Source organism: uncultured Pseudoteredinibacter sp. (assembly GCF_947502065.1).
Lineage (GTDB): Bacteria > Pseudomonadota > Gammaproteobacteria > Pseudomonadales > Cellvibrionaceae > Pseudoteredinibacter.
Genome location: NZ_CANMYE010000004.1, coordinates 57,672 through 115,342 on the forward strand (window position 1 = coordinate 57,672; position 57,671 = coordinate 115,342).

Sequence of the window (57,671 nt, forward strand, 5' to 3'; positions counted from 1 at the left end):
CATATTGATACTGATACGGTGCGCGTGCGCCATATGCAGGCCTGTAGTGAAATTATGTCACTAGCCGAATCCGCTTAAGCATGCTTGGCTACGCGCCCCTAGCAATAATAATCAGGCCCGCTAACACTGCCCTAAGCCATGAATAAAGCCGAACGCCTGCTAAAACTACTGACCATACTACAAAGCCGAAGACGCGCCATTACGGCCGCCTCTTTGGCTGACAAGCTGAATGTGTCAGAGCGCACGATTTATCGCGATATACAGGCGCTCGAACTCTCAGGCGTGCCCATTAGCGGTGAAGCCGGAGTTGGCTATATGTTACAGGCGGGCAGTACATTGGCACCGCTTATGTTTAATGAATCAGAGCTAGAAGCCCTAATACTGGGTGTGCGCATGGTGCAGGCCTGGGGTGATAAAGGGCTGGCAGAATCGGCCGACCAAGCACTGGATAAAATCAAGGCCATTTTGCCCGATCGCCAGCACTACTTGCACAGCATAGCTGAAGAAACCCTGATCGTACCGGACTTTGAGCACGGTAATAGCACCCAATACAGCCAAGAACTGCGCCAAGCCATCAAGCAACGCGAGAAGCTGACGATTCATTATCAAGATGAAAAACAAGCCGCCAGTAAACGCATTATTTGGCCCTTGGGCTTAGTGTATTGGGGTAAGGTATGGACGCTAGTAAGCTGGTGCGAGCTACGCGACGATTACCGCAGCTTTCGTATCGACAGAATACAAAAACTGGCCGGCGCCAATGCGCATTTTGAAGCGTCTGATGAAATCAGTTTAAAGAATTATTTATCACGCTTTAAGGAGCATTAGACTCAAAACTATACGGTACTTTCGGAATTGTTACGGTAACGCTTGTACCACCATTTGCAAGAATCTCGCAGCTAACTTCACCTTTTAAGACATTGCTTACTCGGTTTAGCAATATATGTAGGCCCAAGCCCAAATTGGAAGGGTTTATAGATGTAAATGGATCAAATACTGTTTTAATAAACTCACGGCTCATCCCTTGACCATCATCTATAACCTTTAAAATCAGAACTCCTTCCCCTTCGCCACCCTCTGGCAAAAGCTCGATACTAACTTTTATAACACCACAAGAGCCGATTTCATAAGCATGCATAATCGAATTATTAAGCAACTCTAAAACCACCTCTATTAATAATTCAGGGAAACTACTAACAACTAAGTTTTTATCGACTTCAACAGATATATCAATATCTTTTCCAACATGGTTTTTGATTACTAAGCCACAAGCGTCATTTAACACCGAATACACGTTGAACTCACGACGCTTCCACTCATCATCAGCGTGCGATATTTTCTTGAAGCTGCCTACGAGTGCAGCCAAGCGATCCAAATTTCCGAAGACCATATCTCCGCTTGAATTAAATCTCTTTAGCCTTGAGCTAACTTCCACATCCTCTATTTTTTCCATTCCGAAGGCTTTGAACAGCTCCATAGCTGCATCTCGGCTTGTCGAAAAAGCCATTTTTATAACGCCCAATGGAGTATTAATCTCATGCGCAACCCCACTAACCAGGCGGCCAAGAGCGGCCTGCTTTTCAACCAGAACCAATTTGCTTTGAGTTGAGCGCAAATCCTCCATTGATTTAGCAAGATCTTCTGTTCTCTCACCGACAAGAAACTCCAACTCTGCTTTTTTATTACGGTAGTAACTCAATCGCCACAGGTAAAATGAGTAAAAACACAGTAAAACAGCAATAATGGCAAAAACCCTAAACTGCCATGTTTGATACCATTCCGGCAGAACCGTTATTGCTAAAGCCAACTCATTATCTGACCATATACCGTAGCGATTAGTCGATTGAAGGCGAAAGCTATAATCACCTGGCGATAAACTCGTGTAGCTGGCGTATCGGCGAGTAGAATCCACTTCAGTCCAATTTGATGAATATCCATCAAGCAGATAGCGATAACGTATTTTGTCCGCTGTTATCAGATCCAGTGCCGCAAAATCAATTGTAAAATCATGCTCACCGGATTCGAGAACCAAATTTTTATGGATACGATCACTGGCTTTACCATTAATGCTTCCGCCTTGTATTCTTAAAGGCGGAGGCTCCAAATCCCACATTTCGAACTCGGAGAATTTAAAGAGTGTAAGACCTCGAGCATAGGCGGATATAGCCAAGCCCTGCTGTGAATAAATAACGTTTTTAAAATCACCAGCTTCAGGGATGTGCCCATCGGCCTCCATAAGTGGGTAAATAGCTTTCTCTCCGGCCATCCTATATCCGCCACCGCCCCAAGTGTTACCCATATCATCTTCATAAAGAATAGCTGGGTTCTGAGCCCCTTCGTAAACCTTCTGAAGATACAATGTGTCATCTTCAAACCGTTCCATCTCATACAGCTCGTCGCCGGTATAGAAAAAAACACTTCCGGCTTCAGTTGAATAAACCACCTCAAATTCTGGCGAGTAATTCTCTTTATCTCCACTCACCACAACATCGATTTTGTGAGCCTTATACTCGTCTTTCGACAAACTATAAACATCACCAAAATCCACTAATACAGATAAGTTGTCAGTTAGTCTTGTCCCACTTAAGATTAAACGGTCTGTATCAGTGTGAACTTCCTTGAGTTGGCAGTTTCCGTCTGCGATTAAATGAAAACGAAAAACACCCTCCATAGAAAATAGCAGGACATCACCATCCACTACCTCTTGGATAATTGGCAGGCCGAAGTTCATCGACTCTCCAGATGTTAAGCACTCAGTCTTGCCCCAAGCTGCTTTACCATCCGCATTCGCCAATACTGACTTCACATCTTTTCTGAATACCCAGACACCAGATTTTTTTGTGACCATCCATATAGATCCGTCTTTACTTTTATAGATCGATTCGATGGCGCTACTGGGTAAACTGGGCTCTGACGATGTCGATAAGTTTCCTATATACCCATTGTTATGATCATAGACATCGATTCCAAGGCTTCGACTTGCAACCCAGAGCTCACCATCGTCTGTTTCCAAAACAGAGCTGATATCAGTTTTTGCAATAGGTATGGATTTCGCAGGGCTATATAATATTGAGCGGGAGTATTTTCTTGAGGGCGAGACAACCCAAAGGGACGATTGCCAACCCGCTATCCATACAAGCCCCATATCATCTACATATATTTCAGAAAAATCGTCGCCACCAAGTGCCTTTGGCCTATACAGGTCGGCACGGTACTCTCGTTTATAATCGCCACTGGCAAAATCCAGAACAACCACTCCGCGAGCACCAGAGGCCAGCCACACTTCATCATCAACAAATTTCAGATCCTGAACCCATCCGTAGTCTCCAAGATGCTTGGCAGAGCCATCAGTATTAAGCAGATAAGCTCCCGCACTCATTGTGGGAATCCATACTCGCCCCTGTTGATCCACTTCAAGATCTGGGATATACAATTTGCTAAGATCTACCTGATTGCTTGTTTTTATTCTAGTAGCTTTATGGGTTTTAATATTAAAGCTTAGAAGCCCGCCAGATGTGCCTAAGATAAGATTACCCTGCTGATCGAACTTAACAGCAAGTACGGCGGTATTGATAAAATCTTTCGAGATTGGAAACTGTCTAAATTGATCAGTTTTAAAGTCTAGATAAATTAATCCTTCATTATTGGCGATCCAAAGCCCTGCATCACCATCAAGAAGCATGCCCCAGACGCGGCCATCCGGCATGCTAGATTGGTTTTTAGGGTCGTGACTATACTGTTTAAAAACCCTATTTTCTTCGTCAATTCTAAATATACCCTGAGATAAAGTACCCACCCAGAGGATATTATCCTCGCCTTTGACTATAGAAATAGCATTGTAATTTTTAAATTCGTTTCCCTGGCTGTCTTTGAAATCCAGTGGTTTATAGTCGTAGCCATCGTAGTAATAAATACCAATCGACGTGGTAAACCATATACGACCACTATCCGACTTCACCATTTGCAGAATGGATACTTCTTTATCGCCCGTATCGATTTTTATAAAGCTAGGTTCAGCCAAGTCAAACAGACTCCCAGTGGTTTCTGAGGACAAGGCTGAATAAGATATTGAGATTGCGACTAGAAAGAACGCCAACTTGTACAAGCTAAAGCTTATTACACTATGCTTCTCAACCATCGACTTTGAACTTCCAGTTTCAAATGTATTTTAATTTAAAAGTTGTACTTCAAGCTAAGCCCATAAGTTCTAGGATCATCAATGCTGGCAACAGGGGCATTAATAGTATTAATGCCTAAACCACCTATGTTCGTCACCCGTTTATTATCGCTAAGGTTTCGCCCCCAAATCGAAATCTCTAATACTCTTGAATCGTCAAACCAGCTTAGCTGCGCATTGAGGCTCTCTCTGTCTTCACCATAAGCGGGCACAGCGGAGAACTCTTCCAAGAAATCAGGTGTTCCCCTTAGTGTATCGGCATTAAAGGTATAATCCAAATGTACCCTAACATCCCCTATACCGCTATTAGGATACCAATCAAGTTGAACCGTATAATTATCAGCAAATGAGAAGTTTTGTTTCACTTCCTGAGACTCTATAAGCTCTGCTAAAGCATTATAATAATCATCAAACTGACTGCTGTTGCGGGCATAAAAGGTCGATAGGCCAAACTTAAGGTTTTGTGTAATTAACCAATCTAGTTGAAGCTCTATACCTTTATTATGGGTATCTCCATTGATGATGTAGTATATGACACCTGCATCTTGTGGCCGTTGCCCAAGAATAGTTCGCTGACTACCATCAACCTGCAAATCATAAAAGCTCAGTTGAACCCTAAGATTACCGTCAAAGTAATCACCCTTTACCCCCAACTCTAAATTCTTAACATCTTCCGGAGCGATAGGCAGCTGCGCGGTAGCAACTTCTAGAGAATCATAGCCACCCGATTTATAACCCGTTGAGTAGCTGCCATATACTATAGACTCTTCTGTTATTCTGTAGTTTGCTAGAATCCTACCGGTTAGTTTTGACCACTTCTTAGAAGCCTGCGTAAGATCAACTTGCCCGAAGAACAAGTTGTACAATTGTAAATCTGGATTGTCTTGCGCATAATCACTTAAAGGGATATACCAGCTGAAGCTTTTCTTGTCTTCGCTATATCGTAAACCAAAAGCCACATTAAGCTTTTCACTAAGTTGATAATCAATGTCGGCGTACACGCCGTAATTTTTAAAATCACCTTTATTAAATATGCTTTCGGTGTACAGATCTCCTGAAGTGGCTGGCGCAAAGAAGTGTGGCGGAATGTTGGGATCTATGGCGTTTCTTAAAACATCAATGACAAAGCTGTAGCTTTCTTGAGATTGATCTAACGGCGTCCCGCCTGTGAATTCCGAAGAAAACGCCGACCAAAATTCGGGGTCCCATAGATCTTCACCGCCCAAATTAAGAATGGCTGGGCCAGCCTGAAAACTCATAAATGCATCTGTGCTTAGAGTGACTGGGATTATCTGCTGGATATCCTCTTGGCTATAATTAAGCCCTGCAACCAAGGTAAATTGGTCGGCATTATAATTAAGCTGAATCTCACTGTAGAAAATATCTGAATCTTCGATATTATCGGTATCAATATAGCGTGATATATCTGCCGTTCCATCATCATCAAGCCTATTTGCCGTCTCAAACTCTCGGTAGCTACTTAAAAACTTAAGAGCGGCGGCTTCACTAATGGCGTATTCATACTTGATGCCAAATGCCTGCATATCCCGCTTTTCACCACCATTTCGCACATCATTATTAACTGGGCCTACAAACGGGTTAGTATTATTTGCAAAGGGGCCAATCCCTATACTTTGAGGGGCCGATTGATCGATTTTATCCCAGTCATAACTCATACTCAGGCGATGTCCATCGGCCACTTCCCATAGCAAAGCAGCCCTTGCAGCAGAATTATCTTGCCCACCTGGATCCCCACCTTCTCCGATATTATTTAGAACCCCATCGCGCTGATTGCTGAGCGCATTGACACGTAGGTATACCCCATCGCTTAGCGTGACATTCGCCATTGCTTCTAAGCGGCGAAGATTGAGATTCCCTAAACGTGCCGTAACAAAACCATAGTTTCCGGCATCTGGAGCATTGGGAATTATGTTCACAACACCAGCTGCAGCGTTACGACCAAATAAAGTACCTTGGGGCCCCTTAAGAACCTCTATACGCTCAATATCCGAGAAGGAGATCGTAGTAGCAGCCCTTGGAATATAAGAACCGTCAAAAAAGGTAGCGACAGAAGGATCCCCTCCTGTACTAATATTGGTTCCTTTGATGCCTCTTATAGAAACCTCGGTCTGAGTTAGCTCCTTCTCGCTTACCTCTAAACCTGGGATGTAGCGGTGTATATCGACAATAGATCTTGCACCCACATTGGCAATATCATCCGCTGAAAACGTATTAATAGTGATTGGCACATCCAAACTATTTTGAGGCCGTTTTTGTGCGGTGACGACGACCTCTTCTAGCACCAATCCATCCTTGCCCTGAGCAAGCAGCAAACCGCTTCGTAAGCTAGCGGCCAAGATAAACAATAAGCCAATTTTGATAAGCAGTGAATTTGTAATATATCTAGCGCTGTCTGCAGCCATACTCTATATCACCTGTTTTAATTGTCTGATCCATATTATTTTCTGATTTCTCTATTTTCAGCTTAGACAATAGAAAAAAAACTGCCGGAAGATTTTTAATATATGAATGCTGAGGCAATCTCGCTGGATGAATAGATGAAGCTTAGAAGCCCAAAAGACGGTAAAAAGATCAAATAGCAGAAGGCGTGGAGCCCGGAAGGACGTTTGTGGGTAGGTTTATAAGCTGTGATCTGGCATCTCAACCGCCAATCACATGAGCTATGAGAAGTCACACACAAGCACAGCTAATACGCTGGCAGTTAGCTTGCACAGCCTTTGGTTAAGCATTTAAACATAGAGTTTACCCACTATGCCTGCGACGCCCCAACAATAAAGCAAAGGCTATCAAAGCCGCCCCCAAGCCCAAGCGGCTTAGCTCTTCTAGCGTGCCGCCTTTTGCTTCGGCAAAAATAAACAGCGAAGCAAACATAGCCAGCGGCACTACGGCATTGTTAAAGGCCGCCAATATGCCGGTAGTGGTTAAAGTAGCGCCCTTATTCCACATAAAAAAGCCAAGGCCCGAAGCCACCAAGCCTAAATAGAGCAATACCGCCCATTGCTGTGCATTCGCCTCAAGAGGAATTGGCCCTTTGCCAGAGATAAGTGCAGCGGCTAAGGCGGTGAATAAAGCCCCACCCAAATACAACCAAGCAAAGACGGCACTATGGGCTAGCTCTGGGCGAGCCTGCTTCCAATCGCGATAAGCCACCTGCCCAAAAGCAAAAGCCAAATTAGCTATTTGTATTAGCGCAAAGCCCAACCAAATATCGGCACCTTCGGTATTTTTCGCTTTAATCACCGCGGCACCCGCCACCGATAAAGCTGCCGCCAATACATAATCAATAGAAAAATAACGCTTACGCAAGCTATCGATAATCACAATATACAGCGGGGTTAATACCGTAAACAGCGCTACCAAATGAGAAGGTAAATAACGAAACGAAGACAGCAAGCAGGTATACATCACGCCGTACTGAATAGCGCCAATGGCAATAAGCTGCCACTTTTCTTGTTTATTAGTTTGCTGCCACCTTAAAAAGGGTAAGAACACCAACAGCGCCAACAATAAGCGCACATCCGCTACCTGCAATGGGTCAATACCTTTTAGGGCATTGCCAATTAAGCCGAAGGAAAAAGCCCAAATCAGAGAGGTGATAGCAAGATAGTGCATAGAGAGTTTTCTAAAATCTATTATTGAGAGTTAAAGTACTTTCGCAGCCATGGACTGAGCCATAGACAAAGGCTTAAAAAAGAAAAAGAATCAAAAAAAGCAAAAACGTGAGCTAAAAACAAAAGCTTTGCCTTTAGCTCACACTGTCATCAGCTATATAAACTTACCAGCGATAAGTCACACCTAGCGAATACTGATCGCCACGGCCCGGTGTACCCGGCACTTCTTCGAAGGATTCATCCCATAGATTATCCACGGCAAATTTCACCTCTAAGCCTTCTAGCTGCTCGGGGAAGTAGCTAGCGGTTAGATGGGTGAAGAAAGCATCGTCATCGCCATTGCGCAGGGCGTTTTCCTGCTGCTGGCGCCACTCGTTATCGATACGCAGCTCGATGCCATCCATTGGGCGCCAAATGGCCGCTAGGGTAAAGCGGTGATCTGGGTAGTTTAAGGCGTAGAAGCTGGCATCCACATCAGCACTGCCATAATCTTCCGATTTATTTAGATGGGTATAGCTGGCCACAATATCGGCCGTATCAAAACGTTTGGTCGCGATAAGCTCTAAGCCTAAGGTTTCGATATCCACTGGATTGGCCGAGCGTGCCGATGTGCGATCGAAGTTAAAAGTCCAATCGGTCAGCTCATTATCCCAACGATAAAACAGTGCCGCATCTAGGCTCCAGCTAAGGCGATCTAGCACCATACCCAGCTCTAGATTTTTGGTTCTTTCACGGCCAAGATCATGGTTGCTGCGGAACAAGCCACCGGTTTCGCTACCACCAATAGCGGTGTAGCCAACCACTTGGCTAGCTTCAGCATAGGATAAATAAAAGGTCTCAGAGCTGGCATCGCTGTGATTAATTAACCAGTGAATATCCGCAATGGCCGAAACCTGGGATTCATCACGATTGGTTTTATCAAAAGCTGCCCCCAAACGCAGTTTTAATTGCTGATCATCTTGCAGTGCAATTTGATATTCAGGCAATACACTTAACTTCATATAACGGCGCGAGGTGAAGTTTTGCTCAAGCGTGGTGGAATCAATAGAATCGGCCGTAAACTGCGCCGAATAATTTAAGGCTAAGGCTTCATCCAAACCATGACGACCCGATACGGCCAAAGCTTTTACTGCGGTTTTATGAAAAGCTTGGAAAGCCGTTGGGCGCTCGCGTGAGAAAATATAATGATCGCTATTGCGGCGATAATAAGCCGAAACTTCAAAGCTATTCTGTTGGCCCTTAGCTGTACTGCCATAGCTTTGCTGATGGTTAAACATCAACAATTTGGTTTCCAAATCTTCGGTTTCGTTTACGCCAAACGGGGTGTACATATTAGGCCAACCAAAGAATTTACTCTGATAACCAAAAAATAAATCGGTTTGAGAATCGTCACCCAATAACTGAACACGTCCCGATGCGCGATCATAATCGTGATCGCCGTGCTCGATACTGCCATCGCTTTCTGAGCGGGAATATTCCGCTTCTAGCCCCAAGGTCCAATCTTCTGCAGATTCCAGCTCGGTCGTCATGGCGCTGTGTACGCGCTGTACATTTAAGGCATTGTTTCCTGCTGCAGCCGATACGCTGCCACCAGCACGCACCGGCAACCAGGCGTAAGAGATGCTGCCCACTGAGCTGTTTACGCCATACAGGGCGTTATCGGCACCGGTTAAGACATCGGGCTTGCTCAACATTTCTGGGGCGATGGGGATCTCAGCAAAATAGTGACCAGTTTGCGGGTCGATCAAGGTGGCACTACCGATGCGAAAGCCGGTGCTTTCAAAGATACCGCCACGAATGGTGACATCGGCCTGGGCCTCGGCCATATTGCGCGATTGCAAATCAATGCGCGGATCGTATTCTAAATTGGATATCGGTGAGCTATAGGTGCCCACTGGCTGATTGTTGGCGGTCATTACGCCCTGAACAATCACTTGCTCTAGTTTTGAGTTATCTTGCTTGTTGGCTGCGCTATTGGCTTTTTCAGCGATATTCTGAGCGGCCAAGCTTAGGCTGCTGCTTAGTGCGGCAACACTTAATACGCTGCCGTAAAGGGCAGCGTTACGTACAAAGGCTGTCATCCTGCTCTCTTCCTACTTCTCTTTACTTGCGGTTAACCAGTGACCATTACTGGGTTAACGGCGCAGGATTGTACATGATTGGCTATGGATGAAGTAGGAAATTTGATAATAATTCGCAAATAGCCTGGTATTGGTGGTGTTTATAATGGTCGAAATTTGAGCGCTTGTTTAAGAGGGAGAACAGAAATGTTGTGTTTTGGAGTATTGAGGGAATCTGACCGCTTTCAGCTTTGACGATTGCTAGCCTGGAACACGCTTAAACCATCCAAGGGCGCTCGACTTCGCAGCATCCATGCTGCTCTACGGTTCCTGGCCAGCAACCGTCAAAGCTAAAAGCTACATTGGGGCTTTTACAAGGAGAGACCTTGCGCCCTTGACTTAGACATTCAACTCTTCAGTTACATTCTCAGGTGAATCACTAGCTTCAAACTGCGTGACATTTCTAACTTCTGAGAATATCGTCGGAATTGATGGTTCTTCTTCCTGCTTTTTCTCTTTTATCTTAGGAGCCTGGGCAACCCACTTGGTCAGAAGCTGGCCTGCATCATGATAAAATTTCGGGAATTGAGTAGAAACATCTTCTACGAATGTCTTGGCCCCTTTAAACCTTGCTCCTAGATCCACTACCCGAACAACTTCTAAGTATGTAGGTAGCTCTCGTACATTTGGTGGTATAAGAACAGATGGGTCTTCTAGTACTGCATCCAGTGATGCCATTGTTTCCGGTATTCTTTTCGGCCAATAAGCCCTAATAGATAAGTTTTCGTAGTTAGTGCCTTTCAACTGACGGGTCAGCCAATTAATTGATGCAGTTGCCCTACTTTTGTCTTTAGGAGCTTCTAATTTCATCGAAACATTGATGACCTTCCTAAGTACATCCGCTGACAACACAAGTCTAGATGCCGCATTAGGTATGTTAAACTCAGCCTTTAAACTGGACTCCTTTGCTAAATAAGCACAATCTTCTGAAAAATTCAGATCAGCATCTTTCTCCCTCTGCCGCGTGAGGTTTATATCAACAGGTTGACCGATAGCCATACTTAAATTCAGTGTCAGATGCCTCAGCAGTTGATGCCAACCAGATACAGACTCAGTTAAAAACTCTGCTTTTCTATTGAGAGCAACACCGTTTTGAACAGCAGTGCAAAGGTCTTTCCATAAAGCAGGCATTTTATTGAGTGCTGTAATACCTGAAGAGTCATGATCAAGGTAACGAACTAGCTCACTAAGAATATATGCTTGTTCTGGGTCATCAATCCCCTTGGCCCCAGTTAATAGAACAGCTTTTGACTTCAATGAAAGCCAAGAAAAATGGTAGAGCTCAACAGATTTTGTCTTCGACTTAGCTATTGTCAAAGGGTGATGAGTAGGAGTTGTCGCAAACTGATTCGAAATTGTTATTACCGCATTTATCTTATACTGCTTTGCTAAAGACAGGTATTCTTCGACTTGATCGTTTGTAAGTTCTGCATTTCCTATTTTCGATTCAATTAATGCAGTCCAAGTCTTCGATCCATTAGCAACGACTACCAGACCATCTGGCCGCGGCCCCTTCCCTTTGTCTGCCGACTTAAATACCACCTCAGTGTAACAAGTAATTTTGGATCGCTTACCAATTGAAGCACCAGCATCTGAAAGGACACTTGTAGCAAAACTTGGAACCACCATAAACGAGGCCAGCAAGGTTGATGTAGCTCGTTCCTCCTTTTTGGAATCAGCCACTGTCGGAATCAATCTAGCTAACTGACCCGACGCCAATATTGATGTTATTTCTGAAGACATTATAAACTCCTTTTCTTTCCATTATTCATTGGGCAGCCAAACCTTCTGACACAAGCTCTCCCTCATTAGACCTGTCTTTTCTTTTAGGCAATACAATCTTTCCATCAACAGATATTAGTCTAAAAATAGTGTCAAAGTAACTTGTTAATAACTTAGCTATGGCTTTGTTATTGTCAAAAACTTGCTTCTTCCATTTAGCCTTCAATTCCTTGTATTTACAATTTAAAGCCAGCTCGAATGAATCATCAACTTCACTTACTAATCTCAACGAGGACAACCAATTTAGATCAAAGTCAGAATATCTTTCGCTATGTACATGTAAGTTTCGTGTATTATTGATTCCTTCAAGGCTATCCTTTATTCTTGAATAAAGATCGTCAAAATCTGCCTTAATATCGAGCGACGGATCAGCCTTAGAGTACATTCTTGATATTTTCGTTGCGTACGAATTTAGACGTTCTTTTAGAATGTAAATTTCACTTATATAGCTCGCGATGATATGTTTGAAATATAAGTCAATACTTATTCGTTTACTTCTGGGAGGATTTAACCCAACCAATACCAATAGCAGCTCTATTGTCTCAATAGTTTCACAAATATCTGTAAAGCCTTTGAAAATCTTATAAAAGTCATCATACCCATCAGGTTCAAACTCCTCTCCTCTGTCTGAGGCCTCTTTCATAGGGACAATAAAAGTCTTAGCAAACTCAGCCATTTCCCCTTGATACGATTCTAAATCATCAATCATTACACACTACCGACTACCTAAACTTGTTAGAGGTTTTCTAGCTGGTGACAATTTCATAAGCCATCACTATTTTTTCTATTTGAATTGACGCACTTCTTCGATCCTCAGCTACGGCAGTAATAAATTTAGTATTTTCATTGTCAGGTGCTTCGTCAGAAGTAAGAAGGGCCACGTCCATCCACTTTCCATCATCGGAAATTGCTGAAATATTACCAATTGCGATCGTGTGTCCACTAGTTGTTACCAATCCAAAATACCACTGATCCCCCATCATTCGCTCAGTATACCAAGCGGGCAAAATTTCAGTTGCTTTTCCCGCGTCACTTAGCATTCCAATCTTTGACTTGATCTTTTTCCATTGCTCGTTTGACAACCACAGACTACTCAGCCCGGTTCCAACGGCAATTACTGAAAGTACTATTTCTAACATAAATATCCTTTAATTCTGGTTAACTCGGAGTTCCAACGTTTCAAGCAGAAGCGCCAGCTTGGCTGGCATCCTACTGCCTTGATTTGTCAGGGGCTAAATCTACCTCGATAGCCTTAGGCCCCCTGGAAGATTCTTGCACTTTATATTGAACCCTTTGCTTGCCTTTAAGTGGTAGTTCATCCTTAGGGATAACATCCGATTGATGTACAAAAAAGTCATTTCCATCATCTCCTCGAATAAATCCGAACCCTTGCTCTTCCCCAAACCATTTTACATGACCAAACTTAATGGGTTCATCAATTACAGGAGGGAGTAATGAGTCATTATGGATATAACCACTGATAAAATTCTTATCAAAGAACTGGGACACATACCAGTAAGGGCCATCACCATCGAAGCCATAAATACAGTGATCGCAATCGAGACTTCTTAAGCCGGCCGGTGTCACAGACAACACAGTAGAATTACAATCAGCTTTCTCGTATACGTTAACCTCATCCCTTTCTAGCTCAATATGATACCTTTGATAGTCAGCGGTTTTTACAGTGTTCTTAACACTATGAATTGAAAAAATTATATTTATTGTAGTGTCGTAAATATATTGAATCTTACTCGCCAATATCTCCAGATCCAACTTGTCAAAATCTCTTTTCACAAACCAGTTTTTATCACTATCCCTATACACGTTTGGCGTAAGTCGCCAAACATTCCAGTACGAAGTGCTATCTACTCTTAAAGTTGATAGTTCTTGGTGCAGGTGCGCTTGATCATAAACTATATAGTCGGTGGGTGATTTAACATTCTTTTTAATATAGTCGGCATTTCTAGCAAAATATGGAGCATAGCTAGACGGCCTAAATGCGGCTAAAAGACCTTTTAGTGGTGGGGCTCCTTCCCTGAACCCAGAAATGTCGTACTTGTTCTCTATTTCAAGATAGAGAGATTTCCTACAAAATATCGCGCATTCATCCAACTCTCCTGCTTCAAGCTTATCTCTAGCTTGAAGCAAAATGTCTTTTGTTTCTCCATCATTTAGAAGATCAATAGTACTGAGAGTTGCAAAGCTCTCATTCATAATTGACGCACAGGACTCAGAAAAGAATTCCCCAACACTCACTTCTAACCTTTCTACTTCCTGTCGCGATGGTTGAATCCCATAGTGTTTCGAATCAACCCTAATTCGATTTAATCGTAATAACTGGGTTTTAAATGGAAGCTCTTTAGGGGCTATTTTCTCATTTATTAAAACAAAGTATCTATCGAATGTTGTTCGCTGATCGACTTGCGCCTCAACAAAATCAGAAAGCGCCAAAAGAAATGATTCAACTGCATCTTGCAACAAGTTTACTGTAGAGAATAGGTACAGATCATTTGTAGAATTTAGGTGATCTTTAGATAACCCATATAGGTGTCGAGCCAAACAGACTCTTCTGACGACTTCGATATCCATATTTATCCTAGGCTCCTAACAGTGTGTTAAACAGCCCCCTAAATAAGGGGTAGGATGCCTTTAATAGTTTAGGGGTAAAAAATATTGAGGAAGGAGTCCATTTAAATACCACCCGCATTCCCTTGCCCAAGTGCATAAACCACTGTTTTACCACACTTTTCATGCGTATTAATAAATTAGTACCAGATTGATGAAATTTGGCATCTAAAGCATCTTTTATTCGTGATAGTTTTGCTGCTTTTAGTCTTACGATTAAAAAGTGCTCAGCATGTTTGACTGGGGCAGTTGGTGTTGCCCCTTTAGCCGTATCACCATAAACAAGGGAGTTGTTGCTGGGGTGAGTGATGGGTGCTTGGGGGTTGCTGGATTAATTGAAGTTGGGTTTCAAACCACTTCCTTGTGGTTTAGCTCTGCTTGCATTTAGTGTGTTACTTCTACTAACTGGCCTTCCTTTACTATCATTTCGGCTGTGAAGACGTTTTCTATGTCTTGTAGTGGGTTGTTTGCTAGGACGATAAAATCGGCTTGCAAGCCAGGCGCTATGGCCCCTACTTTATTGCTTAGTTTATAGGCTTTGGCATTGCCTGCTGTGGCGGCTTGTAGGATTCTTTGATTGCTTATGCCGGCCTTTTTCCATTCGCGCATTTCTCCTAGCAGCGAGTAGGCGTGTAGTGTCCCTGGGTTTCCGGCGTCGGTGCCAAAGGCTATGTTTACGCCCGAATCGATAATGCGTTTGAGGTTATCGCTTTGGATTTCTACGGCTGATTTTGCGAAGTTTGGTTTTAGTTGCTCCACGATCGATCGCTCTTGTTCGTTGAGGTTTTTCAGTGCCTCTTCTGGTGCATCGACATAGGGGGTGTATTTCAGTAGCAGCTGGCTCATTGAGTCTGTTTTAGGAATATTGGCCATAAGCTCTGCAAAGCTATTTAAAATGATTGGGTCGCCGTGTTTTTGCTCTAAGCGATTAAAACTCACCGCCCCTTTAAACATCTCGGAGTAATGCGCAGTCACCGATAAGGTGGGCATATAGCTGGCATTGCGAGCCTTCATCAATTGGATAAGCTCTTCATCAATAGGCTCGGATATCACTCCGTGTACTAAGATATCGCCACCCGCTTCAATCGATCTTTTGGCATTGGCCAAATCCTCTACGTGTACGGCCACTTGTTTATTATGTTTATGGGCGGCATCGATCACTGGCTTATATAAATTATAAAGCTCGTCTGTCGTCATTCCTGTTTCCTGGCTCCATACGATTTTTATAATATCGGCCTGCATGGCTATTTGCTGCTTAAGGGTATTTAGCGCTTCTTCCTCTGTGGCGACCTTACTAAAGGTTTTTCCATTAAGGCTTAGCTTTGGCATATCCATTGGCGATAGCAGTGTGCCTGCCATCAATAGATTAGGTGATGGCTTATAGCTTGCTAGCTGACGATGGTGAGCCATATATTCCGAAGGGCCACCTAAATCTACAATCGTTGTTACCCCCATATTCAAATAGCTTTCAAATATCGAGCGGGAATTATCAAGCAGCCACTGCTGATCTTGTTGGTAAGGTGATATTTTTGTTGCATCCAGGGTATCTGGCCGCGTAAAAGCACTTCCCGATTGGGCTAGGTGAATATGGCCATCGATCAAGCCCGGCATAATCCATTTATCTTTAATGTTTAGGACTTTAAACCCTGCAGGAACTTGTTCTTTGCTAGAAAGAACTTTTAAGATTTTTCCGCCTTCTAGCAAAATCGTTGCATTGTGAAGAACCGAACCACTTTCGGGGTTGATTATATGCCCGCCCACAAAAGCCGTTTTTTGGCCGTTCTTGATGCTGTTATTTGTATCGTTTGTATTTACATCGCTTTCAGCTTTAGCCTCTGCTGCTGCAGGCATTAACATAAGCAGTGAAGCAAACATGGTGATTAGTGCGAGTATCTTTCTGTATATTATCAACTTGTGTGATCCTCAGTAGTGATCTGTAAAACTCTGCTCTTCAAACTTAATCAGAATGAGAAGAGCTTATTAATGTGTTTTATAGGTAGTGTTTTGGGGCCTACTACAAGCTATCGATATGCCCTTCTTGGCAAACATCGTATTGCTTGGCACAGGTGGGGCTTTTATAGCGACCAATAATTGATTTAACTTCCTTGCTAGACAGTAACCTTGGGCTTCGCCCATCAATATATGTTTCGATATCCAGCTCTAGCTCGTTTACTTTCCCAATAAAAGTCTTCATATCTTTGAACGGTCTGGCCGTACCATTCTCATAGATGGTTCCGAAATGATCATGTGAATAGAGCATCTTTTGCTTAGGTAAATAGAGAACTAGGTTTTCGGCCGCATGCGCTGTTGTAAGCTTTAAAATACGAACATCGCCAAGTGCTACCTCCTTATCCACAAGCAACAGCTCTTCTTTGCCGATATCCCTACCCAGGGTTTTATTAATAAGCGCAAGAGCGTTAGAACTTGTGACAATGCTGGCATTTAGAGCAAGAGCAGGTTTAATTAGCTGAAGATGCTCGGTATGGTGATGGGGCAACACGACATATTTGAGGGGTTTATTCGAACCGGTTTTGGCTAATAAGCTTTGGTAGTTTTTATCAAGCTTTCGTCCGCCACCTGATGCAATGAAGTAATCATCAGCTTCTACAAATATAGATTGTGATCGTCCATTACCCACTAGATACACCCCGTGCCCTAGCAGACGTAGGCCCTTAGCACTCGGAGCTGCCGGCTTACCCCAAGCAGAAAAGCCCGCCGGCTCCTGAAACGCACTTTGGGTATCTGGGTTGAGATCTAGGTTTCTATATATCGATACCTTTCTGGCTTTGCCACCCACAAAATAACTTAGATCACGGGCATAACTGATACCCGCTTTGGATTTGTGGTTTGAGAACACATAAACTAATTCGCCAACACGGGCGTGTTTTGCTGTAACTTTTGCTATCACCCCTGTACGGGAGTCAATCAAGATTTGATGTGGGCTATTGCCAAATAGGGGCAGCGATACTTGATAGTGCTCTACACCTCGAAACTGCGCTAGCCCATCGAAACTGAGTTGATCTGCATTTTCTAATAACTGCTTTGCGATTAAAGTATCGCTACTTCTTTCTATGGAGCGCCCGGTATTTTTATAGTTGTACCAACTGTCATCAAAATACTTCTGATAGACGAGATCATAAACTCTTCCACCTTCTTTTGATGAAATATACTGCTCAAAATCGGTAACCGTGCGTACCTCCCTCCATGAAAGTAGGCTTTTTCTTTGTTTAACAAAGTCTATTAAAAGCGTTTCTTTTAACTTCCAGAAATCGGGTAAGTCAGGACTTTCATCTTGACCAGGCCAGAGGCTCTTATTGTAATCATAGATTTTTATACTGTTTAAGCTCTTCAATTTGTCTGCATTATAAGCTTTGGACAGTAACTGAATGACTGGCTCAGCCTTGTCGCCTGCCATTGCTGGAAGGTGTGCAAACAGCAGCACCATAGCAAATACTGTATTTAGTTTTTTTGTCATCATGGTTTGTAGAGTTATTGATTAGTGTTCATTTTCTGTTGATGCGAGTATTTCTTTATGGCTACCACAGCTCTTCGACTAAGGATATTTTCCCATCGCTAAAGCCAAATACGGCTAACCGAGGCTCTTCAGGATGCCAAACACCGTCCTCCTTCACTACGCCATGTGAATACTCAACCGCTATGTGAGATTTCCCATAGATTGCCCGCAAAACTCGGGCGTGATGAGCATTGGTTTTGTTATAGAAATTCCTATTGAGATTTCTGATAAAGGCTTTTCGCCACTTGTCTTTATCAAAGTCAGCGCCGTACTCAAAATGGATATATTTAACATCCTCATGCATCGCCTCCAGCAAAGAATCAATATCCTCAATACTTGACCCTTGGCGCGAAACTTTGGCCAAGGCAGTGAAATAGGCTTCAACTTGATTTAATTTGCATTCCTTGCTGCAATCAGCTGCCCCTGCTGAAGACCAGAAAGCTGACAGCAGTACCATTAGGGATAACCTTGTTTTGCAGATCACAGCCATCTCACTTCGCCTTACCGTTGATTAAGCCTTTAAGATCCGCCATCTTTTCATGATCTGGATAAAGGTCTTTAAACTTTTCAAAGTTCTGCTTTGCTTTGGCTTTCATGCCCTGTTCAACTTCCGCTGAAATAAGCTTGGCTAGGTATACTGGGTGTTCAAAATTACGCCCAATGGCCTGCATGATATCGAGCTCCACAAGCTTGCTGGCTTTATCTTCGGCTAGGCCGTAAGCATAAAAACCGTATAGAGCCATATAATTCATGTCGTACATTTCAGGCTTAGATTTAATGGCCAGATCGATTAGATAAGAGCCGCTGCTTCTGGCTTTAGAGATCAGTGTCAGTGTGGCTTCATCTTTGAATAGTTTTCGGTCTTTAATATCTACCCCTGCTTTCGTTAGCAAAACCTCTGCAGCTTGGGCGACGGCACCAGGGTTTTGAGCGGTAATTAAGTTTCCATCCACAGAGATATAAGGCAGCATCGGGGCATTATTTACGAAGGTAGCACCATGTTCTTTTAGCTTATCTTCAAGCAGAAATGGCAAATCATCGATCACATCACTACCGAAGGCTCGCTCTTCTGCATTGGTAAATCCATTTACCTTTTTATTCGCCACAAAATAGCTGCCATCTTTTCTCTTTACATTAACTAGGGCTGCAGGGCCGTGACATACGGCGGCGATTGGCTTGCTGCTATTAACATGCTTTTCAAGAAAGGCTTGGGTAGCTTGATCAACTGGCAAATCAAACATGGCGCCACTACCACCAATAACCAGCACGGCATCGTAGGGTTTGTTAATGGCCTCTTTACTCGATAGGGTATTGGCAAGCTGCTTTAGGGCGGGAGTTTCGTTTTTAAAACGCTGAATAAAAGGCAGTTGGTCTTTGTTGTTTTTGACCAATACAGCACCGCCTTTAGGGCTTAGCAGGTCAATACTCACCCCATTATCATGCAGGACGAGGTAGGCCTGTGCTAGCTCTTCTAAATCGTAGCTAAGATGTTCCCGCCCCTTTTCTCCATAGCTGGAAATAAGGATGCCAACGTTTTTGGAAGTCTCACTTGCATTCGCAAAGGGAACAAGTAAGACAATTAGAAAGCTTAATATCGCGTTGAATGGTCGCATAATATTCTCTACTGGCTTAAATTAACTAAGCGTTAGAATATCAAGGCGTTTGTCGTGATTTCGTGAAATGTCGTCTTATTAACTCTGGGGAGAGGTATTAATGATTATTCTGAACTGACCACTACTTACTTCAACATCCACCTCCCAATTTAGAGCCAAACACACCCTTTCTACTAAGAACAAGCCCAAGCCAAGCCCCTGGCTGCTCTCCCTCTTCACCTTAGGAGAGATTGGGTTATCCTTATGGATATAATCTGTCTCGTTTTCAAAGATGATAACTGCACCCTCGTCTGAATAGATCTTTAAACGATGATCAGAGGAGTAATGGATGGCATTGGAGATTAGATTATTAATCAGTAATTGAAGAAGATTTTTATTGCCAGATACCTGTAAGGATTCAGACACATCCATCTGGAGAGTAAAATCCTCATGCTTTGACAACTCAAAATGAGACACCACCACATCTTCTAACACATCAATAAACCTTATAGGTTCTAGCAATGTTGCCTCATTACGGGCCAGCGCCAGCAAGGTGTTTATGATTTGCTCGATGCGAAGTGTATTATCCTCAAGGTAATTTAGCTGCTTTGCAGATAAGGTATCGTTTTGCTTCAGCTCGGCAATAACATTTTTTATCACCGTAGTTGGTGTACGAAGCTCATGGCTAACATCACGCGTGAAATTCTCTTCCCTGCTGAGTAGCTCTTGGGTCTTTTTGAAGCTCAGCTCGATAGTCTCTGCGAGCATTCCAATTTCGTTTTTGGGAAACTCATCAGAAAATCCATCATCTATGCTGGGGTTTGAAGCTATCTTATTAGTCAAGCGCTCCAGAGGCTTGAGTGTTTTTTTCGCCAAGTAATAGGCCATATAAGATGCCAAAGCAGCAACAACGGCCAATAGGGCCAGCAAGGCCATTGATACGACCGGAAGATAATCTCGGCCCACTTCATATTTCGTAATATCCGCTACCAGTACCGCATTTTCACCTTCAATTTCTAGGGGGTGAACATATAGACTAATGCGATCGCCGCTTTTAAATTCAACCTGATTAACATCTTTCAAATGCTGCAAATAAATATCGACAGGCAGCTCATCCCAGCCCGGGTATAGGGTTAAAAAAGGAGCCCTAGGGTCTACCAGCTTCCTCTCTTCCTTGTAGATCTTCTCAATATAGTTCGCTTCCTCGGTGACTATTCTATTAAAAATATTGTCTTCCACTATCCAGGAATAGCCCAACAGCAAGATACTATAGATGAGCGATACTAGGAGTATGATGCCAACAAATAGATGAATAATGCCTTTATGAATGCTTTTATCTTTATAGTTCATTCTTCTGTGAGCCTAAAACCCGCGCCATGAATGGTTTTTATCATTGGGTACTCAAATGGCTTATCAATTGCTTTTCTTAATGTGTATATATGAGAGCGAAGTACATCGCTATCGGGAAAGTCTTCACCCCAAATTTTTCGAGTCAGCTCATTCCTGCTAACCGCCGAAGGAAAAGCCTTGGCCAGCTCAAGTAAAATAGCAAAGTCGGTAACGCTTAGATTTATTGACTGACCATCTCTGCTGACTAGTTTTTTCTTACTATCAACCAGCAGACCACCGATAGCAATGGATTCGCTTTGATTCGCAGAGCGCCTTTTCGCCAGAGCCTTACAGCGCATAGCGACTTCTTCAAGCTCAAAAGGCTTAGTCAAATAATCATCCGTCCCCGAATCAAAGCCTCGAATCTTGTCATCCAAGCTATCTCTAGCCGTCAGCATTAAAATGGGGACGTTAGCATCAACTTCTGCTCTTACTGTTTCACAGATATCCAAGCCATCCATATCGGGTAACATCAAGTCGAGTATGATCACATCGAATTGATTCTCTCGTAATAATTGCAGCCCTACTCGGCCATTGTGTGCGTAATCGACAATAAAACCTTTTCCCGTCAAGAAATCGATCAACTGCCCCGCAATAGCTTGATTATCTTCAATGACTAATAGATGAATGTTCATTTTTTATTAGCTCTAATGTTTTTCCCGCTTCAATGCCTTCATTATCCAGCAGTATAACGCCCGACGGTATAGGCTTCCCCCTCCTGTCGAGCTAAACGCCTTGTCATAGCTTTTTTATCTACCTGGTGTTTTAACTCAGATGCTTTGCCAAAGTACGTTGTGGATTTTCTAATTCTGGGGAAATTTCTAGATGCTACCGGAGCACCCATATAGATAGACAAGCAGCAATAAAGCACTGAAAACTCTAGCTTTCATTCAAACATAGCCACTCATAGCACTGGCAGCATATTAATCAAGCAAGTGTGAAGACTTCGTCATGTCATGCTTTGGGCGGTTTTAGAGGCTACCGACATTCAAAGGGCGCTTGCCTAAGGGTGATACGTCTTAGCTATCCTTTGTACCAACAATTGACTTGCCATAAGCTCTATACCACTATTAGGTACATATTGGTATAAAGGTATTTAACATGCCCAAGAATACAAGCATTACTCTGGGAGAGCATTTCGATAGCTTTATTGCTCAGCAAATTGATAAGGGGCGGTATGCCTCGGCCAGCGAGGTGGTGCGCGCGGGTTTGCGCTTACTGGAAGACAATGAGCAGAAGATTGCCACGCTGCGCCAGTTACTCAAGGAAGGGGAAGATAGCGGCAGTGCTGAATATAGCTACGAAGAGCTGATGCAAGAAATGGATGATGAGCTTAGCTAATGGCGGCATTTAGCTTAAGCCATAAGGCCAAGGCCGATTTGAAATCGATTTTGTCTTACACCCAGAAAAAATGGGGACGAGAGCAGCGGCTTATTTACGCCAAGCAATTCGATCTAAGCTTCCATAGGCTGGCCGAAACACCAGAAGCTGGTCACAACTGTGACCATATTAAAACCGGCTATCGAAAATTCCCCTGCGCCAGCCATATTATCTTCTATCGCTATATACCTCAGGCTGGAATCCAAATCGTTCGAGTGTTACACAAGCGTATGGATGTGCACCTCCAACTCGACGCATAAACGATGGGCAGCGCTGTAAAGCCCATGTTTTAGCATAGCCACCTGATTACATACCTTCCGCCACAGATAGATTACCCATCCTCACCCTCCAAAAACCAAAGCCCCCATTTACCCTCTGATGCCAGGGCACTTGCCATTTGCCCAAAGTCAGATTACTGTATAAACATACAGTATATTTTGATTGGAAAAATTAGCCCGATACAGCCTATACGCAAAAGCCCCGTGAGCAAGAGCACCATGAACAAGAGCACCGCAAACCCAAAGGCCAAGCCTGCCGATAAGCCGCTGAATGCGGCGCTGCTGCAGGAATTGCAGCAGCGCCAGCAGATCTGGCGGGCTAGTGAGCCCTTACCTATTGCGAAGGGTGTTACCGCTGAGTTAGAGCCTAGTCGCTACCCTGAGCTGGATAATGCCTTAAACGGTGGGCTGCCTAAGCAGGGGCTGATGTTGATTAATAGCCTATTTGCCCTAGGTGAGATTCGCCTGCTGCAGCACTATTTGCGCCAGCGTTTGCAGGATCGCTTGCTGGCGATTATTGCTCCGCCACAGCAGTTAAGTAGTGATGCCTGGGCGGCGATGGGCATTAATATCGATCAGCTGCTATTGATTAGCGATACCCAGCGCGATGAAAGCCTTTGGAGCGCCGAGCAGTGCCTGCAAAGCGGCCGCTGTGCAGCGGTATTGCTGTGGGAGGAGCTATTACAAGAGGGCAAATCGCCAGACCGGCAAGGCAAAAAGCGAGCAGTTACTAACCGCCAGGGGCATATTAATAGGCCTGCTAATAGATCGATTAACAAGCCCATCAATATGGCCGAGGCCAAGCGCCTTAAGCTGGCCGCCGAGGCGGGCTCTAGCACCATGATTGTATTTAGAAAGCCCCATAGCGCGAAGCTGGCCGCCGATTTACATATCGAGCTGGAAGCCAAGCCCCGAGGCCTATGCCTGCATATTCCCAAACGCCAAAGGGGCTGGCCGCTGCGTAATATCCATATCGATTTCAGCCGCGATTGGCCAGAGCTGTGCGTGCCCAAACGCCCACAAAATGTTATCTCGCTTGCCGGTAAAAGACAGGCTGGCAAACAGCGGGCCCACTAACATCAGGGCCCTCAATACTATGCCCCTAAATAATAGGCCCCTAAATAATAGGCCCCTAAATAACAGAATCATCAACAATAGGCTTTTGAATGCGCTGGCTTTATCTGCACTTTTATCAACTGCAACTGGATCATCTCTACCGAGAAGAGCAGCTGGTGGCTGATGAAAAAGAAGGTCAAGCAGCCTCTAAAGCTACATCTCAAACTACAGCTCAAGCCACAACTCAAGCTTTTTCTCAAGCGACTATCATCGTCGACGGCCAAGGTAATGAAGTCTGCCAAGCCTGCGAACTGGCCCAGCAACAAGGTATACGCTTAGGCATGGGCCTGGCGGCGGCCATCGCCATGCAAGCCAAATTGCGCGTACTGGATTACCGCCCCCTATTAGAACAAGAGCTACTGCAACAACTGGCCGAGCAACTCTACCCCATCAGCGCCAACCTAGTACTGCAAGCCCCCCAAGGTTTACTGCTCGAAATTCGCAGCATGCTGCGCTATCACCAAGGCTTAGAAAATTACTGGCAACACATCCAACAACAACTGCAGCCCCTGCATTACCACTACGCCAACGCCCACTCACCCTGGGCCGCACAACTACTGGCACGCAACGGCTACCAACAACTGCTCGCCGATACCCCCGAAGGGCAACAAAGCCTAGAGCAAAGCCTAGCCCGCACCCCCTGCAGCAGCCTGCCGCTAAAAAAAAACAGCCTAGAAAGGCTAAGCAGCTTAGGCATTCACCACCTAGAGCGCCTACTCAAACTACCCCTAAAAGAAATCAGCCGCCGCTTCGACGAAGAAATGCTGCTGTACCTCGGCCGCCTAAACAACGAACTGAAAACCCCTTTAGCCTATTACCAACCCACAGAAATATTCGAACGCCAGCTGCAACTGTTTTATGAAATTTACGATAGCGAAACCCTAAGCAAACCTATCACCCCCTTGCTAAAACAACTGCAAGATTTTTTGCAGCAACGCGATCTACAAGCCCAGCAAGTGGATATACAACTGCAACTGCGTGATAGCGAAAGCCTAAAGATAGAACTGCGAGCCATACGCGGCGAAGAAAAAGCCGAACGCTGGCAAGCCCTACTCAAATTACGCCTAGAGCGCCTAGAACTCCCCGCCCCCGTAGAAGCCATCAGCCTGCGCTGTGAAAAACATCAACAACGCGGCCAAGAACACGCCGAACTGTTCAGCCAACACCAAGGCCGCCTAAGCCAAGAACAACTACTCGATAGCCTACAAGCCCGCCTAGGCAAAGAACGCATCCACTTTCTACAAGCCGGCAACAGCCACATCCCCGAGCACAGCCAACAACTGTGCAACAGCGCAAATAGTTCTCAAGGCACTTCAAAAGACAATTTACAAAACAACCCACAAGACAAAAAAGGCAGCAGCAAAAACAACACAAACTTGCCTCTACCCGAAGGCCTAAGACCCAGCTTTTTACTTGAAAAACCTCAGCAACTGCAAGAAGAAGTCCTACTCTTCTACGGCCCCGAACGCATACAAAACCCCGGCTGGAATGAAAAACAAAACTGTGAGCGCGACTACTTCATCGCCCGCAATCAAGAAGGCCGCTGGCTATGGCTTTATAAAACGCCTAACAAACATTGGTATGTGCATGGGTATTTTGCTTAAAAGGGGGCACTGTTCCCTCGCATCCAGCGCTCCACAGCATTTGTGCATCCATGCACGGCACGAAAGACGACAAAGGTTAGACGTAAAAAGTTAGATGTGAAACAAAGATAACAGTAACTACTACAGCAGGTAAAAGGTGGGGAGGGGCTTACGAAACAATAAAGAGCGAGCGCCGAATGAGTAAAAAAGACTCGCGTCTTTTTGCGAGGCTTTTTTAGGAGAGAGGGAAGCCTGGAAGGCCGCCGATCGTTTCGTAAACCCCTCCCCACCTTTTACCGATCGACAAGCACCAACTAAACGCCAACACAAACAACACAAACAACACAAACAAAGGAACACTAAAACACCCTCATGAGCTACGCCGAACTAATGGCCCAATCGAACTTCAGCTTCCTCCAAGGTGCCTCACACCCCGAAGAACTCGTTCGCCGCGCCGCCTTCCTAAACTACGAAGCTATCGCCATCACCGACGAATGCTCCCTCGCCGGCGTCGTACGCGCGCACCACTGCATAGAACAAGAAAAGCTCAAACTCAAACTTATCATCGGCAGCTACCTACGCTACCAAAACGAGCTCGAGTTAATCCTAATTTGCCCCAACAAAAACGCCTACAGCGAACTCTGCCGACTTATCACCCACGCCCGCCGCCGCGCAGAAAAAGGCCAATACCAACTCGACCCCTGGGATATCCGCAGCCTACAGCATTGTCTCATCCTGTGGCTGCCCTTAGAGGTGAACCCAAAGCGCAACAACACACAAGATAAACAAAACCAACACTACAATGATCACTGGGGAAAATGGCTAAAACAAGCCCAAGCAGAACGATTATGGCTAGGCTATCGCCGCCAACTAAAAGGCGGCGAGCACCATAAAATACAATACTGGCAAACGTTGGCCGAAAGCCTAGAGCTAGAAACCTGCGCCTGCGGCGGCGCCCTCATGCACAGCCCCGAAAGACAAGCCCTGCAACATATTATAAGCGCCATTGATAGCGGCAAACCTGTTAGCGAGCTGGGCCGCGAGCTAAGCAGCAACCGCGAAGCCTGCCTACGCTCAATAGAAAAACTGCACAAATTGTTCCCCGAAAACCATATCAACAACGCCTTAGGCATCGCCAGGCGCTGCCACTTTTCCCTGCGCGAACTTAGCTACCAAAACCCCAGCGAACTAGTCCCCAAAGGCCTAAGCGCCATCGAACATTTACGCCAACTGGTCGCCCAAGGTTGTGAGTTTCGTTTCCCAGAAGGCACCCCCCAAGATATTCAAACCATTATCGATAAAGAACTTAGCTTAATAGAAGAGCAGCGCTACGAATATTTTTTCCTGACTATTTACGATATCGTGCAGTTCGCTAAAAAACAGAAAATTTTATATCAAGGGCGCGGCTCGGCGGCTAACTCCATAGTTTGTTACTGCCTAGAAATTACCGCCGTAAACCCCGCTAAAATCTCCGTACTGTTCGAGCGTTTTATCTCCAAAGAGCGCAACGAACCACCCGATATCGATGTGGACTTTGAAAGCCAGCGCCGCGAAGAGGTGATTCAATATATCTACCAAAAATACGGTCGCGAGCGCGCTGCCCTTGCAGCCACCGTGATTACCTATCGCCTAAAAAGCGCCCTGCGCGAAGTGGGTAAAGCACTGGGCTTTGCCGAAAGCCGCATGGATTACTTTATAAAAAATATTAACCGCCGCGACAGCACCCCCTGGCCCGAGCAGCTACAAGAGTTGGGCCTAGATTTGCGCAGCCGCCAAAGCCAGCAGCTGGTGAAATACGTCGAAGAGCTGCGCGGCTTCCCTAGGCATTTATCCCAACATGTGGGCGGCTTTGTGATTGCCGCCGGGCCACTGCATCACCTAGTGCCCGTCGAGAATGCCGCTATGGATGAGCGTACCGTGATTCAGTGGGATAAAGACGATTTGGAATCGCTGGGTTTATTAAAAGTGGATATTTTATCCCTGGGTATGCTCAGCGCCATTCGCCGCAGCTTTGATCTAATTCAAACACGCTACCAGCATCGCTATAGCATTGCCGATATTGGCTTGCTGCCCGAAGATCCCCAGGTATATAAAATGATTCAACAGGCCGATACCGTCGGCGTGTTTCAAATTGAATCCCGCGCTCAAATGAGCATGCTGCCGCGATTAAAACCCAAGAATTATTATGATCTCGTAGTGCAAATCGCCATCGTACGCCCTGGCCCCATTCAAGGCGATATGGTGCACCCCTATTTAAAACGCCGTAACGGCGAAGAAAAAGCCGATTACCCCTCCGAGGCTCTACGCTCAGTATTGGGCCGCACATTCGGCGTGCCTATTTTTCAGGAACAGGTGATACAAGTAGCCATGGTGGCGGCCGGCTTTAGTGGTGGCGAGGCCGATCAATTACGCCGCGCCATGGCGAGCTGGAAAAAAACCGGCCAGCTGCATGGCTTTCGTAAAAAGTTAATTGATGGCATGAACGAGCGTGGCTATCAAAGCGATTACGCCGAGCGTATTTTTAATCAGATACTGGGCTTTGGTGAATACGGCTTTCCCGAATCCCACTCGGCCAGCTTTGCCATATTGGCCTACACCTCAGCCTGGTTAAAATACTACTACCCCACCGAATTTTGCTGCGCCTTGCTTAATAGCCAACCCATGGGTTTTTACAGCGCCGCCCAGCTTATTCAAGATGCCCGCCGCCACGGTGTAAAAGTATTACCCGTTTGTGTGCAAGCATCTAATTGGGAACACAGCATAGAAGATGGCAAGCTGCGTTTAGGTTTAAAACAAGTAAAAGGCTTAAACCAAAAAGCCGCCGAAAAAATAGAACAACAACGCCCCAATAACCTGCAAGAACTACAAGCTTTAAACCTACACCGCAACAGCCTAGAAGCCCTGGCCAGCGCCAATGCCTTGCAAAACTTCAGCGAGCATCGTTTTCAAGCCCGCTGGGATAATGCTCTACACAAACCCACTAAAATACGGCAGGTTGATTTGATTGGCGAAGCCGAGGGGCATTATCAATTAAGCTTCAAGCCTAATAAAGAAGAGGACATGCTAGAAGATTACCGCAGCCTAGGCCTAAGCCTAGAGCACCACCCCATCACCCTATTACGGCAGCAAGGTTTATTTCAGCACTACCCCAATGCGCAAAGCTTACATCAATGCCGCAACGGCCAAATCGTGCAAACCATCGGTCTCGTCACCGGCCGCCAAAGCCCGGGCACCGCATCGGGGGTTACCTTCGTCACCTTAGAAGATGAATTTGGGCAGATGAATATTATTGTATGGGCAGCAACCGCCAGAGCCCAGAAGAAGCCCTATTTGCAGGCAAAGATTTTGGAGGTAAAGGGGATTGTGGAGCAGGCTTCTGGAGTGACACATATTGTGGCAGGGAAGCTGGTGGATCATAGTGATTTACTGGGGCAGTTGAGTAGTAAATCACGGGATTTTCACTAAGTGGCTTCGAAATGAGGGGCTGCAGGCTCACCCAGAATCGGGCCCATATTGTTAATTCCACTAATACGAATATGGATATTTGTGGTGCTTAAATCGACATACAACAATAAACAACTATTCTAAATAGTAAAGGTATGATTATTTTAAAGCAACAGCAGAGACCAAGCTTTTGTTCAAGTTCAAGATATACGTGGTGCTATATGCTCTTTTACTGGCCTCTTCAGCTCTGAGCACAACGATAAAAAAAGAACGCTACCATATAAAAGACGAACGGCATTATGACGAGCTATTCAACAAAGCACAGCTGCTAGTCCAAAGCTTACCTAGTCAAAGTGCTTCAATCACTGCGTACAGCATAGCAGAAACAAACGACGGGCGAATATGGATAGCAACCAGCCTTGGCTTATATTGGCTGGATGGGTTGGGTAAAAATGATGCGGTAGACTCACTAGGTAACAGTTTAAACTCAAACACACCTTCTTTAAAGATAATCAAAGCCGATAAAAATCATGGCCTTTGGATCTATCACGAGAATAAAGTTTTACAATACTATCACAGCAAAGAAAGATGGTTAAAAACGTATAACACAGAAGAGAACCTTGAAATCACAAGCATTGATGTAGACGAAGCTAACAATTTGCTCATTGCTAGCAATAAGGGGCTGTACTATACCAACGCGCTAAAAGACAACATTCAACCCCACCCTCTTAGTGCAAGCAATAAAGCAATAGAAACAATCCACATTAAAGATAATCGAGTTTACTTTCAAGAAGGTAATAATATTGTTGCCTTGAACCTAAATAACAGCAAAGCCACTCTTGAAACCAAAGGGAGGCTTAACCACATCGCATCGTCAGTTTTAATAGACAAAGAAGATAACATCTGGATCACCGCCAAATCAAAAGGACTCTATAAAATAGACAACAATGGCAAAACTCACAACATCAACATCACAGCAAATTTCACTAAAGTAGTTCAAACAAAAGATAAGAAAATATGGGCTTCGACTCAAAGCACAGGGATACATATTTATGACCCCAATAGCCATAATTTATCCAATACAATCAATTACAACCCGAAGCAAAAAACGTCACTAACACTATCATCTATCTACGATATGTACCTTGATAGCAATGAACTACTTTGGATCTCTGGAAGCCCCCATTCAATCAACTACATAAACACAAGAAATAAAGCTTACCGCAATATATTACACAACACCGAGAACAACAACGCACTACTGAGTAACAGCATATATTATATTCTAGAAAGCAGCGACAAAAGAATATGGGTAGCTTATAGCGATGCAGGCATAGGTGTTACAGATAAAAAAGGTGAAATAATCGCAAGCTACAAGGATCAGTTAAGTGCGCCAGGGGTATACGCTTTAGCAGAGGATAATAATGGTGATATCTGGGCAGTTGTTGGAAGTGGATCACTCAACAAAATTGATCCTAAAAGCCATACTGTGGACACAAAAATACATAATAAAAACCCAAACCATGGAAAGTTATTCAACATTATTTTTGATGAAGAAGAACGCCTATTTACTTCAGGAAACAAAGGTATATTTCTTTACGATAAAGAAACCAAAACACTTAGATCAATAGACATTCTATCGTCAAAAAAACCAAGTTCTATAAAAACCGCACACTCATTTATGGACACATCAGGCAACCTATGGTTTGCCGGCAGGCAGTACATGGCTGTCATCCCAAAAGGCGCAAGTGATGCCATCTTGGCTTGGCCTCCAGAAAATACAGTCTCACAGGATAATACCCCCCTAAGGTGGGCATTCCCATCATCGAGAAATGGAGCCTATGCCATCATAGGCAAGGTATTACACAAACTTACGATCGACAAAAAAACTAAAGAAATAGATATCTCAAAAATACCTACAGACGATACAATCTCTGGGCGATTCTACGAGATAGATGGCAAACTAATGGCCTCCCATAGGCATGTCGATCTATCAACAGGAAAAGTTAAATTACTGAATGAATCGGATGGCATTATCCCCAAGATAGATCGATATTACGCTAGCGAAAAACTATCTGACGGAACTCTTTTACACGGCAGTTCAGAAGGCCTCATACTATTTAGGCCTTGGCTACAACAAGAATGGACGCACACCCCAAGTGTACAGATAAAAAAGATAACCGTAGCCGACAAAGAACAAACGGCGCCTTATAGCGAAATCACTATACCCGCCAAACAAAACAGAATAACGTTTTATTCATCGGTTCTGGATTATAGCTACCCCAGTTTAAATCGCCACGCCCATAGACTATTAGGGTACAGTGACAAGTGGATTGAACAAGGCTCTGAGGGCCAAAGGGTAAGCTACACAAACCTTGATCCAGGTGAATACACTATGGAATTTAAGGGCTCTGGTAAAAATGGTAAATGGAGCAATAAAATAAATCAGGTAAAGATCAAAGTGCTACCCGATTGGTTTGAAACCCTTTGGTTTAGAAGCATGCTGGCCATTGCATTCATTATTGCAATGCTAATAATCTACCGCTGGAGAACCAGGCATTTACACGCCCGTCAAATTCTACTAGAAAACCAAGTTGAAGATCGAACAAAAGAGCTCAGCAAATCCCTAATACAGCTTAAACAGGCACAAAACCAGCTAATAGAAAGCGAAAAACATGCTTCGCTAGGTCGGCTAGTACGTGGTATCTCACATGAATTAAACACCCCCATTGGCATTGTTAAAACAGCCTCAAGTGGCCTCATTGATAACTCTAAAGCCATTTATAACAACTTTCTTCAAGGAAGCCTATCACCAGATTCCCTTAAAGCCTACCTCGAAAAGATGATCAACAGTGGCGATCTAATCGAATCTAACATAGATAGAATGTCAGCAATAAACCAAAGCTTTAAGGCAAGCTCTTCGGATGAATACAGCCATAAAGCAAGCGATGTAAATATAAGAGATCTTATAGATAAAATTATTCTCTATGTACAGGCTCATCTAGATGAAAAAAACATTTCTACAAAAATCACTATAGATGAGAGTCTTAACATCAGGACAAATGCAGAAGCCCTTCAAAATGTACTCAAAGAGCTACTTACTAATTGTATCGACCATGGCTTTGGTGAAAAATCAGATACAAATCTGATAACAATAAAAACATCTCGCTGGAAAAATATCGGGATAAAGATACTCATTGTTGATAACGGCAAGGGAATGAATGAAGAAACAAAGAGTGAAGTCTTTGAGCCCTTTTATACAACATCCCCATCCCCACACCACAGTGGCCTGGGCCTACACTCGGTATTCAACTGGGTAACACAAATACTACGTGGCCAAATTAGCTGCCGCTCGAAATTGGGATCAGGTACTTGTTTTATACTGCTACTCAAAAATCTCTAGCGTAAATTTATCACCATATATCACGCAAGCAGATTTCCCTTATTGGCTTACAGCTCGTAGGCACCGCAGAGCAAGTTTCAAGAGTCACCCACGTAGTGGCCGGCAAGTTAATTGATCACAGTGATTTATTGGGGCAGCTCGGCAGTAAATCCCGGGATTTTCCTTAGCCGGTTTCACTCAGCCTTTGAAATATGAGGAGCAGCCTATGGCAAAGAGGCGAGCTTAAAGGCTACGGGTGATGTTACATCTAAACCTTGCGATTTAGCGCACTGGGCTATAATTATTTAACAAAGTAAAAAACATCTTAAAAATAAGCATTAGGATTGTAATATGCCGCCTGTCAGCCGAGTATCCTGTCTATTGCTGTGTATTTTACTTGTCGCCTCAAACGTTAGCGCCAGTACCGGCGATATATTCTCCTTAGGCTTGCGAAAGTTTGAAAAACGCAGCGAAAAAGCCCTTGCCAGAGGCTTTGAAACCATAATAGAAGCCCCCGACGGCCAAATAATTATTGGCGGCCAAGTTGGGCTTTATACCTATTTTGGCGATGAGCTCACGCCGATAAAACTACGAAATAAAGAGCACGACGAGAAACTTTCCCTTACCTATATCGAAAAACTGCGCATTGATGGCCAACAGATGCTCTGGGTATTTAGCAAATCCGATGGTGTCTTCAAAATTAACTTAAACAACCGCAAATCAAATTACTACCCACCATTTGAAAGCAAGCCACAAACGAAAACGCATATTAGCGATGCCCATTTCGATGGTGAGCGCATTACAGTTATCACAAAGCACGGCCCCTTTGATTTTAATCCAGATACCAAGCAGTACACACCCCAACTCATTAATGCACCCAAAATACGCGAAGCATCACCGGTATTTACCCTGCTTGAACCCAAGCCGCAACGCCCTGCGATGCTCATCTCAGCCGAACACGGGCTATTGATCTACAAAGATAAGCAATGGCAACAATACCCTGTAGGCCATGAGGCACACCAAGCATTCGCAGAGCAAGCACCTATATTTGCAATAATGGATTCAAATGAAAATATATGGTCCACCAGTCATTCTGGCCCTATCCATCGACTCAAAGAGGGAGGCATTGAAAAACTAGCCTTGCCACATGAGATGGCTATCCACATATTGGAGTTTAACGATGAAATTTGGATTCCCACCTTACGCAGTGGCATCCTTATTTTGGACAAATCTACAGGCAAACTTAAAGAGCATATAAAGGCCGATCAGAAGGTCGAACACAGCATACCGGAAGACGATATTGTTCAATTGCTTTTAGATCGATCCGGCATGCTTTGGATTGCTAGCAAATTCAAAGGGCTTTGGGTTCATAACACCCAAAACAAATCGATTCGTAGCCTATTAACTTCCGACGATCCCAAGCTAGGGTTATTAAGCAATCGCCCGATAGAAGTTCTCGAACGTAAAAATGGCGACTTATGGGTTATTTATATAGGTAAAGGCATAGATGTCATACGCCCAGGGCTGGGTATCGTTGAAAGGTTTGAAATTGGAAAAGGTAATCATCAACTCAACAGCGGCAGCGCATGGCTGGGCGAAACCAGTAAAGGCACTATGATCGTAGGTGCCATCAAGTCGGCACCACAAATCTATAATGAAACCGACAAAACATTCACAAGCATTAACGTCCCCCCAGAGCTTTCGGGCAAGGGGAGTTATGTTGGTTTTATCGATCACAAAGACCGAATTATTGCCTCCTATCCCGAATGGTATCAGTACGATATTAATGAAGAACAGTGGCAGAGCTTATCGGCTCATGCTCATGATGGTGAAAGTAAACTCGGCTTTGGCCATTATTATAGTGACAGAGATGGCGCGCTCTGGGCCAGCGACAATACCAGTATTTTCAATATAGATCTCGATAACAATACCGTCAAAAAACTACGCCTACACTTGGCCAATGGGGTAGAGCCTCAAACGGGTTCAATTTATGACTTTTTAGAGGATGATACAGACGGACTCATTATCAGTAGCACCATCGGGTTTTTCCGTCTTTCCAAAACAATCAATAAGGACAAAGTGCAGGTAACAGAACTTCCTCTGCTGGATGATATAAGCTCGCTCGGAAACATCCCTACCCTACATAGCTGGCAAGGCAATCAGCATTGGAGCCCAGCACTAAGCTACAACTCCGCCACAGGTCAAGCCACTGTTTTAGGCGCCGCCTACGGACAAAAATTTGAGGGAATTTGGTATGGGCGCACCATTAAAACACGCGATGGCACATTAATTAGCCCTGGGCCAAAAGGCCTCTCCTTACTTAAACCGCAATTGTTCGAAACCTGGGAATACCAACCCCCACTTATAATCACAAAACGTCGAGTAGCTGGCGAGGATAAGGTGGCACCTTACGGTGATATCCATGTACCACCTGAGCGTAATTTTTTCAGTGTATCGTTCATTGCCCTGGATTATTCGGCAAAAAATACTAGCCAATACCGCTATCGCTTAGAAGGCTTTGAAGACGATTGGCACCTAGGGGATGCTTCCATGCTTGAAGCAACCTACACCAATATTCCGCCAGGAAAATACACCCTCAACATTCAAGGAAGCAATCGCCTAGGACAGTGGAGCCCACTCGATCAGCGCATAAACGTTTACGTTGCATCAGCATGGTATCAAGAAACATGGTTTTACTTGCTATGCCTTCTAGGCGCCCTACTGAGCATATACCTATTAGTTTTGGTAAGAACCAGACACTTAAAACAAAGAGAGCGAGAGCTATCCCAGCAAGTTCAATTGCGCACTCGTGAGCTAGAAGCTTCACTTATTGAACTGAAGGAAACCCAAGGCGCCTTGGTCGAAAGTGAAAAACACGCTTCATTGGGACGGCTTATTTATGGCTTGAGCCATGAAATAAATACGCCCCTGGGCATTATAACCATGAGTCAATCTATGCTCGGAGAAGGGATTAGTACGCTACAGACAGCCATACAAGACAAAGATTTACAAAATAATTATAAACGTATGTCTGCATCTCTTGAATTGGCACAAAGTAATACCAAGAAAGTCAGCAAACTCATGGAGACCTTCAAGCAAATTTCTACCAAAGAATTTAGCGATGAAAAAGTAGACGTTAAAGTTCGCGATGTGATCGAAGAAGCGTTTTCAATCAGCAGTCAAAGTAAATTTGATATTAATTGTTCGATAGAATGCGAAGAGAATATGACATTCATCAGCAATCAGGCCATTCTACGTGATGTATTAAAAGAGCTGATCGAAAATAGCATCTATCACGGCTTTGACGGCGCTCCAAGTGAAGACGCTTATATTAAGGTGACAGCAACACTGACAACACAACTCGCGATTAGCATCCAAGATAACGGTTGCGGAATGAACAGCGAGGATGCTAAACGTGTGTTCGATCCATTCTTCAGCGCCGGTCACAAGCAAGATCATATTGGTCTAGGCCTGCATATTGTTTACAACAAAGTTACCCAATTACTCGGGGGCAGCATACAATGTCAAAGCTCGGAGCAGACTGGATGCACCATGATTCTAGAGATACCCAATAAATAAAAGTGTCAGACCAAGGTAATCCGTTTTTTAGCGTTAAGTAGCTTTAATTTAGACCGGCCAGGTTAAACATATAAAGGTTGAAAATGGGGGCAGCCCCGGATTATTTCTATGCCGGGGTCAGTTCCTATGCCGGGGTCAGAACCCATGGGTTCTGACCCCACTCTGACCCCACTACAGGCACTTATTAAACGCTAGCCAAATACTCTTCGGCAGTCATCACCGCACCATAAGCAAAACCCAAAGCCGCCATCATAGTATTATGCACTTGCTCACCAGTGACACCCGCCGCTTCAATCGTAGGCGCTGCACAAGCATCTGCAATAATGGTGCACTCATAACCTGCATCACTGGCATGACGAGTTATCGCATCAATACACATTTGCGACATAGCGCCGGTAATTACTAATTTCTTAATGCCTTTAGCAATCAGCAAATCTTCCAGCTCGGTATCTTTAAAACTGTTTACCGCCGATTTGATGACCACTGGCTCGCCGTTGGCAGGGGTTACGCTGCTGTGAATTTCATTGCCATTACTTTCGGGGGCAAAAAAGCCTGCCGAATCATCGTTAAAAATATGACGAATATGAACCACTGTTTGTTGCTGCTGGCGAAAGTGAATAAGCAGCTCAGCCGCTTTATTTGCCGCCGCCGCGGTATTTTCTAAAGGCATGGCACCGCCTTCAAAGTAATCGTTTTGCAAATCGACAATTAATAAAGCGGTGTTTAATGCATCGTCATGTGCCCGGGCTTCGTTAACCGCCACGATGCTGAAGTCATCTTCAACTAAACGCCATACCCCATCGGCTTCTTTTTGCCACAATTCTTTGCTGATAAAACCACTGCCCACATTCATCGACCAAGTCGCCGATAGCACAGCGCGATCTTCACCTTGGGCATGAATTTTTACATTGCGATATTGCAAATCGCCGGGCTTTGCCTCATCCACAAAAGCCTGCCAAAACGCTGCAATCGAGTTGCGTCCGGCAAACTGGCCATGGGGATAAACCTGCATGGTGGCTTCAGCGCTATAGGTGTTAGCGCACACTTCTAGCTCACCTCTATTAAATGCTGCGATCCAGGCCTGGCTGGCTGCCATTACTTCTTGTTGGATAGTCATTTTGATCCCCTTTGAAAGATGTCTTTGTGGGGCACATTGTATTAATATCCATAAAGCAAACAATTAGGGATATATAGAACTGTATGTTCATAAATAGCGAACAAATAGATAAACGTAAGCTGAGTTATCGTATGCTCGTGCTGTCCCAGGTAGCACTGCAAGGCTCCTTTACCAAGGCCGCCGCAGAGCTTGGCCATACTAAATCGGCTATTAGTGCCTATATCAGCGAGCTAGAGCTGATGCTTGGGCACCGCCTGCTTAATCGCAGCACCCGTCGTTTATCGCTTACTCCGGTGGGCGAGCGGTTTATTGAATATTGCCACGGTATGGATGATTTGATGCGGCGAGGCTTGGATGAGCTAAGGGCACTGGATGACGTGCCCAGCGGCCGAGTGGCTATCACCGCGCCCCATGCTTTTGAGGATGACATTATCGGCCCCGTCATCGCCGATATCTGCCAGCAGTATCCAGAGCTGGAACCTGAAATTATTTTCAGCGATGAGCGTTTGGATTTACTGCAAAACAAATTGGATCTGGCGATTACTGTAGGAGAGTTATCCGATAGTAATTATCGTGCAATTCCATTGGGGGAAATGAATTCAATTTTAGTCTGCTCACCCAAGTGGCAGCATCAGCATAAGGTAGAAGAAATTGAGCAGCTCAGTAATATTAAAAGAATTACCCCTAATTGGCGGCAAGATTTTATTTTAGAAAATATTCACGACAAACAGCGCTTTGATTTAAAAGGCGGCTCTCAGATTGTAGTCAACACGCTAACAGCTGTGATCTCTATGTGTATTATGGGTAGTGGCAGTGCGCTGGTGCCCGAGGTGTTTGTGCGCAAAGCATTGCAGGCGGGTAAGCTGATACAACTGCTGCCCGATTGGCAGGGTGAAACAAGGCCCATATATGCCGTGCATGCTTATGAAAAGCAACTGCCTTTTGTGCTGAGGTTGTTGGTTGAGGGCTTGCGGGAGCGCCTATAGATTTCGGCTTCGATATGGGGTCAGATCCCTTGGGATCTGACCCCGCTTTATTGCACTTATAAACAACACAAGGGTCTGACCCCACTTTATGGCACAGAATAATTTATCAAGCTGCTGCTTTTAAAAAGCACTGGCCTTTGGATGGTGTTTTTTAAGGATTAGTGAGCCCATGAAGATCTCGACTTCGAATGGGGTCAGATCCCGCGGGATCTGACCCCGGGGTTTTAAAACCACTGTTCGAGGTAAAAGCGTTTTAATTCGCTTAGATATTTTCTATCTTGGCCGGCCCTGGCTCGAACAGCCAAGGTATGCAATGCCCCCTGCACGGATGCCGCCATTAGCTTGCAATTTGCATCGCTACTTAATTCACCATTTTCCTGCGCCTTGCGAAAACGGCTTTCCAGGCACTCATCAATTGACTCAATAAACTGAACCAAATCGGCTTTAATACTTGGGTGAACAATAGAATCAGCAACCGCCGTACAAGCAATAAAACAGCCCTTTGGCTGCACGCCCTCACAGTAAACATCCAACCCCTGCTCTAAAAAAAGATCGATATCTTCTCTCAGCGTTCGCTCCGAATCACCTAGGGCCTTTACCTGCTCTATCACCTGCTTGCCAAAGAGCTCTAAAGACAATTTATAGATAGCCTCTTTGTTGCCAAAGGCGCGATAGATGCTGGGGCGGTTCATATCCATAGCATCGACCAAATCATCGTACGAGGTTCCGTCAATACCGCGGCACCAGAAGGTTGTCATAGCCCCCGTTAGGGCTTGTTCATAGTCAAATTTGCGCGGCCTGCCTCGATGTCGTTTAGCGTCCTCAGACATATTTTTGTACCAACTATTAACATATTCCTGATTTTGACATATATTATTGTACTGATCATTACAAAATTAAAGACAGGAGGCCCAAAGTGCCAAAGATTAGCGAACATTCCAGTGATATTGTCCCTTTACTGCAAGGCATCCACCTATTCCATGACGACATCGCCCCTTGCGCGCAAAGGGTGCGTTTTGTTCTTGCTGAAAAAGGCCTAGCTCGTAACCCCGACACTAAATTCGATGATGTCAGCGCAGCGTCTCTAGTAGCAGCTGAAGGAAGTTGGAATAGCCGAATAGTCTCGCTGATAAGGAAGGATCAATTTACAGAGGCCTATTCTGCCATTCAGCCCAACTTGGTAATTCCTGCCCTTGTGCACAATGGCGAGTTGTACACCGAATCGATCGATATTATTGAGTACCTAGATAGTATTTTAGCGGGAGAGCGCTTAGTGCCTTCACAGGATGATCCACGTTATGAAGATTTTCACTATCTAACAGAGCTTGGCAAAAAACTGCATTGGTCGATAAGACATGTTACTTATCGCTGGGGCGGGGTTGGTAAGCTCAATGCCAAAGAACAAGACAAGGTGGAATCATTATTAAAGCGCGGGCGAGACGAAGAAAACCTTGCTGAATTTTATCGCGATTTTAATCAAGGGAAGATTAGCCAAGAAACCTATGACGAGCATTTACGTGCTATCGGGCAGGGCTTTGATGAGTTAGCAAAACGCCTTAACGATGGGCGACCGTTTTTAACGGGCCATTCATTGACGATTGCCGATGCGATTTGGGCCATGAAAGTTATCCGCTTGGAAGAAATGGCCTATCCGACGAATGAATTACATCCAGAGGTATCTAAATGGTTTGCTAGGATTGCTGCACGGCCATCTTATGAAACCTTAGTAAGTAACTATCGCGTGTTGCGCCGGGTTTTTAAGGTTAAATCGTGGCTAGAGAAAAAACTAGGAACAGGCTTGTATTGGGCCGCGAAGAGAGTTGCTTCATAAAATGCTGGAGTGCTTGTAGATCGCGACTTCGATCTGGGGTCAGATCCCTTGGGATCTGACCCCGTTTTGTGGCACAGGGTAATTTCTCTAGCTATTGCTTATAGAAAGCACAGGCCTTTGGGGTGGTTTTTAATAAAGGGCTGGTGGCGCGCTTGTAAATCTCGGCTTCGATCTGGGGTTAGATCCCTTGGGATCTGACCCCGTTTTGTGGCACAGGGTAATTTCTCTAGCTATTGCTTATAGAAAGCACAGGCCTTTGGGGTGGTTTTTAATAAAGGGCTGGTGGCGCGCCTGTATATCTCGGCTTCGATCAAGGGTCAGATCCCTTGGGATCTGACCCCGTTTAGCTGGGTAGTGCTGCAGTTAGTGACACTTGTTCTACTAGTTCATCTAGGGAGTAATCACCATCCAGATGGAACCAGTTCGCTGTCTCTGCCAAGGCACCACGTAAAAAGTGTCGCAAGAAAAAAGGCTCGACTTTAATTAAGCCTTGCTCTTTCGCCTCGGCATAAACACCACGATGAAACGCTTCATATTCATCGCGCAGCTTCAGCACTTCTTTTTGACTCTCCTCAGAAAGATAGCGCCACTCTGAAGATAGCAAGGTAAAACCAACTCCGGTAAAACCATGAATAGCTTCTAACTCACAACGCACCAAGGCGCGAAAACGCTTAGGTATACTCGCCTCACCTTCGATGGCGTTACGCATACGCGCTAAAGCCAAATAAATGGCTTCGCTCATCACCGCCAAAAGAATACTTTCTTTATTGGGGAAGTGATGAAAAATACTGCCCGATAAAATACCCACTTCGGCGGCGATATCTCTAACCGTGGTGCGTGCAAAGCCTTTTTGTTTGAACAGCGTTGCCGAAGCGCTTAACAGCCGCCCCTTTGCAGAGTCAGGATCGGTGATGACACCATCGGCCACTAATGCGGGAATTTCAGGCAGTTCGTTTAATGCACTTCGCACAATGTATCCTATCTATCCAAATTCGAATTATGTGATGACTTCAAACCCGCCCCACATAAGATAACTCACTAAATCAGCCAAGCATTATAAAGCAAGCCAACTCTAGACTAAGCCTCAAAAGGCCCAAGAATAAGCGGCAGCGCTAAAGCCACCTAAGAGATGACCAATTAGCCTTAGCTAGTATCTAAGCGCCAAATTGACCAAAGCGCTCAAGGCTATTTCCAATTGCTACCTAAAAGCCGACTCAAGCCCAGTTGTCACGAAAAATTCCAGCTCCCGTATTGACAACCAAGCGCTCGCTTGGTTAATGTTGCCATTATCAATACCAAGCGCTTGCTTGGCAAGTAAAAACTACCACAAGCGATCAATTTTTAAACAGATAGATACCTAACAAAAGACAATAGCGGGAGCCAACCATGTCTAATAAGGCCGTAATTACCTGTTCTCTAACTGGCGTATTAACCGATCCTAAGCAGCATCCAGTACCTGTTACCGTAAAGGAAATGGCCGATTCTGCTCGTGACGCCTATAACGCCGGTGCAGCGTGTATGCATGTTCACTTCCGTAAACAGGAAGAAGGCCAAGGCCATATGCCTAGCTGGGAGCCAGAAGTTGCCCTTGCTATCTCTGATGCCATTCGCGAAGCCTGCCCAGATGTGATTCTAAACTTCTCTACTGGTGTTCCAGGTCGTAAGCAAGAAGGCCCAATGGCTTGCTTGCGCGCAGGCAAGCCAGAAATCGCCGCCATGAACTCCGGTAGCTTGAACTACCTAAAAACCCGCTCTAATGGCACTTGGGCATGGCCACCGATGTTGTTCGACAACCCAGTAGAAAAGATTCAAGAAATGCTGGATTGCATGAAAGAAACCGGCACTCGCCCAGAGTTTGAGTGTTTCGACGTAGGTATCGTGCGCTCTGTAAACATGTTCCAAGACGTAGGTATGGTTGAAAAAGCTCACTATAACTTCGTTATGGGTGTAGCTTCTGGGATGCCTTGCGACCCTCGCCTACTTGAGCTTTTGGTGGATTACATGAAGCCTGGCTCACAGTGGCAGACTACCTTAATTGGCCGTCAGGAAATTTGGGATTGTCACCGTAAAACGGCCGAGCTAGGCGGTAACCTACGTACTGGTGTTGAAGATACCTTCTTCCTACCTGATGGCAGCCGCACTACTGGTAACGGTCAATTGATCGAAGCCCTAGCCAATGTCGCTCGCGAAGCTGGCCGTGAAGTGGCTAGCCCGCAAGAAGCTCGCGAAATGTTCCTATAAGCCTTATCGAAAGATAAATTGTCATTCGCTAATTAGGAGCAAAAAATGAGCTACCAATCTACCCTAGCCGCCGGCAGTTTTGCCGGCCAAACCATTGTCGTTACCGGTGGCGGCAGCGGCATTGGTCGCTGCACCGCCCACGAGCTGGCCAACCTTGGCGCTAAAGTTGTACTACTTGGCCGTTCGGTGGAAAAACTTGAGAGCACCGCCGAAGAAATCAAAGCCGACGGCGGCGAAGTGGAATGTCATAGCATTGATATTCGCGATGAAGAAAAAGTCACCGAGGTCATCGCAGAGATTCTCAAAAATAATGAGCGCGTGCATGGCCTGGTAAACAATGCCGGTGGTCAATTTCCTTCACCTTTAGAAGCCATCAGCCAAAAAGGGTTTGAAACCGTAGTTCGCTCCAACTTAGTGGGTGGCTTTTTGATGGCCCGCGAGCTTTATAAGCAGCACTTCCAAGCTCATGGCGGCAATATCGTCAATATCACCGCCGATAATCTCAACGGCATGCCGGGTATGGGTCACTCTGGCGCTGCTCGCGCAGGCATGGAGAACTTTACCAAAACCGCCGCTTGGGAGTGGGGCCGCTATGGCGTACGTGTGAATGCCGTAGCCCCTGGCTGGGTAGCCTCTTCTGGTTTTGACACCTACCCAGACTGGATGAAAGAAAGCATCCGCAACTTAAAAAATCATGTGCCTTTAGGTCGCATCGCTAGCGAAGCCGAGATTGCCTCGGTGCTGTGCTTTTTATTAAGTGAAGGCGCTAACTTTATTTCTGGCCAAATTCTTCGCGTCGATGGCGCCGCCAGCATGGGCTCAGCACCGGCTGTTTTCCCATTGCCACCGGGCAAAGTCGAAAACACCAGCACTTATAATGGCTTCCACCGCGCTGAATTGCCCGAAGTTCTAAAAGACTAGCAGCCTGTAAAGCTAAAACGGGAACAGGATTTAGAGAAAAAACTTATGCCTATTATTGAATCCCAGATCGATGCTCATTCTGATGAGTTTGCACAAAACCAAGACGCCATGCAGGCGGCAATGGATGTTGTGCGCGAAATTGAAGATAAGGTTTACCAAACCGAAGTTTCTAAAAAAGAACGCTATGCCAAGCGTAAAATGATTTTACCCCGCGAGCGTTTAGCGAAGCTGCTAGACCCAGGCGCCCCTTATCTAGAGCTGTCCTCTTTGGCCGGCTATAAAATGTTTGATGATAAAGATGGCACTGGCGCAGGCGCAGGCTCCATCTGTGGTATTGGTTATGTATCTGGCGTGCGCTGTCTGGTGCGTGTAGATAACTTCGCCGTAAAGGGCGGCACCATTACCCCAATCGGTTTGGAAAAAGCGCTGCGCATGCAGCAGATTGCTTTTGAAAACAAATTACCTAGCGTTACTCTGGCGCAAAGTGGTGGCGCCAACCTAACTTACGCCGCCGATACTTTTGCCTATGGTGGTAAAGGTTTTGCCAACCAAGCGCGCAAATCAGCCGCGGGCATTCCTCAGGTTACTGTGGTACACGGTAGCGCTACCGCCGGTGGTGCTTATCAGCCGGGTCTTTCCGATTACACCATTATGGTTCGCAACCAAGCCACCATGTATTTGGCCGGCCCCCCATTATTGAAAGCCGCAACCGGTGAAATCGCTACTGACGAAGAGCTGGGCGGTGCCGAAATGCACACCAGCGTTCCAGGTACTGGTGAATACCTAGCAGAAGACGATGCCGATGGTATCCGTATCGCGCGTGAAGTCATGGCAACCCTACCCTGGAACCAACAGCTTCCAGTAATGAATAAGCCAGATTTTAAAGAGCCGCTATACAGCCCTGAAGAGCTGCTAGGTGTGGTGCCTGCAGATTCTAAAAAGCCCTACGATGTGCGTGAAATTATTGCTCGCCTTTCCGATGGTTCTGAATTCCTAGATTTTAAAGTGGAATACGATCAGCAAACCGTTTGCGGTCATATGTGGATCGAAGGTCAAACCGTTGGTGTTATCGGCAACAACGGCCCAATCACTGCCAATGGCGCAACTAAAGCCGCGCAATTTATTCAACTGTGTGAGCAAAGCAATATTCCTATTTTGTTCCTGCACAACACCACCGGCTTTATGGTGGGTACCGAATCTGAACAGGCCGGCATTATCAAACACGGCTCTAAACTAATTCAGGCCGTAGCTACTGCCAGCGTGCCTAAGATCAGTATCGTAGTCGGCGGCTCTTATGGTGCCGGTAACTACGCTATGTGTGGTCGAGGTTTTGATCCTACCTTTATTTTTGCATGGCCTAACAGTAAAACCATGGTTATGGGCGGCGCCCAAGCTGGTCAGGTTTTGCGTATTGTTGCCGAAGCCAAAATGAAAAAGATGGGTCAAGTTGATGAAGACATGCTAGACGGTTTAGAAAAACAAACCGCCGATATGCTAGAAGCTCAATCGACTGCCCTAGCCTGTACAGCACGCATGTGGGATGACGGCATTATCGATCCGCGCGATACCCGTAAGGTATTGGCCTATACCCTAGATATTTGCCGCGAAGCTGCTGCACGCCCATTGAAGAAAAATACTTTTGGTGTTGCTCGTCTGTAAGCAAACCAACAAAAAATTTTAAGGATTAACGAACATGTTATACAACGAACAACACCATGAAATCATGCGCACCACAAAAGCTTTTGTGGAAAAAGAAATCAACCCTTACGTAGAAGAATGGGAAGAAGCAGGTATTTTCCCAGCGAAAGAGCTATTCAAGAAAATGGGCGCACTTGGCCTATTGGGTATTGCTAAGCCAGAAGAATACGGCGGCATGGGTTTAGATTACAGCTACCAGATTGCCTTCTCTGAAGCACTGGGTTCCGCCCACTGCGGTGGCGTACCAATGGGTATCGGTGTACAAACCGATATGGCCACTCCTGCCCTAGCTAAATTTGGTAGCGATGAGCTACGCCGTGAGTTTCTAGCCCCAGCCATTGCCGGTGATATGGTGGTTTCCATTGGTGTATCTGAGCCGCATGCCGGTTCTGACGTTGCCGCCATTAAAACTACCGCTCGTAAAGATGGCGATGATTACATCATCAACGGCACCAAAATGTGGATCACCAACTCCACCCAAGCCGATTTTATTTGCTTGCTGGCCAACACCTCTGACGACAAGCCTTATGTGAATAAGTCTTTGATTGTTGTGCCTACGAACCTGCCAGGCATTAGCTTCTCTGATCGTTTAAACAAATTAGGCATGCGCTCTTCCGATACGGCGCAGATCTTCTTCGACAATGTACGTGTACCGCAACGCTACCTAATTGGTGAAGAAGGCCACGGCTTTACTTACCAGATGCTGCAGTTCCAAGAAGAACGCTTATTCGCAGCAGCCAACGGTATCCTAGGCCTAGAACAGTGCATTGAAGAAACCATTAATTACACCCGCGAGCGTCAAATCTTCGGTAAATCCGTATTAGACAATCAAGTGGTTAATTACCGTATGGCTGAGCTACAAACTGAAGTTGAAGCTCTTCGCGCGCTAACCTACAACGCCGTTGAAGGTTATATCAATGGTGAAGACGTAACTCTAAAAGCCTCTATGGCCAAGCTAAAAGTGGGTCGCTTATCCCGTGAAGTGACTGACGCTTGTTTACAGTACTGGGGCGGCATGGGCTTTATGTGGGAAAACCGCATCGCTCGCTTCTACCGTGATACTCGTTTGATTTCTATCGGCGGCGGCGCCGACGAAGTAATGCTTGGCATTATCACCAAGCTTATGGATATCTCACCACGTCATAAAAAATAAAGCTGGAGACGAACATGAGTACTGAACTACCACAGTGCAAAGAACTGATTGTTGAGCAGCAAGATCATGTTTTATACATGACCATTAACCGCCCAGAACGCCGCAACGCCATGACCTTAAGCATGGTGTCGGAAATGATGGCGGTATTTGAAGCCCTTAAACCACGTCGCGATATTCGCGCCGTGGTATTTCGTGGCGCTGAAGGTCATTTTTGTGCCGGCGGTGATTTGAAGGATATGTCGGGTGCGGGCGAAGCCGCTGCAGCTGGCGATCCCGATGCCTTTTTCAAATTGAATCGTCACTTCGGAAAAATGATCACCCTGGCTAATCAAATTCCCCAAGTATTAATTACCGCCCTAGAAGGCGCAGTAATGGGTGGTGGCTTTGGCTTGGCTTGTATTTCGGATTGGGGAATTGCCCACCCAAGTGCACGTTTTGCTCTGCCAGAAACCAGCATGGGTTTGCCGCCAGCACAGATCGCTCCGTTTGTAGCAGCGCGTATTGGTTTAACCCAAGCTCGCCGTTTGGCGCTATTTAATGTGCGCATCAAAGCCGAGGAGGCTAAAGAGCTAGGCATTGTGCACAGTGTTGCACAGGATGATGCAGATTTTGAGGCCCAAATAAAAGCGGCTGTTGAACAAGTTAAACAGTGTGCACCTGAAGCCAATGCCGTTACTAAAGCCTTGTTATTACGGGTTGGTAAAGAAGACCACGAAGCCCTACTTGACGATGCTGCCCGCAAATTTAGTGATGCAGTGACCCAAGGTGAAGGGCCGGAAGGCACCATGGCTTTTGTCGAAAAGCGCAAGCCAAAGTGGGCTGAGTAAAAGTATATAGACAAACTTTTTATTGAAGCACTGTAAAGAACAACTCACGTAGAGTGAAGATTATGTCTGAACAAAACGCAATTAATACTATCTTGGTGGCCAACCGCGGCGAGATTGCTTGCCGCGTGATTCGCACCGCCAAGTCTTTGGGCTATCGCACTGTGGCTGTCTACTCACAAGCCGATGCCAATGCCCTGCACGTTCAAGCGGCTGATAAAGCCGTTTGCATTGGTCCTGCTGAAGTCGGCCAATCCTATTTAAATATGCCGGCCATATTGGATGCCGTTAAGCGCAGCGGCGCTGATGCAGTCCACCCTGGCTATGGCTTTATGTCAGAGAACGCTGAGTTTGCTGATGCCTGTAGCGCCGCTGGTGTAACCTTTATTGGTCCACCGGTAAAAGCTATTGACATGATGGGCAATAAGCGCCAAGCGAAACTGGCTATGCTGGATGCTGGCGTGCCTTGTATTCCAGGTTACAGCGGCAGCGATCAAAGCGACGACACCATGGTTCGCGAAGCGAATGAAATTGGCTACCCAGTAATGATCAAAGCCACCGCCGGTGGTGGTGGTCGCGGTATGCGTATCGCCCATAGCGAATCGGAAATGCGCGAGCTGATTGGCTCAGCTCGCTCTGAAGCGGAAAACGCTTTTGGTAATGGCGAAATTATTTTAGAAAAAGCCATTGTTGAGCCACGCCATATTGAAATCCAAGTATTTGCTGATAAGCACGGCAATTGTGTTTATCTAGGCGAGCGTGACTGCTCTATTCAGCGTCGCCACCAAAAGGTGGTGGAAGAAGCTCCCTCCCCTTTCGTTACGCCTGAATTGCGTAAGGCCATGGGTGAAGCGGCGGTTCGCACCGCACAGGCTTGTGATTATGTTGGCGCCGGTACGGTAGAGTTCCTGGTAGACCACGAGCGCAACTTCTACTTTCTAGAGATGAATACACGCTTGCAGGTTGAGCACCCGGTTACTGAATTAATTACCGGCACCGATTTGGTAGCTTGGCAAATTAAAGTAGCGGCTGGTGAAACACTACCGAAGAGTCAAGACGAGATTCAGCTGAATGGCCATGCCATGGAAGTTCGCTTATACGCTGAAGATCCGCGTCAAAACTTCTTGCCACAAACCGGTGATGTTGCCCTATGGCGTCAAGCCGATGGCGATGGCCTGCGCTGTGATCATATGTTGGCTGACGGTCAAACCGTATCGCCTCATTATGACCCAATGCTAGCTAAGATGATTGCTTGGGGCGAAGATCGCGCCGATGCCACCCGCCGCCTAAAGCGTATGCTAGAAGATTCCGTATTGTTTGGTGTTGAAAACAACCGCCACTTCTTAGCCAAGGTTATTGATAACAATATCTTTAAAGCCGGCGGTGCAACCACTGCTTTCTTGGCAGATCATTTCGCTGAAGATGCCAGCATGCAGGCTCTTAATGCGGCCAGCGAAGATTGGGCATTGGCCAGCATGATTTTATCGGCCAGCAATAGTGCACAGCACGATAGCCGCTCAAACTGGAGCAGCTTTGAGCATCACAGTGGCAATTACAAGCTTCGCCAAGGTGAAAACCTTGCCGATGTTACCCTGCGCAGCAATAGCCGTGGCAGCACCATCGCCGGTGAAGTAGTGATCCTACAAGCCGAGCAAGAAGCCGCGACTGTTAACAATCTAGAGCTCATCAGTATCGAAGATAACCGCGCCTTGTTTAGCCGTGACGGCGTGCAGCAAAGCTGCTGGTTTGCGGTAGAAAGCGGTAACTTATATTTGGCCAGTGACAATGGTGATTTGTATTTTGAAGATATCTCTCGCCTACCGGCCCTAGGTGCTGATCAAGCAGGCTCGGGTCAAATTAAAGCGGTAATGGATGGCGCCATCGTCGACATTAAAGCCAATGTGGGTGACAGTGTTCAAAAAGGTGACTTAATCATGGTGATGGAAGCCATGAAGATGGAACACCCAATGAAGGCTGATGTCGATGGAGTAATCACCAGCATTAATGTTCAGGCTGGCGATCAGGTGAAATCCAAACAATTACTGGCTGAAGTTCAGCCCAATGAAGAGTAAGGAGTAAGGTCACCATGTCAAATCTAAAAGGTAAAACGATTTTTATCACCGGCGCTAGCCGGGGCATTGGCCGTGAGATCGCCTTACGAGCTGCCAAAGATGGCGCCAATATTGTCATCGCTGCAAAAAGTGATGAGCCGCATCCAAAGCTTCCGGGTACTATCCATACAGTAGCCGAAGAAGTGCGTGCAGCTGGCGGCCAAGCTTTGGCTTTAAAAGTTGATGTACGCGACGAAGCCCTAATCAATGAAGCGATGGATAAAGCCGTCGCTGAGTTTGGCGGTATCGATGCGCTAATCAATAACGCTAGCGCGATCAACCTAACGAATGTGCAAGCCACCGAGTCAAAGCGCTTCGATTTAATGCATAGCATTAATACCCGCGGCACCCTGCTTTGCTCAAAAGCCGCCATTCCGCATTTAAAGAAATCCGATAACGGCCACATTATTACCTTGTCGCCGCCGATTAATTTAAACAAACATTGGCTCGGTGGGCATATTCCTTATACCGTGACCAAATACTCGATGTCACTAATGACATTAGGTATCGCCGAAGAGCTTCGCGCTGATGGTGTAGCGGCTAACTGTCTATGGCCCAAAACCACTATCGCAACAGCGGCAGTAGAGTTTGCTATCGATGGCAGTCTACTTGCCAAATCTCGCACACCGGAGATTATGGCCGATGCCGCTTATGAAATTCTTATCAGTGACAGCAAGCAGCTAAGTGGCGAAACTATTATTGATGAAGATATTCTACGCGAGCGTGGTTATGAAGATTTCAATAAATATTTAAATGACCCTGAGTGTACTGATCTATTTATGGATCTATTTGTAGACGCTTAAATACTTTATTGCAGGCTACAAAACAAAACCCGAGCGCTTAATGGCGCTCGGGCTTTTTGCTTTTAACAGATGTTGCTCGAACTGTGAAAAGTTAGAAAAGACAAATACATATAATAACGGAGCCAAACGCGATGACCGACAGCAGCCTAAACCAAAATATCATTGAACGCGTCGCCATGGGCGATATGCTACGCCGCCGCAGCCGTGACAGTGGCGATCAACCGGCACTAGTTGATTTCCCAGGTGGTGAGCGACGCGAATATACCTTTGCTCAGCTTAACAGCCGAGTAAACCAAATGGCCCACGGCCTGATAGCTAAAGGCATTAAGCAAGGTGAAAAGCTTGCCTTAGTTTCCAGTAACCGCAGCGATATGGTTGTTACCTACTTTGCCTGCTATAAACTTGGCGTTGTGGTTGTGCCCATTAACTTTATGCAGGGTGCCGATGATATTCGTTACAACCTGGAGCACAGTGAAACCGTTGCCGTGGTTTACGAAAATATTCTTGCCGATATCATTCGCCCAGCTATGGCAGGCAATGATGCGATCCGCTTAAGCGTACAAATCGGTGCCGAGCAAGGTGATGCCGATTGCAGTATGGAGGCCTTGATTGACGGTCAAAGCGATGCGGAAATTCTTGATCGCGTGATCAATGATCGCGACACCGCCCATATGATTTATACCTCAGGCACCACATCTCGCCCCAAGGCCGTTGAGACTTCTCACCTAGCTTTGATGATTGCTGCATTAACCGGCGCACTAGAACTTGAGGTAAAAGAAGGCGGCTGCATGTTGCTCATCTTGCCGCTGTTCCACTGTGCTGCCTTATCCATGTCATTCCCAACCCTGCTGCGTCGTGGCAGCATCGTTATTCATAGCAGCTTTGACCCAGCGGCCGCTTTGGATGCCATCGAAAAAGACAAGGTAGATAACGCCACACTATTGCCAATGATGTGGAACGCTCTTACCGCTTACCCAGGCGTGGAAGAACGCGATCTCTCTTCATTTGATTTGGGCATTTACGCCATGGCCCCAATGGATGCTAAGAGCTTGCAAAGAGTACGTGATGTATTCGGCTGTAAAATGCATCTCGGTAGCGGCCAAACCGAATTTGCTCCAGCCGCTTGCTTGTTCCTAGATAAAAGCCCTACCGAATTTGGTGAAGGTAATTACTGGGGTAAGCCGGTAGCGACGGTAGAGCAGGCCGTTATCGATGATGAAGGCAATGAAGTACCACAAGGCGAAATCGGCGAAATCGTCTGGCGCGGTGCTCAGGCCATGAGCGGTTACTATAAAAACCCAGAAGCCTCAGCCGAAGCGAGCCAATTTGGTTGGCACCACAGTGGCGATTTAGGTTTGATTGATAAAGAAGGCCAGTTGCTGTTTGTGGATCGCAAAAAAGACACCATCAAATCCGGTGGCGAGAATGTATCTTCCATGAAGGTGGAGCAGTCATTGCTATCGTTTGGCGGCATTATGCAGGCCGCCGCATTTGGTGTGCCTCATCCTCACTGGGGCGAAGCCGTGTGCGCCTGTGTTGTACCAAGTGGCGAGAAAGAATTGGATGAAGAAACAATTATTAATCACTGTAAACAGGAGCTAGGCGGCTTTGAAGTGCCAAAGAAAGTCTTTATCGCCGAAGCGCTACCAATGACAGGGACTGGCAAAGTCAGAAAAGTAGAACTGCGCCAGATGCATCAAAACCTGTTCTCCTAATGCCTAACGGGGTCAGAACCCATGGGTTCTGACCCCACACCGAAGCCGCCTCACTCAAAACTACCAAGCAATTCTCACACTAACACCAAGCTAAATCGCATACCTCGACAAGCCCAACTACCCACACAAACAAAAACGGCCCCGAAACGGGGTCAGAACCCAAAGGTTCTGACCCCACATCGAAGCCGCCTCACTCAAAACAACCAAGCAATTCTCACAGTAACACCAAGCTAAATCGCATACCTCGACAAGCCCAACCACCCGCACAAACAAAAACGGCCCCGAAACGGAGTCAGAACCCACGGGTTCTGACCCCACATCGAAGCCGCCTCACTCAAAACTACCAAGCAATTCTCACACTAACACCAAGCTAAACCGCATACCTCGACAAGCCCAACTACCCGCACAAACAAAAACGGCCCCGAAACGGGGTCAGAACCCAATGGTTCTGACCCCACATCGGAGCCGCTTCACTTAAAGCCACAGGCTAACTCGTCAAAAGCACCAAGCTTAAACCTAGTAGATCTCGAAAAGAATCCAAATAAATATCTATAGGTCGATGGCTTTGAGTTGGGGTCAGAAGCTATCGCTTCTGACCCCGATATCATTAGGCTAGCTCACGCTTGCCATAGAAGGCGTCCATCAAACCACCTACTTCTACGTTCTCTGCAATTGCCTGCGCGTCTAATGCCGCCTTAACCGCAGCGATATCTTCTTCAGTTGCAGAGCCATAACGCTCTCCAGAAGTCACAATACCGTAGAAACGGCCATCACAATCACCCAAGTTAACGTACAAATCACGAGAGCCAATCACTTCAACCAACGCATCGAAGAACTGATCGTATTCTTCCTGAGACGCCTCTTTAACATCACAAGCAAACTCAAAACCCTGGATAGCAAACTCATCCAAGTACAATTTTTTACGCAAACGGCGGTTGCGTTTTGGAGCATCACTCATCTTACTGACCTTTATAAAAAATAAACCTGTACAGCGCCTAAGCCTTAGTCTAGGCCCTATACCTTGAAAATCGGCGCCATTATAACTAAGTTGCAAGAGGATTGTTGCCTCTGGCTGATGAAACCCTATATCTTGCCGCTACAGCCCCCTCTGAGCTTATAAAGCCCTTAAATCAAGCCTGCCCCCCAACGAATCTTAGGAAGCCGTTTTCCAAGCTGGACATTTGCCAGCTCGGCAAGTAAAAAGAGCCCACACTAACTATAAAAGCTCTATTCTTATGCTAGAACTCAACTCCGCAGTCATTATCACTTTCGTGCTGTATTTGGCCGTTATACTTGGCATAGGCATCTACGCCTGGCTAAAAACCCGCAATGCTAGCGATTACTTCTTAGGCGGCCGTAATCTATCGCCTTTTGTTGCAGCAATCAGTGCCGGTGCCTCGGATATGAGTGGCTGGGTACTCTTAGGGCTACCAGGGGCTGCCTATCTATCTGGCCTGGATAATCTTTGGATCGCCCTTGGCCTATTAATAGGCGTAGCAGCAAACTGGATGCTGTGTGCCAAACCATTGCGACAAGCAAGCCAAGAGCTGGATGTGGTCACGCTACCAAAATATTTACAGCAAAAGTTTGATCCAAGCGGACGCGTTCTACAGGCGATTGCCTCTATCTTTATTTTATTGTTCTTCTTGTTTTATGTAGCAGCCGGACTCATCGGAGGCGGCAAGTTGTTTGAAGCGGTATTTGGCTTAGATTATTACTGGGCCGTTATTGTGGGCACCGCCATCGTCATCTTTTATACCTTGTTTGGTGGTTTCTTGGCGGTTTCCTGGACGGATGTATTCCAAGGCTTGCTGATGTCTGCGGCACTGTTAATGGTGCCTATCGCGGTTATGAACAATGCTGGCGGCATTGATCCCTTCTTTGCCGAGATCGATAAAATTAACCCGCATATGCTGAACCCCTGGACTGATAAAAATGGTGAAACATTAAGCGCTATCGCCATTATTAGCTTAATGGGTTGGGGCCTGGGGTATTTTGGTCAGCCTCATATTTTGGCTCGCTTTAAAGCTATCGCCTCAGCGGATCAGGTAAAAAGTGCCACCCGTATTGCGTTAGTGTGGACCTTCTTTATCTTTGTCGGGGCTATTCTTATAGGCCTTGCTGGTAATGTGCAATTCGCCACGCCGATTGATGATAGCGAAAAAATCTTTATGGCTTTGGTTAGTGCCCTCTTTCATCCTTTTGTTGCCGGTATCTTATTGGCTGCGATTTTAGCGGCAATTATGAGTACAGTGGATTCCCAGTTGCTGGTTAGCTCTTCTGCGCTGGCTGAAGATCTCTATCCAGTGATCCGAAAAGAGCCACTAAGCCCAGAGCAGCGTTTACGTATCGGGCAATATGCGGTTGCGGGCTTGTCTATCTTGGCGGTTCTTTTGGCGATGGATAAAAACAGCAAGGTATTGGATGTGGTGTCTTATGCTTGGGCTGGCCTAGGCGCCTCTTTAGGCCCGGCTATTTTGTTGAGCCTGTACTGGAATGGCATGAACAAACACGGCGCCTTAGCGGGTGTTATTGTTGGTGGTTTAACGGTAATTATTTGGGCTCAGTTTAAGCAGGATTTATGGGGTCTATATGAATTAATCCCCGCCTTTGTATTTTCATTTATCAGTATCTTGCTGGTAAGCCGCGCCACTTCAAAATAAACGGCAGTGGGGGGGCGCCCCGCCGCCGGGGTCGAAACCTCATAGGTTCCGACCCCACGTCGAAGCCGTTAGCTTTAAATCCTCACCTAAAGTATCGAGTTAGCAAGAGCAATCACTTGCAAAGCATTCGCCTCAAGACTTCTTCAGATTAATTACCAGTTGTGAGAACTCGGCTTCGATAGGGGTCAGAACCCATGGGTTCTGACCCCAGTTTTGAATTACTTTAAAAAACGAGAATGGAAGCGTAGATGCTCTTCAATAAAACTAGCGATAAAAAAGTAGCTGTGGTCGTAACCTGCATGCAGGCCATACTCCACATCAACCCCCTCTACTTTTGCAGCCGCCAAAAATAATTCTGGCTTTAACTGCTCCTGCAAAAAGTTATCCGCTTCACCTTGATCAATTTTGATGGGCAGTTTCCAACCGCGCTCTAACATTAGGGCTGTTGCATCATATTCTTGCCAGGCGGTTTGATCGACCCCCAAGTAACCCGCCAAAGCTTTATGCCCCCAAGGACACTGGCTAGGCGCACAGATCGGCGCAAAGGCCGAAACACTGCGGTATTGCTCTGGGTTTTTAAGCGCGATGGTTAATGCACCATGGCCACCCATTGAATGCCCCATAATTGAGGTGCAGCTCAAATCTAAAGGCAATTCAACTAATAAGCGTGGTAACTCATGTACAACATAATCGTACATTTTATAGTGCTGATCAAAAGGCGCTTGAGTGGCATTAAGATAAAAGCCTGCACCTAAACCAAAGTCATAAGCTGCACTTGGATCATCGGGCACTTGCTCGCCACGAGGGCTGGTATCCGGGCAAACAATAGCGATACCCAGCTCAGCGGCCACTCGTTGCGCTCCTGCCTTGGTAACAAAGTTTTCATCCGTACAGGTTAAACCCGACAACCAAAAAACCACCGGCACCACTTCGCTCTGTGCTTGCGGTGGTAAATACACCGAAAACACCATATCGCAATCTAGGCAGCTAGAATTATGTTTGTACTGGCGCTGCACGCCGCCAAAACTCATTTGTTGACTCACCAATTCCATATCGCTAACGCCTTAGTAGAGAATAACTGAACGAATACTTTCGCCTTTATGCATCAAATCAAAGGCTTTATTGATATCGTCTAGCGGCATGGTATGGGTAATCATATCGTCGATATTAATTTTGCCATCCATATACCAATCAACAATTTTAGGTACATCGGTACGACCGCGAGCGCCACCAAAAGCTGTGCCCTTCCAAGAGCGGCCAGTTACTAACTGGAACGGTCGCGTTGAAATTTCCTGGCCAGCACCAGCAACACCAATAATATAAGATTCACCCCAACCTTTATGGCAACACTCCAAAGCTTGGCGCATAGTATTTACATTACCGATACACTCAAAGGAATAATCCGCACCACCAGCGGTTAGCTGAATAATATGATCCACCACATTTTCTACATCTCGCGGATTAATAAAATCCGTCATGCCAAATTGAGCAGCTAACTTTGCTTTCTCGGGGTTAAGATCAACACCAATAATTTTATTGGCACCTACCATCTTGGCACCTTGAATTACATTCAATCCAATGCCACCCAAACCAAACACAACGACGTTAGCACCAGGTTCTACTTTCGCGTCGAAAGCAACTGCGCCAACCCCTGTGGTAACACCACAGCCGATATAACAAATTTTCTCGAAAGGTGCGTCTTCACGAACTTTTGCCACAGCGATTTCTGGCAACACAGTATAATTAGAAAAAGTAGAGCAACCCATATAATGCAAAATAGGCTGGCCATCTAAAGAGAAACGGCTGCTGCCATCAGGCATTAAGCCTTGACCTTGAGTTTCGCGAATGGATTGGCAGAGATTGGTTTTAGGATGCAAACAAAATTTACACTGACGACACTCCGGGGTGTACAAAGGAATAACATGATCGCCTGGTTTTACGCTAGTAACACCAGCACCCACATCAACAACAACACCAGCCCCTTCATGGCCTAAAATCGCTGGGAATGCACCTTCAGGATCGTCTCCAGATAAAGTAAAGGCATCGGTATGGCAGACACCTGTTGCTTTAATTTCAACCAACACTTCACCGGCCTGCGGGCCCTGTAAATCAACATCCACAACTTGCAGGTCTTGCCCTGCTGCAAACGCCACGGCTGCACGTGTTTTCATCGCTAATCCTTACATCAATTATCATCAAAAGCTGACTATAGATGACTTAGCGGGAAATAACACTAGAGGGGAATTAAAATGTGTTTGAAAACACAGAGAAAGAAAGAATGGAAAGAAAGGTGGCGGGTATACACCCGCCAATTAAGCTTACTTCAAGCTAGCGTAGTAGGCGGCTACATTTGCCATATCGGCATCCGACAACAATGCCGCTTGTGCTTTCATAACAGGATCTGGGCGCTTGCCAGATTTAAAGTCTTTCATTTGCTTGAGTAAATACTGTTCTTTTTGACCCGCCAAATTAGGGTACAAAGGAATCGCGCTAATACCATTGGCACCGTGGCAAGCGGCGCAAACCGCGGCTTTTGCCTTACCTGCTGCAGGATCAGCAGACATGGCCAGTGGCGCTACAGACATGGTGGCACCTAAAACAACTAGGGCTAATTTCTTCATGGATTACACTCCGTTTATCAGACATATCACGTTGAGCACTACGCTTAAGGTAATACTCATCACAGGTACTACTCATTTTTAGATATGCGGTTCCAGCTAATGCCTGCCGCAATTATTAGTAATCATGCATATTCAGTATAACGAGCTAGCCTGAATGGTAACATGCTGGCCACTCCAAGAGGATAAGTTCAAAGCTTTGCCCAAAACCCCAAGCTAGAGCTGCCCATAACTATTGTAATTTTAGACAATCTGCAAAGATTTGACCCACCTCAAAGTGCCCACATTTAAAAGCTTAATTAATAGCACTAATCTGCCCAACTGCTGTAGAGCCTAAGCTTTGCTTTTGCTATGATGGCTCGATAGGCCAATAATAAACATGCGCAAACCTCCATCATTTAGTGCAAATTTTAAACAACAGGCCAACACCGCCAAAAGCGGGAAGAATAAGAGTAAAGAATGTACAGATTGAGTTGGCGTACGGCCAAGCAATCCTTATTATTCAAGACCTATGTTTGCTAGGGATTAATGAGTAACAACAACAAAAGCAATAGCTCCGAAGGCAAGTGTCCAGAAAAAAACAAGACTATTCTGGAACAGTTGTTTAACGAACATGCTCCGGGCTTGATTAGATTTCTTGCCCGTAAAACGCGCAACCACGAAGATGCTGAAGATATTGCTCAGGGTGCCTTCTTGCGCATTCAAAAACTCGAAAACCTCGATAAACTCGACAACCCTCGGGCCTACCTTTACCAAACCGCCTCTAACCTAGCCATCGACCAGCTGCGCCGGGCCAAACTACATCGCGGTTATCTGCAGAGCGAAACCCCGACCGCACCGGAAATCGAAGAATCTTCTGGCAACTATGTTGATCAAGCCACCCCAGAAAGGCTGCTATCAGCGAAAGAAGAGCTTGTTCAGATTGAAGAAACTATTTCTGACCTGCCCTTTAAAGCCCGTCAAGCCTTCTTACTTCATCGCACCAAGGGCTTAGCCTACAGCGATATTGCCAAAGAAATGGGCGTCTCAGTTAGCTCTGTTGAAAAGTATATCTTGCTCGCTTTGCGACAATGCCACCAAGCTTTAAAGCACTAAACTTCCCTTCAAATCTGCCGTTAGTCTCACCGTTAATCCGACTCACCGAGAAAATTCAATTTTTTTGAATTTAATAATGCGGAAACTGTCATATTAACCGTCTAAGCTATGTGTAAACCGGAACAATTGGGAATACAAAAAAACGAATGCCAAATTTTATTTTGTGCAGCGATACAATTACCAACTTTTCCACCTTGATATTTGAAAATTAGAACCAGTTACGCGACATTCAGCCAAAAACGAAAGTTTTATGTTGCAAGGAACGACAGTGACCCCCGAACACAGCAGTGCCACCAACGGTACTT

General features: G+C 45.6%; 43 protein-coding genes (2 of these 43 cut by a window edge). 22 read left to right on the forward strand and 21 right to left on the reverse strand.

From position 1 onward, the window contains the following. On the forward strand, positions 1-78 hold the 3' end of the coding sequence (locus Q1A41_RS11905) for a hypothetical protein (protein ID WP_299979068.1). Its footprint begins 246 nt before the window's first position; only the last 78 of its 324 coding nucleotides appear in the window; the start codon falls outside the window, past its left edge; the stop codon is at positions 76-78. A 60-nt stretch (positions 79-138) separates the two neighbouring features. Further along, on the forward strand, positions 139-825 hold the full coding sequence (locus Q1A41_RS11910) for a YafY family protein (protein WP_299979070.1): 687 nt from the start codon (positions 139-141) through the stop codon (positions 823-825). Here the strand turns inward: Q1A41_RS11910 and Q1A41_RS11915 are convergent. The 14 genes from Q1A41_RS11915 to Q1A41_RS11980 all read right to left on the reverse strand — a co-directional run bounded on the left by Q1A41_RS11915 (position 812) and on the right by Q1A41_RS11980 (position 21,463). Then, positions 812-4,018 carry a sensor histidine kinase gene (locus tag Q1A41_RS11915; protein WP_299979072.1) on the reverse strand — a complete coding sequence of 1,069 codons (3,207 nt, stop codon included), beginning with the start codon at positions 4,016-4,018 and terminating at the stop codon, positions 812-814. The genes Q1A41_RS11910 and Q1A41_RS11915 overlap by 14 nt on opposite strands. 152 nt (positions 4,019-4,170) lie before the next feature. Further along, a complete protein-coding gene (locus tag Q1A41_RS11920; RefSeq protein ID WP_299979074.1) occupies positions 4,171-6,597 on the reverse strand; it encodes a TonB-dependent receptor in 2,427 nt (808 codons plus the stop codon). Positions 6,598-6,937: 340 nt separating this feature from the next. After that, positions 6,938-7,807 (reverse strand): EamA family transporter, encoded by an 870-nt coding sequence (locus Q1A41_RS11925; RefSeq protein ID WP_299979075.1) that lies wholly within the window; start codon positions 7,805-7,807, stop codon positions 6,938-6,940. A 163-nt stretch (positions 7,808-7,970) separates the two neighbouring features. After that, entirely contained in the window at positions 7,971-9,887 is a 1,917-nt protein-coding gene (locus Q1A41_RS11930; protein WP_299979077.1) for a TonB-dependent receptor, read from the reverse strand. A gap of 378 nt (positions 9,888-10,265) precedes the next feature. Next, positions 10,266-11,669, reverse strand: a complete 1,404-nt coding sequence (locus Q1A41_RS11935) for a hypothetical protein (protein WP_299979079.1) — start codon at positions 11,667-11,669, stop codon at positions 10,266-10,268. A gap of 25 nt (positions 11,670-11,694) precedes the next feature. Next, positions 11,695-12,417, reverse strand: coding sequence for a hypothetical protein (locus Q1A41_RS11940; protein WP_299979081.1), 723 nt, complete (start codon positions 12,415-12,417; stop codon positions 11,695-11,697). 37 nt (positions 12,418-12,454) lie between these two features. Further along, positions 12,455-12,847 (reverse strand): hypothetical protein, encoded by a 393-nt coding sequence (locus Q1A41_RS11945; RefSeq protein WP_299979083.1) that lies wholly within the window; start codon positions 12,845-12,847, stop codon positions 12,455-12,457. A gap of 70 nt (positions 12,848-12,917) precedes the next feature. After that, positions 12,918-14,297 (reverse strand): cold shock domain-containing protein, encoded by a 1,380-nt coding sequence (locus tag Q1A41_RS11950; RefSeq protein ID WP_299979085.1) that lies wholly within the window; start codon positions 14,295-14,297, stop codon positions 12,918-12,920. Positions 14,298-14,717: 420 nt separating this feature from the next. Continuing rightward, positions 14,718-16,244 (reverse strand): amidohydrolase family protein, encoded by a 1,527-nt coding sequence (locus tag Q1A41_RS11955; RefSeq protein ID WP_299979086.1) that lies wholly within the window; start codon positions 16,242-16,244, stop codon positions 14,718-14,720. 103 nt (positions 16,245-16,347) lie between these two features. Beyond that, positions 16,348-17,808 carry a hypothetical protein gene (locus tag Q1A41_RS11960; protein WP_299979088.1) on the reverse strand — a complete coding sequence of 487 codons (1,461 nt, stop codon included), beginning with the start codon at positions 17,806-17,808 and terminating at the stop codon, positions 16,348-16,350. Between the two features lie 61 nt (positions 17,809-17,869). Continuing rightward, on the reverse strand, positions 17,870-18,337 hold the full coding sequence (locus Q1A41_RS11965) for a hypothetical protein (protein WP_299979089.1): 468 nt from the start codon (positions 18,335-18,337) through the stop codon (positions 17,870-17,872). A 1-nt stretch (position 18,338) separates the two neighbouring features. Further along, positions 18,339-19,460, reverse strand: coding sequence for a type 1 glutamine amidotransferase domain-containing protein (locus Q1A41_RS11970; protein ID WP_299979091.1), 1,122 nt, complete (start codon positions 19,458-19,460; stop codon positions 18,339-18,341). Positions 19,461-19,538: 78 nt separating this feature from the next. Then, positions 19,539-20,789, reverse strand: a complete 1,251-nt coding sequence (locus tag Q1A41_RS11975; protein WP_299979093.1) for a HAMP domain-containing sensor histidine kinase — start codon at positions 20,787-20,789, stop codon at positions 19,539-19,541. Continuing rightward, complete coding sequence (locus Q1A41_RS11980) at positions 20,786-21,463, reverse strand: response regulator transcription factor (RefSeq protein WP_299979095.1); 678 nt, start codon at positions 21,461-21,463, stop codon at positions 20,786-20,788. The genes Q1A41_RS11975 and Q1A41_RS11980 overlap by 4 nt, the downstream gene beginning before the upstream one ends. A gap of 466 nt (positions 21,464-21,929) precedes the next feature. Here Q1A41_RS11980 and Q1A41_RS11985 point away from each other — a divergent pair, with 466 nt between their 5' ends. The 7 genes from Q1A41_RS11985 (at position 21,930) to Q1A41_RS12015 (ending at position 35,590) form a co-directional block, all read left to right on the forward strand. Continuing rightward, positions 21,930-22,169, forward strand: coding sequence for a type II toxin-antitoxin system ParD family antitoxin (locus tag Q1A41_RS11985; RefSeq protein ID WP_299979097.1), 240 nt, complete (start codon positions 21,930-21,932; stop codon positions 22,167-22,169). Next, positions 22,169-22,468 carry a type II toxin-antitoxin system RelE/ParE family toxin gene (locus Q1A41_RS11990; RefSeq protein ID WP_299979100.1) on the forward strand — a complete coding sequence of 100 codons (300 nt, stop codon included), beginning with the start codon at positions 22,169-22,171 and terminating at the stop codon, positions 22,466-22,468. The genes Q1A41_RS11985 and Q1A41_RS11990 overlap by 1 nt, the downstream gene beginning before the upstream one ends. Positions 22,469-22,705: 237 nt before the next feature. Next, a complete protein-coding gene (locus Q1A41_RS11995) occupies positions 22,706-23,563 on the forward strand; it encodes a hypothetical protein (protein ID WP_299979103.1) in 858 nt (285 codons plus the stop codon). Positions 23,564-23,652: 89 nt separating this feature from the next. After that, on the forward strand, positions 23,653-25,206 hold the full coding sequence (locus Q1A41_RS12000) for a DNA polymerase Y family protein (RefSeq protein ID WP_299979105.1): 1,554 nt from the start codon (positions 23,653-23,655) through the stop codon (positions 25,204-25,206). A 351-nt stretch (positions 25,207-25,557) separates the two neighbouring features. Continuing rightward, positions 25,558-28,650, forward strand: a complete 3,093-nt coding sequence (locus Q1A41_RS12005) for an error-prone DNA polymerase (RefSeq protein ID WP_299979107.1) — start codon at positions 25,558-25,560, stop codon at positions 28,648-28,650. 190 nt (positions 28,651-28,840) lie between these two features. Then, positions 28,841-32,032, forward strand: a complete 3,192-nt coding sequence (locus Q1A41_RS12010; RefSeq protein ID WP_299979110.1) for a sensor histidine kinase — start codon at positions 28,841-28,843, stop codon at positions 32,030-32,032. 330 nt (positions 32,033-32,362) lie between these two features. Further along, entirely contained in the window at positions 32,363-35,590 is a 3,228-nt protein-coding gene (locus Q1A41_RS12015; protein ID WP_299979113.1) for an ATP-binding protein, read from the forward strand. Positions 35,591-35,774: 184 nt separating this feature from the next. Here the strand turns inward: Q1A41_RS12015 and Q1A41_RS12020 are convergent, their stop codons facing one another. Beyond that, a complete protein-coding gene (locus tag Q1A41_RS12020) occupies positions 35,775-36,707 on the reverse strand; it encodes an isochorismatase family protein (protein WP_299979116.1) in 933 nt (310 codons plus the stop codon). Between the two features lie 83 nt (positions 36,708-36,790). Here Q1A41_RS12020 and Q1A41_RS12025 point away from each other — a divergent pair, with 83 nt between their 5' ends. Continuing rightward, positions 36,791-37,693 carry a LysR family transcriptional regulator gene (locus Q1A41_RS12025; protein ID WP_299979119.1) on the forward strand — a complete coding sequence of 301 codons (903 nt, stop codon included), beginning with the start codon at positions 36,791-36,793 and terminating at the stop codon, positions 37,691-37,693. Between the two features lie 224 nt (positions 37,694-37,917). On the opposite strand, the gene Q1A41_RS12030 is transcribed toward Q1A41_RS12025, so the two are convergent. Then, positions 37,918-38,523 carry a TetR/AcrR family transcriptional regulator gene (locus Q1A41_RS12030; RefSeq protein ID WP_299979122.1) on the reverse strand — a complete coding sequence of 202 codons (606 nt, stop codon included), beginning with the start codon at positions 38,521-38,523 and terminating at the stop codon, positions 37,918-37,920. A gap of 86 nt (positions 38,524-38,609) precedes the next feature. On the opposite strand from Q1A41_RS12030, the gene Q1A41_RS12035 reads away from it, so the two are divergent. Further along, entirely contained in the window at positions 38,610-39,524 is a 915-nt protein-coding gene (locus Q1A41_RS12035; RefSeq protein WP_299979125.1) for a glutathione S-transferase family protein, read from the forward strand. A gap of 343 nt (positions 39,525-39,867) precedes the next feature. Here the strand turns inward: Q1A41_RS12035 and Q1A41_RS12040 are convergent, their stop codons facing one another. After that, positions 39,868-40,494, reverse strand: a complete 627-nt coding sequence (locus Q1A41_RS12040) for a TetR/AcrR family transcriptional regulator (protein WP_299979127.1) — start codon at positions 40,492-40,494, stop codon at positions 39,868-39,870. Positions 40,495-40,910: 416 nt separating this feature from the next. Between Q1A41_RS12040 and Q1A41_RS12045 the strand changes: the two genes are divergently transcribed. The 8 genes from Q1A41_RS12045 (at position 40,911) to Q1A41_RS12080 (ending at position 50,990) form a co-directional block, all read left to right on the forward strand. Further along, positions 40,911-41,765 (forward strand): 3-keto-5-aminohexanoate cleavage protein, encoded by an 855-nt coding sequence (locus Q1A41_RS12045; protein WP_299979130.1) that lies wholly within the window; start codon positions 40,911-40,913, stop codon positions 41,763-41,765. A 45-nt stretch (positions 41,766-41,810) separates the two neighbouring features. Next, positions 41,811-42,686: an SDR family oxidoreductase gene (locus Q1A41_RS12050; RefSeq protein ID WP_299979133.1), complete on the forward strand. Its 876-nt coding sequence runs from the start codon at positions 41,811-41,813 to the stop codon at positions 42,684-42,686. A gap of 45 nt (positions 42,687-42,731) precedes the next feature. Next, positions 42,732-44,345 carry an acyl-CoA carboxylase subunit beta gene (locus tag Q1A41_RS12055; protein WP_299979136.1) on the forward strand — a complete coding sequence of 538 codons (1,614 nt, stop codon included), beginning with the start codon at positions 42,732-42,734 and terminating at the stop codon, positions 44,343-44,345. 34 nt (positions 44,346-44,379) lie between these two features. Further along, the gene (locus Q1A41_RS12060) at positions 44,380-45,537 is read left to right on the forward strand and encodes an acyl-CoA dehydrogenase family protein (RefSeq protein WP_299979139.1); all 1,158 of its coding nucleotides are present in this window, start codon (positions 44,380-44,382) and stop codon (positions 45,535-45,537) included. A gap of 14 nt (positions 45,538-45,551) precedes the next feature. Beyond that, the gene (locus tag Q1A41_RS12065) at positions 45,552-46,364 is read left to right on the forward strand and encodes an enoyl-CoA hydratase-related protein (RefSeq protein ID WP_299979142.1); all 813 of its coding nucleotides are present in this window, start codon (positions 45,552-45,554) and stop codon (positions 46,362-46,364) included. A gap of 62 nt (positions 46,365-46,426) precedes the next feature. Next, positions 46,427-48,433, forward strand: coding sequence for an acetyl/propionyl/methylcrotonyl-CoA carboxylase subunit alpha (locus Q1A41_RS12070; RefSeq protein WP_299979145.1), 2,007 nt, complete (start codon positions 46,427-46,429; stop codon positions 48,431-48,433). A 14-nt stretch (positions 48,434-48,447) separates the two neighbouring features. Further along, entirely contained in the window at positions 48,448-49,275 is an 828-nt protein-coding gene (locus tag Q1A41_RS12075) for an NAD(P)-dependent oxidoreductase (RefSeq protein WP_299979147.1), read from the forward strand. A 131-nt stretch (positions 49,276-49,406) separates the two neighbouring features. Continuing rightward, positions 49,407-50,990 carry an AMP-binding protein gene (locus Q1A41_RS12080; protein WP_299979150.1) on the forward strand — a complete coding sequence of 528 codons (1,584 nt, stop codon included), beginning with the start codon at positions 49,407-49,409 and terminating at the stop codon, positions 50,988-50,990. A gap of 607 nt (positions 50,991-51,597) precedes the next feature. Here the strand turns inward: Q1A41_RS12080 and Q1A41_RS12085 are convergent. Next, positions 51,598-51,948 carry a 50S ribosome-binding protein YggL gene (locus Q1A41_RS12085; RefSeq protein WP_299979153.1) on the reverse strand — a complete coding sequence of 117 codons (351 nt, stop codon included), beginning with the start codon at positions 51,946-51,948 and terminating at the stop codon, positions 51,598-51,600. Between the two features lie 277 nt (positions 51,949-52,225). Here Q1A41_RS12085 and putP point away from each other — a divergent pair, with 277 nt between their 5' ends. Further along, positions 52,226-53,653 (forward strand): sodium/proline symporter PutP, encoded by a 1,428-nt coding sequence (putP, locus tag Q1A41_RS12090; protein WP_299979156.1) that lies wholly within the window; start codon positions 52,226-52,228, stop codon positions 53,651-53,653. A gap of 218 nt (positions 53,654-53,871) precedes the next feature. Here putP and fghA read toward each other — a convergent pair whose 3' ends face one another. The 3 genes from fghA to Q1A41_RS12105 all read right to left on the reverse strand — a co-directional run bounded on the left by fghA (position 53,872) and on the right by Q1A41_RS12105 (position 56,274). Next, on the reverse strand, positions 53,872-54,705 hold the full coding sequence (gene fghA / locus Q1A41_RS12095) for an S-formylglutathione hydrolase (RefSeq protein ID WP_299979160.1): 834 nt from the start codon (positions 54,703-54,705) through the stop codon (positions 53,872-53,874). Positions 54,706-54,717: 12 nt separating this feature from the next. Next, a complete protein-coding gene (locus Q1A41_RS12100; RefSeq protein ID WP_299979161.1) occupies positions 54,718-55,824 on the reverse strand; it encodes an S-(hydroxymethyl)glutathione dehydrogenase/class III alcohol dehydrogenase in 1,107 nt (368 codons plus the stop codon). Between the two features lie 147 nt (positions 55,825-55,971). Continuing rightward, a complete protein-coding gene (locus tag Q1A41_RS12105) occupies positions 55,972-56,274 on the reverse strand; it encodes a cytochrome c (protein WP_299979164.1) in 303 nt (100 codons plus the stop codon). Between the two features lie 525 nt (positions 56,275-56,799). On the opposite strand from Q1A41_RS12105, the gene Q1A41_RS12110 reads away from it, so the two are divergent. Beyond that, complete coding sequence (locus Q1A41_RS12110) at positions 56,800-57,366, forward strand: RNA polymerase sigma factor (RefSeq protein ID WP_299979167.1); 567 nt, start codon at positions 56,800-56,802, stop codon at positions 57,364-57,366. A 268-nt stretch (positions 57,367-57,634) separates the two neighbouring features. Continuing rightward, on the forward strand, positions 57,635-57,671 hold the 5' portion of the coding sequence (locus Q1A41_RS12115; RefSeq protein ID WP_299979170.1) for a FecR domain-containing protein. The gene runs 941 nt beyond the window's last position; 37 of the gene's 978 nt are visible here — the first part of the coding sequence; its start codon is at positions 57,635-57,637; the stop codon falls past the right edge of the window.

Coding starts and splice junctions, on each gene's coding strand:
- Q1A41_RS12050 (WP_299979133.1), top strand. CDS start 41,811: ATGAGCTACCAATCTACCCTAGCCGCCGGCAGTTTTGCCGGCCAAACC.
- Q1A41_RS11995 (WP_299979103.1), top strand. CDS start 22,706: ATGAACAAGAGCACCGCAAACCCAAAGGCCAAGCCTGCCGATAAGCCG.
- Q1A41_RS11950 (WP_299979085.1), bottom strand. CDS start 14,297: ATGGATATCGAAGTCGTCAGAAGAGTCTGTTTGGCTCGACACCTATAT.
- Q1A41_RS12085 (WP_299979153.1), bottom strand. CDS start 51,948: ATGAGTGATGCTCCAAAACGCAACCGCCGTTTGCGTAAAAAATTGTAC.
- Q1A41_RS12080 (WP_299979150.1), top strand. CDS start 49,407: ATGACCGACAGCAGCCTAAACCAAAATATCATTGAACGCGTCGCCATG.
- Q1A41_RS12025 (WP_299979119.1), top strand. CDS start 36,791: ATGTTCATAAATAGCGAACAAATAGATAAACGTAAGCTGAGTTATCGT.
- Q1A41_RS12075 (WP_299979147.1), top strand. CDS start 48,448: ATGTCAAATCTAAAAGGTAAAACGATTTTTATCACCGGCGCTAGCCGG.
- Q1A41_RS11935 (WP_299979079.1), bottom strand. CDS start 11,669: ATGTCTTCAGAAATAACATCAATATTGGCGTCGGGTCAGTTAGCTAGA.
- fghA (WP_299979160.1), bottom strand. CDS start 54,705: ATGGAATTGGTGAGTCAACAAATGAGTTTTGGCGGCGTGCAGCGCCAG.
- putP (WP_299979156.1), top strand. CDS start 52,226: ATGCTAGAACTCAACTCCGCAGTCATTATCACTTTCGTGCTGTATTTG.
- Q1A41_RS11910 (WP_299979070.1), top strand. CDS start 139: ATGAATAAAGCCGAACGCCTGCTAAAACTACTGACCATACTACAAAGC.
- Q1A41_RS12065 (WP_299979142.1), top strand. CDS start 45,552: ATGAGTACTGAACTACCACAGTGCAAAGAACTGATTGTTGAGCAGCAA.
- Q1A41_RS12015 (WP_299979113.1), top strand. CDS start 32,363: ATGCCGCCTGTCAGCCGAGTATCCTGTCTATTGCTGTGTATTTTACTT.
- Q1A41_RS12030 (WP_299979122.1), bottom strand. CDS start 38,523: ATGTCTGAGGACGCTAAACGACATCGAGGCAGGCCGCGCAAATTTGAC.
- Q1A41_RS12000 (WP_299979105.1), top strand. CDS start 23,653: ATGCGCTGGCTTTATCTGCACTTTTATCAACTGCAACTGGATCATCTC.
- Q1A41_RS12060 (WP_299979139.1), top strand. CDS start 44,380: ATGTTATACAACGAACAACACCATGAAATCATGCGCACCACAAAAGCT.
- Q1A41_RS11980 (WP_299979095.1), bottom strand. CDS start 21,463: ATGAACATTCATCTATTAGTCATTGAAGATAATCAAGCTATTGCGGGG.
- Q1A41_RS11990 (WP_299979100.1), top strand. CDS start 22,169: ATGGCGGCATTTAGCTTAAGCCATAAGGCCAAGGCCGATTTGAAATCG.
- Q1A41_RS11965 (WP_299979089.1), bottom strand. CDS start 18,337: ATGGCTGTGATCTGCAAAACAAGGTTATCCCTAATGGTACTGCTGTCA.
- Q1A41_RS11970 (WP_299979091.1), bottom strand. CDS start 19,460: ATGCGACCATTCAACGCGATATTAAGCTTTCTAATTGTCTTACTTGTT.
- Q1A41_RS12020 (WP_299979116.1), bottom strand. CDS start 36,707: ATGACTATCCAACAAGAAGTAATGGCAGCCAGCCAGGCCTGGATCGCA.
- Q1A41_RS11940 (WP_299979081.1), bottom strand. CDS start 12,417: ATGATTGATGATTTAGAATCGTATCAAGGGGAAATGGCTGAGTTTGCT.
- Q1A41_RS12055 (WP_299979136.1), top strand. CDS start 42,732: ATGCCTATTATTGAATCCCAGATCGATGCTCATTCTGATGAGTTTGCA.
- Q1A41_RS11930 (WP_299979077.1), bottom strand. CDS start 9,887: ATGACAGCCTTTGTACGTAACGCTGCCCTTTACGGCAGCGTATTAAGT.
- Q1A41_RS12045 (WP_299979130.1), top strand. CDS start 40,911: ATGTCTAATAAGGCCGTAATTACCTGTTCTCTAACTGGCGTATTAACC.
- Q1A41_RS12100 (WP_299979161.1), bottom strand. CDS start 55,824: ATGAAAACACGTGCAGCCGTGGCGTTTGCAGCAGGGCAAGACCTGCAA.
- Q1A41_RS11945 (WP_299979083.1), bottom strand. CDS start 12,847: ATGTTAGAAATAGTACTTTCAGTAATTGCCGTTGGAACCGGGCTGAGT.
- Q1A41_RS11925 (WP_299979075.1), bottom strand. CDS start 7,807: ATGCACTATCTTGCTATCACCTCTCTGATTTGGGCTTTTTCCTTCGGC.
- Q1A41_RS11975 (WP_299979093.1), bottom strand. CDS start 20,789: ATGAACTATAAAGATAAAAGCATTCATAAAGGCATTATTCATCTATTT.
- Q1A41_RS12105 (WP_299979164.1), bottom strand. CDS start 56,274: ATGAAGAAATTAGCCCTAGTTGTTTTAGGTGCCACCATGTCTGTAGCG.
- Q1A41_RS12005 (WP_299979107.1), top strand. CDS start 25,558: ATGAGCTACGCCGAACTAATGGCCCAATCGAACTTCAGCTTCCTCCAA.
- Q1A41_RS11985 (WP_299979097.1), top strand. CDS start 21,930: ATGCCCAAGAATACAAGCATTACTCTGGGAGAGCATTTCGATAGCTTT.
- Q1A41_RS12070 (WP_299979145.1), top strand. CDS start 46,427: ATGTCTGAACAAAACGCAATTAATACTATCTTGGTGGCCAACCGCGGC.
- Q1A41_RS12110 (WP_299979167.1), top strand. CDS start 56,800: ATGAGTAACAACAACAAAAGCAATAGCTCCGAAGGCAAGTGTCCAGAA.
- Q1A41_RS11920 (WP_299979074.1), bottom strand. CDS start 6,597: ATGGCTGCAGACAGCGCTAGATATATTACAAATTCACTGCTTATCAAA.
- Q1A41_RS11960 (WP_299979088.1), bottom strand. CDS start 17,808: ATGACAAAAAAACTAAATACAGTATTTGCTATGGTGCTGCTGTTTGCA.